The organism is Paenibacillus sp. Root444D2 (assembly GCF_001426375.1).
Lineage (GTDB): Bacteria > Bacillota > Bacilli > Paenibacillales > NBRC-103111 > Paenibacillus_E.
The window spans coordinates 320,388-378,058 of sequence record NZ_LMEO01000034.1 but is presented as its reverse complement, the minus strand read 5'-3'; the positions used below and the strand labels follow the sequence as shown (position 1 = coordinate 378,058).

At 47.4% G+C, this 57,671-nt stretch carries 45 protein-coding genes (1 of these 45 only partly in view); 8 read left to right on the top strand and 37 right to left on the bottom strand.

From position 1 onward, the window contains the following. The 4 genes from ASD40_RS19985 to ASD40_RS19970 all read right to left on the bottom strand — a co-directional run. A protein-coding gene (locus ASD40_RS19985) for an alpha-galactosidase (RefSeq protein ID WP_057304903.1) crosses the window boundary here: on the bottom strand, positions 1 to 490 show its 5' portion. It extends 1,721 nt beyond the left edge of the window; 490 of the gene's 2,211 nt are visible here — the first part of the coding sequence; its start codon is at positions 488 to 490; the stop codon falls past the left edge of the window. Positions 491 to 513: 23 nt separating this feature from the next. After that, positions 514 to 1,896, bottom strand: coding sequence for an MATE family efflux transporter (locus ASD40_RS19980; RefSeq protein WP_057304902.1), 1,383 nt, complete (start codon positions 1,894 to 1,896; stop codon positions 514 to 516). Between the two features lie 13 nt (positions 1,897 to 1,909). Then, on the bottom strand, positions 1,910 to 3,295 hold the full coding sequence (locus ASD40_RS19975; protein WP_057304901.1) for a family 4 glycosyl hydrolase: 1,386 nt from the start codon (positions 3,293 to 3,295) through the stop codon (positions 1,910 to 1,912). A 643-nt stretch (positions 3,296 to 3,938) separates the two neighbouring features. Continuing rightward, positions 3,939 to 5,243 (bottom strand): sn-glycerol-1-phosphate dehydrogenase, encoded by a 1,305-nt coding sequence (locus tag ASD40_RS19970; RefSeq protein ID WP_063870811.1) that lies wholly within the window; start codon positions 5,241 to 5,243, stop codon positions 3,939 to 3,941. Positions 5,244 to 5,391: 148 nt separating this feature from the next. Here ASD40_RS19970 and ASD40_RS19965 point away from each other — a divergent pair, with 148 nt between their 5' ends. After that, the gene (locus ASD40_RS19965) at positions 5,392 to 6,138 is read left to right on the top strand and encodes a DUF2161 domain-containing phosphodiesterase (protein ID WP_057304899.1); all 747 of its coding nucleotides are present in this window, start codon (positions 5,392 to 5,394) and stop codon (positions 6,136 to 6,138) included. Here the strand turns inward: ASD40_RS19965 and ASD40_RS19960 are convergent. The 5 genes from ASD40_RS19960 to ASD40_RS19940 all read right to left on the bottom strand — a co-directional run bounded on the left by ASD40_RS19960 (position 6,135) and on the right by ASD40_RS19940 (position 11,690). Then, positions 6,135 to 7,085, bottom strand: a complete 951-nt coding sequence (locus tag ASD40_RS19960) for an NAD(P)/FAD-dependent oxidoreductase (protein WP_057304898.1) — start codon at positions 7,083 to 7,085, stop codon at positions 6,135 to 6,137. The genes ASD40_RS19965 and ASD40_RS19960 overlap by 4 nt on opposite strands. A 69-nt stretch (positions 7,086 to 7,154) precedes the next feature. Next, a complete protein-coding gene (locus tag ASD40_RS19955) occupies positions 7,155 to 8,387 on the bottom strand; it encodes an MFS transporter (RefSeq protein ID WP_057304897.1) in 1,233 nt (410 codons plus the stop codon). Positions 8,388 to 8,488: 101 nt separating this feature from the next. Further along, positions 8,489 to 9,808 (bottom strand): ABC transporter substrate-binding protein, encoded by a 1,320-nt coding sequence (locus tag ASD40_RS19950; protein WP_057304896.1) that lies wholly within the window; start codon positions 9,806 to 9,808, stop codon positions 8,489 to 8,491. A gap of 161 nt (positions 9,809 to 9,969) precedes the next feature. Then, on the bottom strand, positions 9,970 to 10,806 hold the full coding sequence (locus tag ASD40_RS19945; protein ID WP_057304895.1) for a carbohydrate ABC transporter permease: 837 nt from the start codon (positions 10,804 to 10,806) through the stop codon (positions 9,970 to 9,972). After that, positions 10,806 to 11,690 (bottom strand): carbohydrate ABC transporter permease, encoded by an 885-nt coding sequence (locus ASD40_RS19940; RefSeq protein ID WP_057304894.1) that lies wholly within the window; start codon positions 11,688 to 11,690, stop codon positions 10,806 to 10,808. The genes ASD40_RS19945 and ASD40_RS19940 overlap by 1 nt, the downstream gene beginning before the upstream one ends. A 157-nt stretch (positions 11,691 to 11,847) precedes the next feature. On the opposite strand from ASD40_RS19940, the gene ASD40_RS19935 reads away from it, so the two are divergent. The 4 genes from ASD40_RS19935 to ASD40_RS19920 are packed head-to-tail and all read left to right on the top strand — an operon-like array spanning position 11,848 to position 16,853. Continuing rightward, positions 11,848 to 13,668, top strand: a complete 1,821-nt coding sequence (locus tag ASD40_RS19935; protein ID WP_057304893.1) for a cache domain-containing sensor histidine kinase — start codon at positions 11,848 to 11,850, stop codon at positions 13,666 to 13,668. Further along, the gene (locus ASD40_RS19930; RefSeq protein ID WP_057304892.1) at positions 13,665 to 15,293 is read left to right on the top strand and encodes a response regulator; all 1,629 of its coding nucleotides are present in this window, start codon (positions 13,665 to 13,667) and stop codon (positions 15,291 to 15,293) included. The genes ASD40_RS19935 and ASD40_RS19930 overlap by 4 nt, the downstream gene beginning before the upstream one ends. Before the next feature lie 52 nt (positions 15,294 to 15,345). Further along, entirely contained in the window at positions 15,346 to 15,780 is a 435-nt protein-coding gene (locus tag ASD40_RS19925; RefSeq protein WP_047677233.1) for a hypothetical protein, read from the top strand. Beyond that, positions 15,780 to 16,853, top strand: coding sequence for a phosphodiester glycosidase family protein (locus ASD40_RS19920; protein ID WP_057304891.1), 1,074 nt, complete (start codon positions 15,780 to 15,782; stop codon positions 16,851 to 16,853). The genes ASD40_RS19925 and ASD40_RS19920 overlap by 1 nt, the downstream gene beginning before the upstream one ends. Positions 16,854 to 17,196: 343 nt before the next feature. Here ASD40_RS19920 and ASD40_RS19915 read toward each other — a convergent pair whose 3' ends face one another. Together ASD40_RS19915 and trmL are read right to left on the bottom strand one after the other, a co-directional pair. Continuing rightward, positions 17,197 to 17,451, bottom strand: a complete 255-nt coding sequence (locus ASD40_RS19915) for an AbrB/MazE/SpoVT family DNA-binding domain-containing protein (RefSeq protein WP_047677456.1) — start codon at positions 17,449 to 17,451, stop codon at positions 17,197 to 17,199. A 183-nt stretch (positions 17,452 to 17,634) separates the two neighbouring features. After that, a complete protein-coding gene (gene trmL / locus ASD40_RS19910; RefSeq protein WP_057304890.1) occupies positions 17,635 to 18,099 on the bottom strand; it encodes a tRNA (uridine(34)/cytosine(34)/5-carboxymethylaminomethyluridine(34)-2'-O)-methyltransferase TrmL in 465 nt (154 codons plus the stop codon). A 143-nt stretch (positions 18,100 to 18,242) separates the two neighbouring features. Here trmL and ASD40_RS19905 point away from each other — a divergent pair, with 143 nt between their 5' ends. Next, entirely contained in the window at positions 18,243 to 18,956 is a 714-nt protein-coding gene (locus tag ASD40_RS19905) for a response regulator transcription factor (RefSeq protein ID WP_047677301.1), read from the top strand. An 819-nt stretch (positions 18,957 to 19,775) separates the two neighbouring features. Here the strand turns inward: ASD40_RS19905 and ASD40_RS19900 are convergent. The 14 genes from ASD40_RS19900 to ASD40_RS19835 all read right to left on the bottom strand — a co-directional run bounded on the left by ASD40_RS19900 (position 19,776) and on the right by ASD40_RS19835 (position 38,211). Continuing rightward, positions 19,776 to 20,411 (bottom strand): SGNH/GDSL hydrolase family protein, encoded by a 636-nt coding sequence (locus ASD40_RS19900; protein ID WP_057304889.1) that lies wholly within the window; start codon positions 20,409 to 20,411, stop codon positions 19,776 to 19,778. 32 nt (positions 20,412 to 20,443) lie between these two features. Next, positions 20,444 to 22,642 (bottom strand): glycosyl hydrolase family 95 catalytic domain-containing protein, encoded by a 2,199-nt coding sequence (locus ASD40_RS19895; protein ID WP_057304888.1) that lies wholly within the window; start codon positions 22,640 to 22,642, stop codon positions 20,444 to 20,446. 15 nt (positions 22,643 to 22,657) lie between these two features. Further along, on the bottom strand, positions 22,658 to 23,536 hold the full coding sequence (locus ASD40_RS19890; RefSeq protein WP_057304887.1) for a carbohydrate ABC transporter permease: 879 nt from the start codon (positions 23,534 to 23,536) through the stop codon (positions 22,658 to 22,660). Positions 23,537 to 23,551: 15 nt separating this feature from the next. After that, the gene (locus ASD40_RS19885; RefSeq protein ID WP_057304886.1) at positions 23,552 to 24,508 is read right to left on the bottom strand and encodes an ABC transporter permease; all 957 of its coding nucleotides are present in this window, start codon (positions 24,506 to 24,508) and stop codon (positions 23,552 to 23,554) included. Positions 24,509 to 24,617: 109 nt separating this feature from the next. Further along, positions 24,618 to 26,252 carry an extracellular solute-binding protein gene (locus ASD40_RS19880; RefSeq protein ID WP_057304885.1) on the bottom strand — a complete coding sequence of 545 codons (1,635 nt, stop codon included), beginning with the start codon at positions 26,250 to 26,252 and terminating at the stop codon, positions 24,618 to 24,620. A 196-nt stretch (positions 26,253 to 26,448) separates the two neighbouring features. Then, complete coding sequence (locus ASD40_RS19875) at positions 26,449 to 28,767, bottom strand: helix-turn-helix domain-containing protein (protein ID WP_057304884.1); 2,319 nt, start codon at positions 28,765 to 28,767, stop codon at positions 26,449 to 26,451. A 589-nt stretch (positions 28,768 to 29,356) separates the two neighbouring features. After that, on the bottom strand, positions 29,357 to 30,124 hold the full coding sequence (locus ASD40_RS19870; RefSeq protein ID WP_057304883.1) for a Cof-type HAD-IIB family hydrolase: 768 nt from the start codon (positions 30,122 to 30,124) through the stop codon (positions 29,357 to 29,359). A gap of 31 nt (positions 30,125 to 30,155) precedes the next feature. Continuing rightward, positions 30,156 to 31,316, bottom strand: a complete 1,161-nt coding sequence (locus tag ASD40_RS19865) for an ROK family transcriptional regulator (RefSeq protein WP_057304882.1) — start codon at positions 31,314 to 31,316, stop codon at positions 30,156 to 30,158. Positions 31,317 to 31,551: 235 nt separating this feature from the next. After that, complete coding sequence (locus tag ASD40_RS19860; RefSeq protein WP_057304881.1) at positions 31,552 to 32,661, bottom strand: SGNH/GDSL hydrolase family protein; 1,110 nt, start codon at positions 32,659 to 32,661, stop codon at positions 31,552 to 31,554. A 105-nt stretch (positions 32,662 to 32,766) separates the two neighbouring features. Further along, entirely contained in the window at positions 32,767 to 33,756 is a 990-nt protein-coding gene (locus ASD40_RS19855; protein ID WP_057305111.1) for a Gfo/Idh/MocA family protein, read from the bottom strand. 51 nt (positions 33,757 to 33,807) lie between these two features. Beyond that, positions 33,808 to 34,788, bottom strand: coding sequence for a Gfo/Idh/MocA family protein (locus tag ASD40_RS19850; RefSeq protein WP_057304880.1), 981 nt, complete (start codon positions 34,786 to 34,788; stop codon positions 33,808 to 33,810). A 92-nt stretch (positions 34,789 to 34,880) separates the two neighbouring features. Further along, the gene (locus tag ASD40_RS19845; RefSeq protein ID WP_235549316.1) at positions 34,881 to 35,723 is read right to left on the bottom strand and encodes a carbohydrate ABC transporter permease; all 843 of its coding nucleotides are present in this window, start codon (positions 35,721 to 35,723) and stop codon (positions 34,881 to 34,883) included. 26 nt (positions 35,724 to 35,749) lie between these two features. Beyond that, on the bottom strand, positions 35,750 to 36,697 hold the full coding sequence (locus ASD40_RS19840) for a carbohydrate ABC transporter permease (protein ID WP_057304878.1): 948 nt from the start codon (positions 36,695 to 36,697) through the stop codon (positions 35,750 to 35,752). A gap of 62 nt (positions 36,698 to 36,759) precedes the next feature. Next, positions 36,760 to 38,211, bottom strand: coding sequence for an extracellular solute-binding protein (locus ASD40_RS19835; protein ID WP_057304877.1), 1,452 nt, complete (start codon positions 38,209 to 38,211; stop codon positions 36,760 to 36,762). A 311-nt stretch (positions 38,212 to 38,522) separates the two neighbouring features. Between ASD40_RS19835 and ASD40_RS19830 the strand changes: the two genes are divergently transcribed. Continuing rightward, positions 38,523 to 39,695: an ROK family transcriptional regulator gene (locus tag ASD40_RS19830; RefSeq protein ID WP_057304876.1), complete on the top strand. Its 1,173-nt coding sequence runs from the start codon at positions 38,523 to 38,525 to the stop codon at positions 39,693 to 39,695. Between the two features lie 217 nt (positions 39,696 to 39,912). Here the strand turns inward: ASD40_RS19830 and ASD40_RS19825 are convergent, their stop codons facing one another. Then, positions 39,913 to 43,947, bottom strand: coding sequence for an FIMAH domain-containing protein (locus ASD40_RS19825; RefSeq protein ID WP_057304875.1), 4,035 nt, complete (start codon positions 43,945 to 43,947; stop codon positions 39,913 to 39,915). A 1,126-nt stretch (positions 43,948 to 45,073) separates the two neighbouring features. On the opposite strand from ASD40_RS19825, the gene ASD40_RS19820 reads away from it, so the two are divergent. Further along, on the top strand, positions 45,074 to 46,063 hold the full coding sequence (locus ASD40_RS19820) for a helveticin J family class III bacteriocin (protein ID WP_057304874.1): 990 nt from the start codon (positions 45,074 to 45,076) through the stop codon (positions 46,061 to 46,063). Between the two features lie 333 nt (positions 46,064 to 46,396). Here ASD40_RS19820 and ASD40_RS19815 read toward each other — a convergent pair whose 3' ends face one another. The 11 genes from ASD40_RS19815 to ASD40_RS19765 all read right to left on the bottom strand — a co-directional run bounded on the left by ASD40_RS19815 (position 46,397) and on the right by ASD40_RS19765 (position 57,653). Further along, positions 46,397 to 46,771 (bottom strand): EamA family transporter, encoded by a 375-nt coding sequence (locus tag ASD40_RS19815; protein ID WP_442952684.1) that lies wholly within the window; start codon positions 46,769 to 46,771, stop codon positions 46,397 to 46,399. A gap of 42 nt (positions 46,772 to 46,813) precedes the next feature. Continuing rightward, the gene (locus tag ASD40_RS19810) at positions 46,814 to 47,659 is read right to left on the bottom strand and encodes an AraC family transcriptional regulator (protein WP_057304873.1); all 846 of its coding nucleotides are present in this window, start codon (positions 47,657 to 47,659) and stop codon (positions 46,814 to 46,816) included. A gap of 21 nt (positions 47,660 to 47,680) precedes the next feature. Continuing rightward, the gene (locus ASD40_RS19805; RefSeq protein ID WP_057304872.1) at positions 47,681 to 48,373 is read right to left on the bottom strand and encodes a phytanoyl-CoA dioxygenase family protein; all 693 of its coding nucleotides are present in this window, start codon (positions 48,371 to 48,373) and stop codon (positions 47,681 to 47,683) included. 707 nt (positions 48,374 to 49,080) lie between these two features. Further along, positions 49,081 to 49,803 carry a glycerophosphodiester phosphodiesterase gene (locus ASD40_RS19800; RefSeq protein WP_057304871.1) on the bottom strand — a complete coding sequence of 241 codons (723 nt, stop codon included), beginning with the start codon at positions 49,801 to 49,803 and terminating at the stop codon, positions 49,081 to 49,083. Between the two features lie 95 nt (positions 49,804 to 49,898). Continuing rightward, positions 49,899 to 51,053 carry a hypothetical protein gene (locus ASD40_RS19795; protein ID WP_057304870.1) on the bottom strand — a complete coding sequence of 385 codons (1,155 nt, stop codon included), beginning with the start codon at positions 51,051 to 51,053 and terminating at the stop codon, positions 49,899 to 49,901. Then, the gene (locus tag ASD40_RS19790) at positions 51,050 to 51,805 is read right to left on the bottom strand and encodes a glycerophosphodiester phosphodiesterase (protein WP_057304869.1); all 756 of its coding nucleotides are present in this window, start codon (positions 51,803 to 51,805) and stop codon (positions 51,050 to 51,052) included. The genes ASD40_RS19795 and ASD40_RS19790 overlap by 4 nt, the downstream gene beginning before the upstream one ends. A gap of 19 nt (positions 51,806 to 51,824) precedes the next feature. Continuing rightward, entirely contained in the window at positions 51,825 to 52,655 is an 831-nt protein-coding gene (locus ASD40_RS19785; RefSeq protein ID WP_057304868.1) for a carbohydrate ABC transporter permease, read from the bottom strand. A 13-nt stretch (positions 52,656 to 52,668) separates the two neighbouring features. Beyond that, positions 52,669 to 53,601, bottom strand: coding sequence for a carbohydrate ABC transporter permease (locus tag ASD40_RS19780; RefSeq protein ID WP_057304867.1), 933 nt, complete (start codon positions 53,599 to 53,601; stop codon positions 52,669 to 52,671). An 18-nt stretch (positions 53,602 to 53,619) separates the two neighbouring features. Further along, entirely contained in the window at positions 53,620 to 54,933 is a 1,314-nt protein-coding gene (locus ASD40_RS19775) for an ABC transporter substrate-binding protein (RefSeq protein WP_057304866.1), read from the bottom strand. 266 nt (positions 54,934 to 55,199) lie between these two features. Then, positions 55,200 to 55,958 carry an MgtC/SapB family protein gene (locus ASD40_RS19770; RefSeq protein WP_057304865.1) on the bottom strand — a complete coding sequence of 253 codons (759 nt, stop codon included), beginning with the start codon at positions 55,956 to 55,958 and terminating at the stop codon, positions 55,200 to 55,202. Between the two features lie 18 nt (positions 55,959 to 55,976). Next, complete coding sequence (locus ASD40_RS19765) at positions 55,977 to 57,653, bottom strand: glycerol-3-phosphate dehydrogenase/oxidase (RefSeq protein WP_057304864.1); 1,677 nt, start codon at positions 57,651 to 57,653, stop codon at positions 55,977 to 55,979. Between the last annotated feature and the right edge of the window lie 18 nt (positions 57,654 to 57,671).

Below are 57,671 nucleotides of genomic sequence, written 5' to 3'. Positions count from 1 at the left end.
CAGACCGGGTTATCGCATCACAATCAAGAAATACGGTATAAGTGAGTATAGCCTTCAAACCAATCGTTGGATCAACCAACACGATATCGATACTTTCCGCTTCGCAGTCATTCTCCGTATAGGTGGACGGCAGTCCCTCTAACGGTGCTTTTCCCGCGTATATCCGATGGGACTCATAGATGAGTTCGCTGACCGTCGTTCCGTCTTCCAATTGAACCTGATAGGCCGGAACGCGAAAATCACTGCCTCCGTATGCCGGAAATTCCTGCGGCAACGTATCCAAAGACAGCGTTAGATCATTCGGGTCCGTGGACGGCGAGAAAGAGCAGCGACGTCTTATAGCGAGTAAATTCCCCGGATTGGTTCCCCGGATTTGGCGTCCCCAATGAACGTGAGCCAAATATTTGGATTTGATCAGCTGCATGATATAGCTCGATGACTTCCCTTGAAGATGGAAAGTTTGCGAATTCGAATCGTACACAATCCCCATTCTTCTGCGTCTCCTTTTGCGTATTAAACCTTTAGATACTTCCACGCCCCGCGTTTGAACCTAAAATAAATCAAATTAGATCTGAGAAATTGATCGCAAGCAACGGCGCTCCATAAACCGATCATGCCCCAATGAAAGACGTAAACAAACAAGTAACTGAGTACAACCCTTATTCCCCACACGCCAATGAATGTCGAATATAAGGGGTACCGGGTATCTCCTGCTCCTCTTAACGCTCCTCCAAGAACAAACTGCGATATTTGAGATATCTGGATAAAACCTACGATCCGAAGCGCCCATGCCCCTTCGCGAATAATCGTCTCATCATTCGTATATAGCATGAGGATGTGGGGAGCGAGCAGAATAAAAAGCATTCCCATAAAACCGGCCACGAACATGCCGTACTTTCTGACTTGCCACACATATCGTTCGGCGAGGTCGGGTTTACTTACGCCAAGGGTTTGCCCAACTAGCGTAGAGGCTGCGATGGCAAAAGCAGCCCCCGGCATAAACGATATCCCGATAATGCTTGTTACAATTTGTGATGCCGCAACGGCAACGGTCCCGAGTCCAGCACAGATTTTCACAAACGTCATAATCCCTAATCTCATAATAAGCTGCTCTAGACTGCTAGGTATCCCTATCTTCAACATGCGTCTGATCATGGCCTTATCCAATCGACTTATATCCGGCCAGCCGATACGGACTGCAAATCTTCCGCTGAACAGGACGGCTATAAAGCAAATCATAGCCCCGGTCTGGACCACTAAAGTAGCGATGGCCGCCCCCTTAACGCCCATTTGCGGAAAATCGAGGTGACCGTAAATCAACACGAACCCGAGGATAACATTGACGCATCCTGACAGCACATTGATTTTCATTGGAGTCCGTGTGTCTCCCGCCCCTCGCAGAATAGCAGATAAAGCAGACGAGATAGAGGAGAAGCCAATGGAGAAAAACATTAATTTCGCATATGGCAATCCATATTGAACGACCTCAGCGCTGGCTCCCATCAAACGGAGCATGCTCTCCGCAAAGGTGACTCCAATCGCAACAATTAGGACAGACAGGACGGTACCGAGCAGAAGCGACTGCCCTGCGGCCAGATTCGCGTCCCCCATTTTGACCGCTCCTGTGGAACGTGCGACAATGACGGTTGTACCTGTATTAAGCGCTGCAAAAAGGACGGTCAGTAATAAATAAGGTTGGCTTGTTAAACCCACCGCCGCCACGGCAATAGCCCCAAGGTGTCCGACCAGAATCATCATCACCATTTGCGTCATATTCATGAGCAGCATTTCCGTCAAAGATGGACCTGCCAGCTTGAAAATCATCCGGCGAACGGCTTTATCATCCTGCGGATCAATCGAGGCGGATTCGCTAAATATTTCTAACCCTGCACTCATGGCCGACCCGCCATCAGATGTTCCATCCTGGTAAATACGCTTTCGTATTTTGCAGCATCTGATCGAACAATACCTCGGCATCGCGGATATCGATATTCACAAGCGGATCGTTGATAAACGCCTTGAAAGCTAAGTCTTTGTCCTTTTGGAGAGCAGCCCTCAAAATAAGCTCCTGGTTCATCGTATGTTGCAAGACCAGATTATTGACCTCCATCGGAAGCTCGCCCGCGTAGACCGGACGCAAACTATTCGCTGAGAACACAGCGTTCGTTTCTACTACCGCTCCCATAGGAATTCCCTTCATTTGTCCAACGTTGGGAACATTAATATTGGTCACGAATTGTTCAAGTCCGATTAGACCTTTTAACTGTCTGACCTCTTCCTCTCCAGATGCCTTGAGCGGCAGCTTCTCCTCGGAACGTAGCAGCTTACTGTAAAAATGTTCCGTTGCTGCATGCTTGTCGACACGGCTTTGTACCGTCGTTAAGCCGAACTTCCATGAACGAACTGTCTCCGGATCCTTCAAATACCAAGGAGGCATAAATTCCGCCAAGTGGCGATCACCTGCCGCTGCAATAACGCCATAGCGCCGAAACAAATCAAACTTTACGCGGTTGGCAGCCGTATACGTGTTCGTGACCCAGGCATCTTTGTTATGCTCAAATCCGGATTCAAAGTATGTATCAACAAACTTCCGATACATCGGAATTAGATCCATATTTTGATATGTTGCTTGATCGATCCAAGTAAAATGATTGATGCCCAGCACATTCACTTTCACTTGATCCCGGTGCACACCTTCAATCCCTTCCATATCCCGCAGCATACGAATCAAAAGACCTTGCACACCGAAAATCTCATGGCAGCAGCCAAGTGCTTTAATTTTCGGAAATACTTCAAAAAGCGTCCGCGTACAGAGTGTCATTGGATTCGTGTAATTAAACACCCAAGCATCCGGTGAAAAGCGCTCAATCGCTTGTGCTATTTCCACATACATGGGAATGGTGCGCAGAGCTCTGACAAGACCCCCGGGTCCAGTCGTATCGCCAACGGCCTGATAAATGCCGTATTTCTCCGGTTCATGCACATCAGATTCCATCTCCCGGAATGTACCGGGCAGGATTGAAATAAACACAAAATCGCATCCGCTTAGCGCCTCTTGGAGCGTCGGATACGCCTTGTAAGTCCATTTGGATTTCGTCTCCGCATAATCTGAAACCGAATTACCCAGCTTTTCATTATTTTTGGCCTTGCCGTAATCAAGGTCGTACAAACGAATGGTGCCTGACAATTGACCATCTAACGCCAGATCGGCAATCAGATTTTTCGCCCAATACATCGAGCCTCCACCAATATAAGCGATTTGGATATCGCTGACTTTCTCATTAGCAAATTTCATGTTGCCCCTCCTTCTTGTCTCGGAACCGTCTTGCATACGTACCAGTATAGTTAACAATTCCAAATTTCGGGATGGCAAAAATTAAGTCAGGTTGTGCTTTTTTACACTTTTATGTACGAAGGATGGCTATATCCTGAAAGGCCTTAGCTGGCAGGGGGTCATCCAAGTTTTACCAGCCAAATCTTACCACTCAAATCTTACCACCAGCAGTCTTGTATTTGGATTTGTTAGATTATTGAGCTATTGTAGTAAATTACGATAGCTACAATGCAATTTCTCAGAAGCCCCCTGATTTGATTGGAGAAGATCCAATAGAAGTCCGTCTTCAGACAAGGAATCGGCCATTTCATTGGAAAAAATCCAATGGAATGGCGATTTTCACAGCCCTAGAGAGCATTTGATTGGATTTATTCCAATGGAGTTGCAAATTTCGTCTTGAAAATCAATGCCGATGTACCAGAAGCTATATAAAAGTAAAAGGGTCACAAGTATTTACTGAGGGGGAACGTCGATGTGCTAATTGGACGAAAAATCCCAGAAATCATGAGGAATCAGGTGACTTTTGCCTTTTAAAAAAACAAAAAAATGAGATGACAAGTAATAACCCTTGCCATCCCATATTTCCTTTGTACAGATACAGAGTTTACAGCAGACGCTGTAAACGTAGGATCGTGAATCGGTTGCGCACGAAAAGCGCATCCTGCAGGGACGCCTCCACCAGCTCCGGCTCCACACCGAGCTGCTCCGGCGTTACCGGTCCCTGCACGGCCTCGAGCCATGCGATGAACTGCGATGGTAGCGGGACCGCCCGGGCGATGGCTTGCACATCGCCCCACTTTTCCGCGATGCGCGCCTTCAGCGCCTCCGCATCTACAGCCGTGCCATTCACCGGGAAATTCTCGGCGATGACCTGCTCGGCCATCTCCCCATAGACCTGCTGGATGCGCTGCGCATCCGTAAGCTCGCTGGGGACATGGCCTTGCGCTAGGCGCGCAGCGGCCGCGTCGGCCGTGAGCCCCTGCAGCGCCTGATAGCGCTGCGCCATGAGCACGGTCGCGACGCCGACCTTCGCGCCGTGCAGCAGCGCCCGGCGCCGCTGCTGCAGAAGCACCATCTCCCAGTAGTGGGAGAGATGGTGCTCAGCCCCGGAGGCCGGCCGCGAGTGGCCGACCATGAGCATGGAAAGGCCTGATAGGATCAGGCCTTCCATCAACCGGAGCAAGCCGAGATCGGTGCGCTGCGCGATCTCGGCCAAATGAGCCGTGCAGAGCTCCACGGCTTCCAGCGTCAACCGAGCGCTCAGCTCGCAGTAGTGCTCGCCGAGGAGCACACGGCCAAGCGACCAATCGGCCAGCGACGTGTGCTTGCCGAGCATATCGCCGAGGCCGGCCGCTATCATCGCCTGCGGCGCCTCCGCCAGCACCGCGAGGTCGGCGAAGATCGCCTCCGGCGCGCAAGCCGGGATCGTCTGCTTGAAGCCGCGGACGATGAGCGGCGCGCCCACTGAGGCGAAGCCGTCCACCGACGGCGCCGTCGGCACAGACAAGAACGGCCGCTTCGTGCGATGCGCCACGAAGCGCACAATGTCGTGGACGGTACCCGCGCCCACGGCCACTATGACCTCCGATGAAAGCGGCGTGTCCAGCATCACCTGGACAATCGCTTCTTCATCGGCCGCCACTTCCCCCATCGCGTTCTCGCGAATCACGCTGATGCTCACCTTCACCTGCGCGGCTTCCAGCAGCTCGCGCAGTTTCTCTCCAGCTGCTTGATACGTCCTCCCGTCCGCGACAAGCGTCACTTCCCCATAGCCGGCTTCTTTTACATACCCGGCCACCTGCGCCAGCGCATCCCGTTCAATAACGATCCGCTTAATCGGTACTTCGTGCCGCAACCCGCAAGCGCAATCCATACTCTTTCCTATCCAGACATCCAATATCTCACTCATCCCACGCATCCTCCTCTGTCTCCTGCTCTACCCTTCCGTTTCAACATGTACGTACAAGTTATTCTTCCCCTATTCTAGCAAAAGCTATGCTATAATGGAACACATTCTGGCTGCAAATCTTGTAACTAGAGAGGAGATCACTTACCTCATGCCTATCCAAACAGAAACGGAGCTTTACGCTCCGATTAAACAATATTTCGAGCAGCGAGGATACACCGTACGTGCGGAGATTAAGCATTGCGACTTAGTTGCCATTCGCGGCGATGAGCCGCCAATCATTGTCGAATTGAAAAAAAGCTTCAATATTCCGCTCCTCGTGCAAGGCATCGATCGTCTGCGGCTGACGGATCAGGTCTATGTCGCTTTCGAGCTTCCTAATAAAGGACGAGCGCCTCATCGACTGCAATGGGAAGAAATTCGACGTTTATGCCGCATGCTCGGTCTAGGTGTACTGACCGTTCAATTCTTCAAACGCAAACAGCCCGCAGTGGATCTCATCTGCGAGCCTACTCCCTATCTATTACGCCCGAATAAGCGGGCTGCCTTGAAAGTCGTAAATGAATTTCATGAACGCAGTGGGGACTACAACGTCGGTGGCAGCTCTAAACAAAAACTCATGACTGCCTACCGTGAAAAATCGCTTCATTGCGCCTACCTAATGCGTCAGCATGGACCACTTAGTCCTCGTCAGCTTCGCGATTTCACGAGCAATAAAGCTGTGAGCTCCCTGCTTCAAAAAAACTACTACCGCTGGTTCGTACGCCAAAGCCGCGGCATTTATCACATCACCCCGCTTGGGGAGCAGGCGTTAGCCGACTATGCCCATGTTGTAACTGCTTTCCCAGGGGCGGAAACTTCCGACTCGTCTGCTGTTCTATCTACTATAAACCCTTAAGAGCGAACTACAACTCGATGTATGTTCGCTTCTTCTTTTAACATCAACAGTGCTTTGTTCATCCAAATCGCCGCCTGAGCCCCTTCTCCCATGGCAATAGTGACTTGTTCCGCATGAACGCCTACGTCCCCAGCTGCCCAGACGAACGGCACACTTGTCATTTTGCTGCGGGGATCCGTTACAATGTGGCGATTCTCCAATCGCTCCGCGCCTAATTGCCGTGCCAAATCCGACTTCACTTCATTCCCGCCGAAGGCAATAAACCCGCGCTCCGCACCGATTCGTTCCCCATTTGCCAAAACAATACCGCGAAATAAGCCATTGGTTTCAGCCATTACCTCCCCAATATCTTCCGCAACATAGGTGATTCTCTTTTCCTTCAGCTTTGCTAGTAGTTCGCTCTTCACTGCTTTCTGCTCATGATTCACATAGGTCAGCTTGTCCGTACGCGTACTAAGCGTCAGGGCCATTTCCGCTCCAGAATCACCAGAACCCATCACAATAGTCTGTTTGTTTTTAACCTCATAGCCATCGCAATCTGGACAGACGTAAACAGTCAGCCCTAGACAGTTTTTCAGATTGGGCAGCTCGGGAATACGGTCTAGAAGCCCTGTAGCCAAAAGTAAAGTTGGGGCTTCATATCCCTTACCCGACTTCCCCCATAGCTCAAATCCATCCCCAGGCTTCCCTTTGTTTACGGCTTGTACAACTTCATCTTTAGCGAAAGTAACACCCAGCTTCTCAGCTTGAAGCCTCCCTAATCGGCGAAGCTCTTCACCCGATACACCATCTGGCCACCCCAAGAGGTTATGATAACTTTTACATAGTGTAGACCGGCCATAGCCCGCATCTATAACAAGCACACGATGCTCATATCTTCCTAATTGAATAGCCGCTTGAAGTCCAGCAATACCTCCGCCAACAATCATGCTGTCATACTGTTCCATAACCGCACGTCCTCTTCTCCTGTCATCTACTTCCTAGGATATCCGAGTTAACGCGCTTTCATGCTCATCTTATTGATTCTTAATCGACCATACAAGGGCAATTTGTGACATCGCTGCCATCATTAAAATCCATGGAATCCAGCCCCCATCCAAATCACTGCCAAATGAGATTAAACAGGTAATAGAAATCACACGTCCGACATTCAAGAAAAATTCCCGAACAACCACACTTTCTACTTTCAATTGACCTTTAAGCGGCAGCTTCGCAATGAGGCCATAATAATAGCCTGTCATCGTATTCCCTTGCAGCGGTGCGAAAATAGAGTGCAAAATCATGAAACTTACAACGGTCCATACATTAACATTTCCTAGTAAAAAAGATACACCAATAAGGTAGCCAAGTGTTGATATGGCTAAATAAAGACGAGCTTTACTAGCGTTTGCGTATTTAGATATAAAAAGGCCCATTACGATCGATAGACTTGAGTATAATACACCGAGATAGCCCACAATATCTTCACGCGGCATCACTTTGAAAAGCAGAATATTCGGTAAGAAAAGCATCGTCCCTTGCAGCAAACCCATTCCCAAAAATCCAAACAGCGCTTTCAACCAGTCACGTTCTTTCTTCATAATAAGACCAGTCAGCTTCAAGTAATAGACTCTATGATGTCCGCTTGAAGCTTTAATTTTCAATGAAATCAGCGCCGCTAGTAAGAACATACAGAATGCGATTGAGAAGACGATCGTGTAGCCGCTAAGCCCTTCTTTTAAACGGATAATGAACCCGGCAAGAGCCGGCCCCGCTAAGGTTGCTGCTGTGAAAAAAATCATATTGAAGGCAAGATATCGAATCCGGTTCTGTTCGTTCGACACATCATACATCAGGGTTAAATAACCTACCCAGTAAAAAGCGCCAGCAAGTCCATTAAAAATGGCAAATAGTATATAATATTCGACCAGTGTCTCTTGGGCTAGAATGACGCTCAAATAGAAAAGACCTATAAGCATGATACCTAGACGATACGATACCATTCGGTCTTTCTTCTTAATCATGAGGCCGCCAAGTGCAAAGCCAATCGGTGTTAAGATGAAAACGATCATGCTGTATGTACCATTCACTACGACACTGTGCGTTAAACGCCATAAGTACAAGTTTAAGAACACGCCCGACATGGAAGCGCCAAACTGAAAAATAGAATGAATAATTAATGAAATTACGGCCTCACGAGACAATTGTTTCTCACGCGGAAGTGAATTTCCTCTGCTATGCAGCCAAGACCTGATTCTTATTATCATCATAGACCTCCAGTCTTCTTTATTGTAACAGCCTATTCCTTATCTGTTAAACAGCAAAAAGCCTCAGCATTGGCGCTGAGGCTTTATTACTACCCATTATGGAGTTACTTCTTAAGGCTATCCCATGTTTTCTGGAATTCCTCAAGCATTTGATCCTTCGTATACTTCTTCGCAACATAACCTTGCATAATATCGCCGAATTTTTTACTGGAAGCTTCGCCGCCTGGGAATTTGAACCAGTTCCAGCTAAGTGTTTTACCAGCTTTGCTGTAAGCGATAATGTCAGCTGCCAAAGGTCCTAGAACTTTCTCGTCAGCAGGAATGGATTTGAAAGCTGGAATGAATTTGAATTCTTCCGTGATGTATTTCTTACCTACATCAGAGCTTACCATCCAGTTCAAGAATTTCTTAGCTTCGTCTTTCACAGCAGAGTTTTTGTTGATAACCCAGTTGTTTGGAACACCAACGAACAATTTATCATTCGCTGCAGCGTCATCGCTGATCGGCATTGGCAAGAAGCCAATTTTGATGTTCGGGTTCGTTTTCGTGATTTGAACTTGTGTCCAGTTACCTTGTTGTGTCATTGCTGCTTTACCAGTAGCAAAGTCTGTTACTTGTGTATTGTAGTCGGTTTGAAGCGGATTTTTGTTACCATATTTCAATTGTAGATCAAATAGTTTCGACCATTGATTAAATACTTCGTTACCTGGAATTTTTGCTGTTCCTTTGTTCAAGCCATCAATGAAAGCATTTGGATCCTTTTGGTAAGCAAAAGGAAGGTTTACGAAGTGGTTACCAAGTACCCACCACTCGCCATAGCCAGTTTCGAAAGGTGTAATGCCTTTGGCTTGAAGCTTTTTAGCCGCATCTTCGAGTTGTGTGAGTGTTTTTGGCAATTCGGTAATGCCGGCTTGTGTAAACAAGTCTTTATTGTATTGGAAACCATAACCTTCTAGGTTCAGCGGTTGTCCATACAATTTACCGTTTTTCGTCATTGGCTCTTTTGCCACGTCTACAAGATCATTAACCCATGGTTGATCCGAAAGATCTTCCAGGTTTTCGATCCATTTATCCATATCCGAGAAACCACCGTTGTTGAAAATGTCCGGTTTGTCACCCGAGTTAAACTTCGCAAGTAATGCTGCGCCGTAGTCAGCACCGCCGCCTACTGTGTCAACTTGAATTTTAACATTAGGATTTAGCTTTTGATATTCTTGAATTAATTTGCCAAGTTGATCGGCGATTTCTACTTTGAATTGGAACATTTTAATTGTAACTTGTTTACCGCCTGCAGCAGGTGTTGCTGTTGCCGCTCCACCCGTAGTTGCACTTGGCGTTGGCGCTGTTTCTTTCTTCGCGCAACCAACGGCAACTAAAGATAGTGAAAGTACAGCTGCCATACTGATCATTGTTAATTTTTTCATTGAGGTAAAGCCTCCCTTTTAAGTTTCAATCAACTTACCCTGATAACATCTCATTAGCTCGTCATCAGCTTACATGGTTTATTGTAAACACTTACTTAAACCCTTAACACAGAGGATATTGAACATAAAGGTGGAAGATTTTGAACATATTTGCAAAACTGTTAACCTTTTACCGAGCCTGCCGTAATGCCTTCTACAATATGTCTCTGCATGGCCAAGAAGAAAATAACGATCGGTAGGACGCCAAGTGTTAGACCAGCCAAGGCCAAATCCCATTGTTTCGTATATTGGCCAAAGAAGGAGAATGTAGCTAAAGGTATTGTTCTCAGATCTGGACTATTTAACACGAGTGAAGGCAGCAAATAATCATTCCATATCCATAAACTGTTTAAGATAATGACTGTCGTGGACATCGGCTTTAACAGCGGGAAAACAATTCGCCAAAATACTCCATACGGCGAGCAGCCATCCACAGTGGCTGACTCTTCAATTTCAAGTGGAATGGATTTAATAAAACCATGAAACAAGAAGACGTTCAGTGAAACACCGAATCCAAAATAACAAATAATCAAACCAAACTTGCTATCCATGAGTCCAACTGCATTAGCCACACGCACAAGCGGGATCATGATGGATTGAAACGGAATAACCATGGCAGCAACGAAAGCAATAAATACAAGATTGTTGAATTTACTTGATTTGCGTACCATTCGATAAGCGGCCATGGAACTAATCAATACAAGTCCCACATTACTGAGCACTGTAATAATTAAAGAGTTCATAAACGCACTTGGGAACTTCATGATTGCCCATACCTTCGTATAGTTGTCAAGATATAAGCTTGACGGAAGCTTAGCTGTGCTAGCGGCCAGCTCCGGAAATGTCTTAAGGGAGTTGACGATGACAAAGTAGAAAGGGACTAGAAATAAAAGTCCAATCAAGATGCCAAGCACCTCGAGTGTGAATAGTCGTCCAGAGTATTTTTTGACAGATTCCATTAAACTTCAACCTCCTTGCGTTTCGTATACATGACTTGGATGGTCGAAATAATGGCCACTACAACGAAGAATACTAACGCTTTTGCCGTTCCTAAACCGTAGTTGTTATTTCGGAACGCTTCTTGATAAATATTGATGGAAACAGACTCTGTTGAGTTGAACGGTCCACCTTTGGTCAAGGCAAAGTTCAGATCAAACATCTTGAAGTTCCATGAAATTGTGAGGAACAAACATACTGTAACGGCCGGCATAATGAGTGGAATGATAATATTCTTAAGTACTTGTAATCGGGTAGCTCCATCAATATAGGCCGCTTCAACCATATCTTTGGGCACATTCGAAAGCGCCGCAATATAAATGATCATTAAGTAGCCGGAACCTTGCCAAATACTAACGATGGCGATCGCCCAGAAAGCGGTTGGAGCATCACCTAACCAAGGTAGCTGGAAAAAACTTAGATTCGTTATTTCACCTAGTGTCCCGAACCCTTTGACGAAAATAAACTGCCAAATGAATCCAAGCAGTAATCCCCCAATAACGTTCGGCATGAAGAAAATAGTACGCAGTACATTTCTGGTTTTCAGTGCCTGTGTGAGCAAGAGCGCCAAAAGAAACCCGACAAGATTCGTGAGAATGACATCCGTCACGGTTATTCTTGTTGTAAACCAGAATGCGTTGCGATAGTCCGTGTCATGAAAAAGAAGGTGTTTGAAATTGTCTAGACCGTTGAACTTCACGGTTGTTGTCACACCATTCCACTCGGTAAATGAATAATAAATACTCATGAGAAAAGGAGTAACAACAATGAGCGCGAAAAAGATCAACGCTGGTCCGATAAACACCCATTGTTGGATAAGTCCTGCTAACCCTTTGTTGGCCTTCATGGGAATTTCCCCCTTACGATTATGTAACTATACCCTAAGTATAAAGCCCTTGTTCTTGGCAAAACACAGATTATCGTGATGCATTAGGTGGAATTTGTTGACCTCTCCTGCTACAATGTAGGGTGAAAAGTCTAAAAAGAAACCGAGTTGATACACCTTGTTTCGTCATAGTATACGTAATAAATTAATCCTTTTTCTGCTCATTGCGACCTTAGTTCCATTCACTACATCCATTATTGTTTCTTATATATTCACCAAGGAGAAAGTCACAGAAGACACAATTACGAATAATTCGGCCCTGATATCTCAAGCAAAAATGAATTTATTGAACTACTTAAATGGTGTTGTCCAAGCATCCACTACGATTTATACAGGTCAGTATTCATCTGTTGGTTATCTATACGATATTCTGCAAACCGAGCAAGAAATCGACTACATGAGTGATAAGGTTATCAAAAGCGGACTGCAGGTCATGTCCCACTCGGTTAAAGAGATCAAACAAATTTATCTTTACGCCTCCGTTAGCGACCGTTCTTATTTAGCGAGCAGCGACATTCAAGGAAGCACGATCGGTAAATATGAATCTCTTCGGCAGTTCCCCGAGAACAAAACCGTTTATTTTGAAACCACTCATGAAAGCCATAATTACAATATTGCACTTAATGTGTATTCTGCTCCAACCCCTGTCCTATCTATGCACCGTAAAATTATGTACTCCCCAAGTAACGTCTCGATTGGTGAGCTGATCATTGATCTTCAGCTGAATCTAGTCTCAGAAATATCTCAAAGCTTATTCACCCATGACCAAGAAGAACTGTATATCCTGGATGATAAGGGGTTCATCGTGTTCGGTCCTGATGTTTCTAAATGGGGACAACCTCTTGAAGCAAGCTGGGGGAATGAGGCGATTTATAGTGATCTCCAAAAAGGTTCCTATGAATGGAAAAACGGCGCTTATGCGGGGATAAATATTTATGAAAAAATGAAAACTGACTATGTGAACTGGACGATCGTGAAGCGGCTTCCCTACGAGCAATTAACGAAAAGTGCCAGACAGTTAACGTTAATTAATTCTTTGATCCTTACTCTGTTTATGTTGATTGTCATTGCCGGAACCATTTATATCAGCATTAAATTTACAGAGCCTATCAAACAATTACTTCGTTATATCACACGCATACAGGCGGGACAAGTTCAGTTAGGCCAATTGAATGCCGATATCGAGCTCACTCGAACGGATGAAATGGGCATTCTCGCCAATCGATTCCATGGCCTGATGCAAGATTTAAATCAAATGGTCATGCGCGAATACCGCTTAGAGCTTGCAAACAAATCGAATCAGCTCATGGCACTCCAAGCCCAGATCAATCCGCATTTTCTGAATAACGCACTGCAATCTATCGGTACATTAGCTTTACAGCACGAGGCTCCAAAGATTTACGCTTTAATTTCATATCTGGCTAAAATGATGCATTACAGTATGAACACCAACGAATCGGTTGTTCCTTTGCGTAAGGAAATTGAACATATTAAAGCTTATCTCGAGCTGCAAAAACAGCGATTCGAGCATCAATTTGAAATTATTTACGACATCGAAGAAAGCACAAAAGCAATCTCTGTACCCAAGATGATCCTTCAACCGCTTGTGGAAAATTATTTTAAGCATGGTTTTAAACCAAGTGAAACCACAGGCTTATTACGTATTCAGGCAACGATGCCTACAGATCGTGAGGATGAATATTTAAAGCTCATTATTGAAGATAATGGGATTGGTATAACGGAGGAGCGGTTGCGCGAGGTAAAAAGCCGACTGAATACCCCTTCCATAACCGATGCAGCCTGTATTGGACTTAGTAATGTGCTAACCCGAGTACAGCTCTATTTTACCGATGATGCAACTCTCGATATTGAACATGTACAACCACAAGGTCTTAGGATTGTCATTCACATTCCTATGAAAAGGGAGCAAACGGAATGAAAGCATTACTTGTCGATGATGAAAAGCATGTGCGCGACGCCATCCGTCTGCTAGTCAACTGGAAACAGTATGGCATAGAAACCATTCTGGAGGCCCAAGATGGTGAATCGGCCATTGATATGGTGAACACCCATCATCCTGAGATTATTATGACCGATATGATGATGCCCATTATGAATGGTGTAAAATTGCTTGAGTGGCTGCAAACGCATGCTCCTGACTCGAAGACGATCGTCATTAGCGGCCATGACGACTTCTCTCTACTTCGCCATACGTTGAAGTATGGGGGAACGGACTATATATTAAAGCCCATTGATCCCGAGCAGTTAAATGAAGCGTTAGATAAAGCCATTCAGGCTTGGAATAAGGATGAGGAGCTTCGTCATACTAATCGAGAGCTGAATATTGAAATGAACCAAATTAAGCCCATGTACTGGGACAAGCTGCTATCGAACTTAATTGCCGAACCCTCCGCCTATGATCAAGCGGCCGAGCAGCTCGAGAAAGAATTTCATTTATCTCGGACAACCCGAGAATGTCGTGTTGCTATTTTATCTTTAGATACGATGGAACGCAGTGTGAAGAACAAATTCAGTCATAATCTGGATTTACTGTTCTTCTCTCTCATTAACATATGTAATGAATTCCTCATTAACGATCAGCGCGGTTATGCATTCCGCCATTGGAACAGCGATAACGAAATTGTTTTGCTTCTATGGAAGGATCAATCTGGCTCTGAGGCATTTCTAGCTAAAATTAATGATGGGATTCGCACCGCGCTTCATACCCGCGTGGACTTCGGTATCGGAAGCTCTCGCTCCTTCCCGACGGATTTGGCTTTATCCTATCAGGAAGCCCGTGATGCTCTCAGACAGCGCAATCTCAAATCCAAGGAAACTTGGATTCACAGTACATTGAATACTGCCAAAACGATTCAGCCTGCGCTTACTTTCAGTCAATACGAGGAACGAATTCAACTCGCTATTCGCAGTGGCAGCATAGACCAAATTCAAGAAACGATTCAAGCATGGATGGATGCCGTTAAACTGAGTGAAGCCATTACACTCGAACAGCTCGACCATTGGTGGCGGGAGTATAGGGTGATGAAGCGCCGTTGGGTGCAGCAATTTTTCTCTAACATTAGTGAAGATCAGGTCAAACAGCTGCTCCTGGATGAGCCATCCAGTTTAATCGTTCCGTTGGATGAGTACGGGATCCTTTCTCTCTCATTGTGGCAGCAGGAACTCACTCGGAGTATTGTTCACTTATCGAAACTGCTTCTTGAGAGTCAGCAAAAGGACAAAAGCGTTATTTTTGAAATCGCCGAGTTCCTTGAGAAGCACTATCACGAAGATGTCTCTCTTCAGGACATCGCGAATCGATTCTACCTCAGCCGCGAGTACATCTCACGGAAATTCAAGCAAGAGTTCGAGGTAAATCTCTCTGATTATTTAGGTCAAATTCGCATGAGTAAAGCAAAGGTCTTGCTGCGTAATCCACATCTTCGGATTTCACAAGTAGCTGAGATGGTCGGTTACCAGGACGAGAAATATTTCAGCAAAGTTTTCAAAAAACTAGAGGGACTCACCCCAAATGAATATCGAAAAACAGCGAATTCTATCTAAAATTCTGTAAAAAATATGGAATATGTTATACTAGTAAATAGAGGTGATTTTCATGAACATGCCCATCGAGACTACGACTGCGAATTCTTTCCCTCGCGCCGCTTCGAAGGCTACCAAGGTAAGAAAGAAAACGTACGTATACTTGTTTGTGGGTTGGGTCATGCTGATCGCAATCGGAGTCGCCGCTGCTATGATGTACACAGAGCATTTGAGGCAAAAAATTGCAACCGATATCGCACAGCAAACCCAGCAACAACTGCAAGTGGTTCAACAAGACTATCAGAAGCAAGTGACCCAATTAAAAGATAGTGTTACGACAGATATGAAAGCTTTACAGACAAAGGTAGACTCACTGAATGAATTACTGGCTTTCACGAAGGACAGCGCTAACAGCAAAACCGATAACAGCAACCAGCTCTATACGCAGCTTGCCGACGTAAAGAAGAAGCTGGAAGAACTGCAAAAAAATCTGGATGTGTTAAAGTAATGAACGTGATCAGCATTCAACAAATCAACCGCGTCCTTCTTCTTGCATGCGCCCCGTTTCTGGGGATGCTGATTTGGCTGCTCTTCGTTACGGCGAATGTCCCTATCAGCCCGTTGATACATAAGGCGTCTACGCCGATCTCTTTGCATCAAGAAACGCTTACGCTTGATAACTTGCTGACCAAAGCGAATAGCGACGCTGTGCAAACCAAATCCATCATTCAGCAATATTTCGAGCTTTATGAGAAAAGTGCCGCAGAAGTAACGGCCATGCTCCAGAACGCTGCAGCACAAGCTGCGATACCCGGGATTATCTATGATACACGGATAACAGCCAAGCTCGGCAGCCCAATTCGACAAGCTTCATCTGGGAATATCGACTTAAAACTTTTTGCTTTGAATGAAAGCAACTATAAAGGTTATGCTCTTAAAGTAAACCTTAAGAGCGATAAGGCCATCAAACTTGTGCTTGGCAAGGATAAAATTGGCTCCAGTGAAACAACGCTGGATGCAGTCACACGTTATGGGGCTATCGCTGGTGTGAATGCAGGGGGCTTCGCCGATGATAACAAAGGCAAACGCTATCCGCTCGACACAACCATGATGAATGGGAAGTATGTGAATGGCTTCTTTCCTACCAACAACGATACAACCTTCATTGGCCTGAATAAAGACCGCAAGCTCATTGGCGGAAAGTTCAGTACTCAGTCTGAGCTAGACAAGTTGAACCCGATCATGGGATCTACCTTCGTTCCGGTTCTCCTGAAGAATGGTAACAAGATGTCGATTCCCTATCAGTGGCAAAGCTCACCGGCAAGAGCAGCGCGGACCATCATGGCCAACTACAAGCACGACCAGCTTTTGTTTATTGTGACCGACGGCTATGACGAAAGCGGTAATTCTGGAGCAACACTTGCTGAGCTGCAGGACAAAATGCAGCAATTAGGCATTGTGGATGCGTATAACTTGGATGGGGGCGGCTCCACCACTTTAGTCATGGGGGGCAGTGTCATCAATCGCCCATCTGATGGGAAGCTTAGACCGCTAGCCACCAACTTTCTATTTTTTAAATAACCGAAATTATTCACACTTTATTCGTTTCTTTTTTTAGAATGGTTGGGTATAATAAGCCTTAACTATGCTCTAGGATCCCCAAAGCTGAAAGACTTTTAGCACGCTAAAAGATCCCAAAGCTGAGAGACTTTTAGCACGCTAAAAGATCCCTATATTAGGAGGTGCAGCAATGTTTGGTTTATCAGCAACATTTTGGCTCGTTAATACCGTTTTTCTATTATTCATCGTCGCTATGATGACGGCTTCCTATAACGAGGACAAAACAAAAGGTTTATAAACAATTGAAATGCAACAAAAAAAGCATCTGTTTTCTCCGCTTGGAGAAACGATGCTTTTTCTTTTATTACGCTCTAACCTTTAGCAAGTTCATTTCAGTTACACATACGCCGCAAATATAGCGTTCTTTGAATTCACTAACACTTTCCATACTTCCGCAAAACACACATTTTGGACGATATCTCTCTAGTATGATATGGTCACCCTGCACCAAAATTTCGACAGGATCTCCTTCATTCATTTGATATCGCTTTCTTAATGATTTAGGCAGTACAATACGTCCCAATTGATCGACTTTACGAACGACTCCGGCTGGCTTCATCATAGGACTTCACCTCTCTTCCGCTCACGTTTTCCATGCCCTCTACTTCATCTAGCATATCTATACGGACTGATACGGATTACTATTCGCCGTTATTTAAGAAACTCCTGCTAATGACATGCTGAAACTTTCTTTTCCTGTCAAATATGTCGGCTCAGCCCTAATATTGATAGGCCTTAAGTTCTAATCAAGACCAACGAAGCCGGTCTGCCGCAAGCCTTCATACAGCATGATCGCTGCCGAATTCGATAAATTGAGCGATCTGACCGCATCTGACATTGGCAACCGCAGCAATGTTTCGGGATGCTGAGCTAACAGTTCCTCAGGAAGTCCTTTGGTTTCTTTGCCAAAAACAAAAAAATCTCCGTCCTGAAATGTAAAATCTGTGTAACGTTTGGTTGCCTTCGTTGTTGCAAAGAAAAAACGATGCTCTTTGTAAGCCTCTAGCACCTCATCAAATGAGTCATGATACTCGAGCTTAACGGAGTGCCAATAGTCCAATCCAGCGCGCTTTAACGTCTTGTCATCCGTCTGAAAGCCTAGCGGTCTAACCAAATGGAGATATGTGCCGGTCGCTGCGCAGGTTCTGGAAATGTTACCTGTGTTTGCAGGAATCTCAGGTTCTACTAATACAATATGAAAAGCCATCTCTGTCAAATTCACCTCATTCTCTATCCTATTATAAGCGAATACGGAATGCAATTTTACACAGGGTTAACTTTATCTTAATATCTCGATGATAGAGCGCTGTCATAATAGAGTTATCCTCGATAAAAGGAGTCCACCCATCGATGAAAAAGAAAATCCTAGTTGTTGATGACGAACCTTCCATTTCCATGCTTATAGAATTCAACTTGAAGCTTGTAGGTTTTGAAGTCCATTGCGTATTCGATGGCGAAGCTGTCTTCGATGCCATCCAAACGTTTCGTCCCGATCTCATCGTTCTCGACTTAATGCTTCCGAAGATGGACGGGTTCCAAGTGTGCCGCAAGCTTAGAAACCAGAATAACCTTGTACCCATTATTATGCTTACAGCTATGCAGGATCTCACGGATAAAATTGCCGGCTTGGATAACGGAGCTGACGATTATATGACCAAACCCTTTTCACCGCAGGAGCTCATTTCTCGTATACAGGCCATACATCGGCGAATCCAAACCTTACCGTCCTCGACAGAAAATGCGCCTATCACGATTGGCCAAATCGCCATTAAAGCCGATCAACGCGAAGTTATGGTGAATGGCTCCCCGATTGAACTTACACCTAAGGAATTCGAGCTGCTGCTCTTCCTGTGTAAGCATCGCGGCAAAGTCCTTAGCAGACAGCAGCTTCTCCATGGGGTGTGGGACTATCACTTCCTCGGAGATACCCGCATCGTCGATGTTCATATCTCTCACTTGAGAGATAAAATTGAGAACAATGCACGCAATCCGGAATATATTATGACCATCAGGAACGTTGGCTATAAGCTAACTGAGCCTGTTGTGAAGGAATCGTTGGCTTAAAGGCCTCTTCGTCAGGATTGAATCCATATCCCCCAAGTCTGCGCTCGGGGACCCGTTTAACGCGGTTCGATACGGAAAATAGGGCAACTGAAACTGCTTATTTGTTCGAATAGCTCTTGTTATGGATACTTAAGCAAGCTATGTTTGCTTATTGACCGCTAATGCTCTCAGAATGTCATGTTTTTGCAGAGCATAAGCACGATCTGTGGTCTTATCTCACGAAATACCTCGATAGTTAGAAGGAATTAGCACACCTAGCTTGCCTATTCATTCCTTAGCAAAATGTAGATATTATAAATGACCTAGCCGAAGGCTAGGTTTGTACGCGAGATAGACATGGATATGTTTTACACGCCAAATAAGCTATAAAGCACCTCCATCTCCCACTGTGCTAGTGGAATTGGAGGTGCTTTTGCGTAAAACTCGGGGCGTTCTCAATTATGCGAACACTTTTGAGACAGCCTCTTTTTTTCTAAGACTAACCAATCAACATACAGCTGTTCATTAAGGAAATGGGTGCGAAATCAACTTCAGCTTCATCTTTCCCAGCTAAAGGACTGGAGCGACGTTAATCCCCGAAAAAGATTGAATTTGAAAATCTAATGGACTCGACAGCCCTTAATCGACTTAAAATGATGAAAATAAGATAGATTGAAACCGAATAACAGCGCTGAAGTCCGTAAACTCGGAATCATCGCTCCAAATAGGCTGTTAAGGGCATCCAGGTCCGTTAAACGTCTATTTCCGCTTGGCCTCATTAGCTGTGTGCGTTAATTGGTCCGTCGTAGTTTTTTTACTATGTACGCATATATAAAAGTTTTATATTGCCACTCCGACCGCCTTAAGCCAAGCTTTGGCTATTAGCGCATGTCCTGCCGGTGACGGGTGCACGCCGTCTGGTGCCCAGAAACTGGAGGGTGCGAGCATCGAAGCCTGTGCGAATATACCGTCCAGCGGAACCAAAAGGGCACCAAATTCCCGTGCTAACTCCCGCACGACATTAATTTTGGGATCTAGATCTTCACGCCACTGCTTACGGTCTTCCGGCACTGGCAACACGAATGGCTCGATCATAATCAGCTTAGCCCCGAGTTCCTCTTTCGTGCGGACAAGCAGTTCCCGGTAACCTTCTTCGAATTGTTCCACAGATGTAGGATCGTTCCGGTCATATCGTCTCCAGCAGTCGTTAATACCAATATAGATGGAAACCCAGCTCGGCTGTAGTGCGATGCAGTCCTGTTCCCAACGAGACTGCAGATCTTTCACTCGATTCCCGCTAATCCCCCGGTTCAGGAATGTAACCTGTTGTTCCGGATAAGATGAACCGAACAGCGCTGCTGTCATCAGCGCATACCCTTTGCCCATATCAGCTGGATTTTCCCTCACCCTGCCGGCATCCGTAATACTGTCACCTTGAAATAATACGATGTCACCTTGCTTGAATGGCACTCCCATTTGCACATCCTCCTACTTTGAATTTAACCATTTTAAAATCCGTAAAGACGCCAAGGCTTATGTCCGCCGAAATAGCGGGCAACCTTTCGCGGTGATTCCACGGGAAAGATCCGCCAGTCAGGCATCTCCGTACCTCGGGAAAGAATCGCTTCATCCCCCTTGTTCAAATCCAAAATGATTTCGTCTTCACCCGCTTCTACATAGACGGTATGCTCGGCAACTCTGGTTCCGGATATCGTCCAGTGAATTACACCGGTCCAGCCTGTCTTGATGATACACGGCTCCCCAGCCAAACTCTTCACTCGAATCATTTGGGTTTCACCATCACGACGTACCGCGCTGATTAAGAAAGCTCCTTCAGTTCGCAAATTTTCGAAAGACGCATCTTGCCACTCGCCCGGCACAGCTGGGAATACGCGTATCTTGCCGCCCCAGCTTTGAAGCAGCATGTCGTGGATTGCTTCTGCACCGGCGAGGGGCGTCTCGATGACAGGCCCTGCTTCTTTATACATTGTATTCGGTTTCAAGATCAACATCAACGATTGCAAATAAAGCAATGCCTCATCTCCTGAGCCGAGAATAGCTGCTATAGAAGCCGCCCCAGTAAGGCTGAAGCCGCGTAAGTCGCCTTCCTTTCCGATCCAATGACGAAGCGAGGTTGCGATCAGCTTCCGGTCCTCTTCCTTATCGCAGCCGATCAAATGAAGTGGAAAAATCGCAAGCAGATGACTGAAATGTCGGTGACCGTATGCTAGAGGCATGTCATGTCCAATCATAAATCCCGTCTCATCTACAGGTAACGGAGTCAGTCTTTCCAGAACTTCCTTCCATTTCCCGGTAAGCGGATCTTCCACCGTCAGCCGCTGGCATATTTCCAAAAGGGTCAGACAGCCCCAGCGCAGCAAAGCAAGATCGTAATGCGCGTCGCGCACCTTCGTTTTCATAAACGAGCCATATTCAGGTGAAATGGTAGGCGGAAGATGCAGACAACCGTCATCGCCTTCTTCAAGAATGTGAAGATAATAGTTCACGCTTCTGCGCAAAAGAGGAAATAAGATGGTTTTCAGCATCTCATCATCCATGCTATACCGATACTGGCGCCAAACATTATGACAAATCCAGTTCAAATTCCCTACTTCATCATCTACCTTGGCCCGCAAATCATAGCTGCAGCTGCGACCAAGTCCTGAGGAATCATGCCTGTAGGACTCCGAAACATTGGTTATTAGATTTTCCCTGTTTTCGTCTAATGCGCGAACAAGCGACATCCCTATGTCCAGTCTATTTGCGGTATACACCGGTGAGTAACTCATTTGCACATTCATATTGAACCAAACACCAGGCCATGGCGTTGAAGTTAGCCATGGGCCTTGATTATCAATCAATGGATGATCCGCACGCGTGGCAGAAGCCAATTTATACATTTGTATCCAATAGAAGCTTTGGAGCCGCCCATCCGGAACCGAGACGAAGCTTTGCCGATAATAGTTGTGCCACCAAAGGCGGTGAACGCCCACCCATGCATCGAAATCAACGCTAATGGCTTGAACAACCGCTTTCACCGCTTTATCAACCGCAGCTTCATCATGCCCATTAATAACGGAAAGGAAGCAAACTCGGCGATTCAGCGACACTTGCACTTCCTTCCAGGCAGTTACACAGCCATCCTCGCCTGAATATCGCTGAATGCAAAGGTTCACCGTATCTCTAACCGTTTTTACCACATCAGTTGCAGGTATATATTGATTTAAATTAAAGCCATCCGCATTCTTCAGCACGTGATCAACTTCCGGGTAGGCGTACCACGCAAACTGAGTACCACGCTCCCCTTCTGATGTCTCCATCTCGATGGCCATGACCGGTTCCTCGCTATGGACAATGGAACGAAGCTTTACCACGCCCCGGGTCGTCGTCAAATTAGCACGAAGCTCCGCGTTCCATAAGTCTACCCGCATGCTTGTCGGATGATAAATCATACCTTCCATCTCGAGGTCAAGCTCACCTATGGGCACGCGTGGAGGGAAGCCGGGTTTGTCGGTCCGGTTTGCCGTCACATCTGTGCGTCCTGTGACAAAACGGAGCACGTGCCGTTTCTTCGCATTTTCCTCCCCATACACCATCGCGCCGATCGAGCCATTACCAATGAAGGCCCCTTCATCCCAACTGACTGGCTTTACAACCCATTCCATATCATTGTCGGCCATAAAATGTTCCCATTCCATATCATTCATTGCAAGCAGCCTCCCCTATCCTTTTATCGCTCCAATCAGAGCGCCTTTAACGAAATATTTTTGGAGAAAGGGATAAACAAGCAGAATCGGTACCGTTGCCACAATAATAGTCGCATATTTCAACGTAACCGAGAGCATTGCCGAGGCGCCGTCCGAGGCCCCTAAGTTTGAGCTTGCTTCCCCTTGGAGCAAAACTTCTCGGAGGACGAGCTGCAGCGGATAGAGTGACCGGTCCTGCAAGAAAATCATTGCATTGAACCAAGAATTCCAATGACTGACACCATAATACAACAACATAACGGCAATAACCGGCATGGAAAGCGGCAAAATGATCCGGAACAAAATGACAAAGTCATTCGCGCCGTCTATTTTGGCCGACTCCTCCAACGCATCCGGAATCGCTTCGAACGCAGTTTTCATCAGAATAAGATTAAATGTGTTAATCGCTTGAGGAATAATGAGCGCCCATAACGAATCAACGAGTCCAACTCCTTTAATCGTCAAATAGAGAGGAATTAGTCCACCGCTGAAAAACATGGTAAACACGATAAACAGCAAAAGCGGTTTACGGTAGGCTAAGCTTTTCCTTGATAACGCATAAGCCCCAAAAGCTGTAAGTACAATGTTGAGAAACAGACCCACCAGCACAACAAAAAACGTATTCCCGTATCCTTTCAGGATCATGGGGTTTCGAAACACGTTCGTGTAAGCATCCAGTGAAAATCCGAGCGGCCGCCATAAAATGCCTTTGTGCGCCATCAGAGCTCCAGCGTCACTAATAGAGGCAAACGCGACATAAACGATTGGATATATCGTAATGATCATCAAGAATGTCAAGAAAATCACATTGATAGAATCAAAGCTTTTTTCTGACAATGTTGCCCGGTTCAGCATGATTATACCTCCTTTCTACCATAAGCTAGTATCATTTAATTTTCGGCTTAACCAGTTGGAACAAATGAGCAGAATAAAATTGATCATCGAATTAAACAAGCCAACCGCGGAGCTGAAGCTATAATTGAAGTCTTGTAAACCAACCCGGTACACGTAAGAAGATATGACATCCGCCGTTTCATATGTGCCTGGATTATAAAGCAAAATGATCTTTTCGAACCCGACATTCATCATTCTTCCAATCTCCAAAATGAGCAGAATGATGATCGTCGGCATTAAGCCGGGAAGCGTCACATTCATCATCTGCTTCCACCTGCCTGCGCCGTCTATTTTAGCCGCTTCATATTGCTCCTGATCAATGCCGGTCAAAGCTGCCAAGAAGATAATCGTTCCCCACCCGATATGCTGCCACACGCCTGAAGCTACATAAACGGAACGGAAAAAGCTCGGTTCAAGTAAAAATGTCGTCCGTTCCCCGCCGAAAAAGACAATGATGTCATTCATGACGCCGTCGCTAACGGTGAAATCTTTGATGATGCCGCAGATGACAACTAGTGAAATGAAATGAGGCATATACGTAATGGTCTGAACCGTGCGTTTAAATAAGGCATGTCTCACTTCATTGAGAAGAAGCGCTAGCACGATCGGTGCCGGGAATCCGAACAATAGCTGATAGAAGCTGATAAGTACTGTGTTTTTTATTGTCCTCCAGAAATACGGCCCAGTGAAGAATGCTTGAAAATGCTCAAAGCCTACCCAATCGCTCCCCCAAATGCCAAGGCGTGGAGAAAAATCCTTAAAGGCGATAATAGCACCATACATCGGTCCATAATGGAAGATTACATAATAAAGCAGCACGGGAAAGAGCATCACATAAAGCAGTTTATTTTTACGAATATCGATCAATATCCCTATTCGGGATCTCTTTTTCGGTATGAAGGTACTGACCGTTTCAGGACTGATTGTGTTCATTTCTCTGCTCCCTCTCTATCCTCGGGCTAATTCCATGCAGGTGAATACAAGCCACTTACCAAAGGCTGGCTTATGATTCCGTATTCACCTGCAAGATGCCCAAAAGGTGTTATCTTTTGTTATAGCGGTCAAGCGCATCCTGATAGATTTTTGTGACCTTATCGATACCCATTTCATTAATGCGTTTTACGTACTCATCGAACTTCTCGATGGGTTCCTTGCCCATAATGAATTTCACGAACATTTCTTCTTTATAGCTCGAAATCGCTGTGTTCAATTTGGCAACTTCCTTGCTTTCGTCTATTGTTGGTGTAATGAAAAGCGGCATAACATGCTTGGCTGCATCCGTTTCACCCCAAATTTTAATCGCTTCGTCCTGCTCCTTGAACGTATTGAAGCTTTTTCGGGAGTCACCTAGAAAAGGACCATTCGGCTTCGTATACTGTGATACCATTTGTTGAAGATTAAACTTCTCATTTTTTGTAATTTTCTCGCTAAATTTAGGGACATTGTTTTCCATCTTGTAGCTTTCGCCTTCAATACCGAAGTTGAATAACAAGCTGCCTTTTTCACCATAAGCATAATCCATCCATTTAACCGCGAGCTCAGCGTTCTTCGAATCGCCTGACACGGCTTTACTGGCAACCGGATTGTACTTGAAATCACGCTGACCGATAAAAGCGCGTTCCCCTTGCTTCAAAGTCGGATATGGAGCTGCAACTAGTTGGAATTTCGGGTTTTTCTTTTTCCCAGTATCCATCCATCTACCCATGCCTCCGCTTAATAAACCTACGGTTGCTCCCGCACTGTCACTCATTAATTTGTTGTCCAACGCTTTGGAATCCGTATTAAGTGCAAAGTCTTTATCAAACAATCCTTCCGCATACCATTTACGCAGCAGAGTCAAAGCATCTTTAAACTGCGGATCGATTGGACCGTATTTCACCTTTCCTTGATCATCGATATAGAACCGATTAGCCGTTTTGAAAGCGCCAATGAATGCGTCCTGGATGTTCAGCTCACTGGTATACTGGGCGGTAAATGGTGCGGTTGCGCCTTTCTTTTCTTTGAAAGCTTTTAACACCGTATACCATTCATCGATCGTCGTAGGAACCTGCAGGTTCAATTCATCCAGCCAGTCCTTGCGTATCATTGGCCCTCGGAACACTAACCCATTATCAGGACGAATCATCGGAAATGCGTAATATTTGCCGCTGTCCGTTTTGATCATCTTGTCTAATTCCTTGTCCTGCTGAAGCAATTTCTTTAAGTTCGGCGCATTCTTGTCGATCAAATCATTGAGTGGAAGAATGACTTTATCGGCAATCGCTTTCTCGGGTCCGCCTGGATAAGCGGCAGTCCCGCCTCCGCCCCAATTATATTCAATAACATCCGGTAATTTATTGGATGCAATCATTAGATTAAACTGCTCCTTCGATTGCCCGTCAGCCGGATGTGTATACTTCACTTTCACACCGGTTTCTTTTTCAAGCTGCAAGCCGAACGGCGATTCCGCCAGATTAGGAACAAAAGATGCCAAGTTGGTGTCGATCTGTTCCCAAGACGTTAACGTTTCTTGCGTACTAATTGGATACTTAGCTCCAGCCGCTGTTGGGGCAGCAGATGCTTTAGGTGAAGTCGTGCTCACACCTGCCTCTTGTTTGGAACAACCAACGAACACACTAGATGCCACTACAACGCTTAATGCCATACTAAAAGACTTCTTGTTCACATATTTTCCCATGTAAATCCCCCTCAGATGAATTGCTTCTAGGCACTTCGGTGCACCGTGGTTTCATTATGTAACGAAAACCATGAATCGGATATCGTTAAAACCGAAACTGCATCATTAAAATCGATAATAATCAACCTTCAATTTACGCAATCGCTATGTAAAAACGGAAAAGCCGCGCAAGCATGCTTGTACGGCTTCTTTCATGTCATTGAATATCCTTATATTTGCCTGGAGTAATGCCCTCAAATTTCTTGAAAATCCGATTGAACGTATTCATGTCCGAGTATCCGACTTTTTTCGCAATGTCCGTGACAGATAAGACTTGAAGAGAAAGCAGCCGCTTGGCTTCTTCTAATCGGGTTCTGCTAATAAAATCAAGCAAGGCTTCACCCGTCTGTGCTTTGAACTGTTTGGATAAATAGGAAGGCGTTAACCCGAACTTATCGCCTACCATGGAGATGTTCAGATTCTCCTCAGCGTAATTGCTTTTGACATATTCCATTACCTGTTGGCTAAGTTGGTTGTGATCCTGCCCACGGTCCTCTTGAATGAATTGGCACACCTGACTCAGCACTTCTCGAATCTGTACCTTCATTTCTTTGATGGTTGAACTGCTCATCAATCGGTCGATTGGGTCCGTTTTTACGATTAACGCTCGATTATTGCTGCTCGTACCGATTTCATCCATCGTTTTTAGCAGCGTACTTATCAAATCAAACATGAGACACTTGGCGAGCGGAACGGACAAGGACGCGTCCGATACGTTAATCTCGATGATTTCGTCGATAATTGCACTCGATTTTTCAAAATCCCCTGATTTCACAAAATTGATCAGCTGATGCTCTACAGGTAATGGATAGTAGTAACTTCTGGATTGCCTAACCGTTTCTGAACTCGGTAAATCATCGTACCCAATAATTTCCCCGCTCCCCATAACGAGTCGGTACTCTAAGGCTGCCAAGGTTTGCTGGTAAGCTGGTGGGATCCCATACAGCTCCTGATGGATGCCGCTGATCGCCACAGTCAAATGGACATGGAAATGTTCTAATAAGAATGATTTCACCTGATCGGCAATACGCTTCAACTCTTGCGAATCCGGATCTGTCCCGAAATTTACGATGCACGCTTGCATATTGTCTACTTCCGTAATGAAGGCTTGATTGTGATGACCGATCACTTCTTCAGCGACATTCATAATAATGAAATGCAGCATTCTCACTTTCTCAGGAGCGGCATACTCGTCAATCTCAAACTTGCCGAAATGCTCGATGTGAAATAACAAAACGGCAAAATACGGTGAAGCCAAACGAATATCGTGGGCAGCAAGCAATTCGTGTATCGGGACATTTTGTTCCAAACGGCCTTTCAGCAGCCCCTGAAGAAAATGCGAACGAATGGCATCACGATGCTGATGCAGCCGCCTATCAATCTGTTCTTTTTCCGCAAACGTATTATTCAACGCATCTTGTAAAAATCCGTATTCATTCGAGCCTTCATGAAAGGATATCCCTGATTTCACAGAAAAGCTCCGAATCAGTAGGTTGATTGGGTTATAATTTTTTCTCAAAAAGAGATAAGTGACAAGTCCCCCCATGATAAGGCTCAAGATTACACTGGCATAAATCAGCTTCTTCATGTATTTCATCTTGTCATCATATAATTCGGCGGGAATCGTTGAAATGTATTTCCAACCTGTGCTGCTTGAGGTGATATAAGAAACGGCTGCCCTTTTACCGGAGTCCTCGCTAATAAACATCCCATTTTTGCTAGAAAGTTTGTTGTAATCCAGAAAGTCCGTTCTAGCTTCAAAGCCAGTTGAAGCAATTAGACGGTTTTCCTTATCGAGTACCGCTATCGAGGTTTTATCCGACGTGGATGGAATATTATCCAGCAGCTTGGAATCCTTAATGACAAATAAAATGACTGCGCCTGGATGATCTGGGTTGGCGAGTATGACGGATTTGGCATACATCACAGCTTTGACTGCCTGGCCGTCTTCCCTAAACGTAATGGGGGCATACTCCTGGATGTAAGGCTTATCAAAAAACTTCGCCCACTCCTCGTAGCTCATCCCGTCTTTCTCGCGGATCTTTTCAAACAACATACGGCTGTTCGTGTGATCACGTGTGGATATAACCGTGTCGCTATTCCGGTAGTAGATATAGATTTGCTCAATAAAATCATTCGCTGTCTGGTACACCCGCAGATCGTTGGCAATGCTAACCAAATCGTAATAGTCGCTATCGGTCAATGGCTTCACCGTATTCATAAAACCAGTTACCATCTTGCTTAAAGCGATTTCCAAGCTTAACCGCTCAATACCGCGAAGGCTATTATCAATCGCTTGCTCCATCTGCTCTAGGGCTGACTTGTTCGCACGGTTGACTTCCGATTCCACAACATGCCAGGCAGCTGCGTATAGAATCCCGCTAATGATAATCGGGATAAGAAGTACAGAAATATAAGATATGAGCCACGTGACGATAACACTGCGTTTGTTGAAGCGGATTCGAGCAAGATTCATTGGATTACCCCTCATTGCCATGTTGTAACTGCTTTCACCACCATTATACAGAAAATATGGCAGGATTGAAGAACTTATATTGTATATAAAAGGAAAGTTGGAATCGATCAGTATGTAATTACCTCACTAATGCGTGAGGAAGCCAGCGAATTTATCGAAATCAGGCAACTCATCGAGGGGAAATATCCGTATCTCATGTAAATGAATTCAAACATTCTCAACATGCAGTGAGTATCTTTCGAGCGGAAATCCGATCCTGCACGCGAAGGCTTTACTGAAAATCTTCGAACTTCTACTATTTAATTTGTCGGATTACCGCTTTGTGGTCTTTCTTCTGGGCATCTTTTCACTTGTGTTTAGCTTGTGGGGATTACCCAAATCCGTCTTTGTTGTGAAATGGCCAGTACGTGTTGGGTGACAAATAAGTTTTGAAGTGCAAGAAACCAGCAAACTCAAGGGTTTGCTGGTTTCTTTCTTAAAAATAAATTACTTGCCATTTGGCCTACCACCTCAAGCCGGTTTTTATGGCTTACTGGCTTTGTTTTCGCCTTGCCTTTAAGCCGGCACCAGCCCCCGTCGGTGCCGATCCTTATACAATCGACCGACACTCGGCTACGTCCAAGCCGAAAATAAATTTTTGCACCGCCTTGGCGACACCATCCTCATTGTTGGAGGAGGTAACGGCATCGGCGATCGCCTTGACGTGCTCCTCGGCGTTGCCCATCGCTACGCCGAGCCCCGCCGCCTGCAGCATCAGCACGTCGTTATCGCTGTCTCCAACCGCCAAGACCTGCGTCATGTCGATGCCGAGCAGTCGGCAAACCTCCCGCACGCCGCTTTCCTTGGTGATCCCCTGGACGGAGATCTCCACATTGACCGGTGCGGAAGCAGTAATCTCCAGCCCGCCCCAGCCGAGCAGCTCCTCACGGATGCGCGCAACTACCGCCAAATCGTCATGCTTCATGCCGAACTTCATCCAGTCGGTTTCAAACAGCTCTTCGCTCCAATTACGCCGGCTGGACAAGCTCTCCACGGAATAGCCCCAGAAATGCGCATCCTCGCGGAGAGCCAACTCATGCAACCGGCGAACCGTTTCGCGGGGCAAATGGGTGCGGGCCATCAATCGGCCTGGCCCTTCCCAGATCTCCGCACCGTTTAACAGGACCATCGGGGAATCGAGCTCCAGCTCCTCCCAAAAATGGCTGGCCGTCTGCACACCCCGGCCCGTGGAGAACATGACGGTTACCCCATGGTCCACTGCCTTACGCAGCCACTTCTTCGTTTCTTCCGTCACCTGCTTATCGTCAGTAAGCAGCGTGCCGTCCATATCCAAAGCTAGCAATTTATAATGCGACATTTCCTCGTTCTCCTCCGTACACTCCTTCCGATTACAGCGACAGGCTATCAACAGGTACCTCAAATACGCGCTTCAACACCAAACCCGCGGCCAGAGCCGCTTCGTTCGGTTTCTGCCGCATGTAATTGAGCCGCACCCCACGGCACGTTTCCGGCACGTTAGCCATAATCCGCTCGTCCATGACCTGGATTAGCAAATCGCCAAACGACTCAAGCAGCTTGCCCGTCATCAGCACCTGGTCGGGATTTAGAAACGTCACCACGTTGCTAACGGCCAAGCAGAGCGCCGTCACAACGGTTTCGTATAGTTCTGCCATCCGCGGCTCGCCGGTACGAACGCCTTCAGCGAACTCATCCAGCGTCAATCCGGCATTCATTGCCAGTCCGCTTGTTGATGCAAGCGTAGTCAGGCAGCCCATTCCCCCGCAGTGGCAGCGGTAAACGTTGGCACCCGTGAAAGCCTTGTAATGCCCAAATTCCCCAGCTACGAAATTGGACCCGGTCACCAACTGATTATCGGCTACGATCGCGCCGCCTATGCCGTAATCGAATTTCAGCGTTATATTGTTCGACGAGCCCCTAAGGCTTCCATTCATGTTTTCATTGATCGCCAATAAATTAACGTCGTTTTCCAGATAGAAGGGCATATCGTACCTATTCTCCAGCCGCTCCTGCAAAGGAAACCGGCCCCACCCAAAACCAGGCAGTCGCAGTGCGATTCCCTGCTTGGAAACCACCAGTCCCTGAATGCTCAGGCCGATCCCTTTGATCCGGCTCCGTTCCGGAACTAGCTGCAGGAGCTCATCGATAACCTCGCACACGGTGGCGATAATATGGTCTTCGTTCACGTACCGATCTACCGGGCGCCTGGCTTCGCCGACAAGATCGTAGCGAAAATTGTGCAGGGCCCCCTGGACATATTTCCCCGCGAGTTCGATGCCGATGGCGAACATGTTGGCGACATTGATCGTCAGCGGAACCGGCTTGCGGCCTCCGCTGCTTGCGCCGGGCGTACCCTCGATTACGATATCCTCCAGCAGCAGCCGGTTGACGATATTGGTCACGGTTTGCTGAGTCAGCCCCGTTTTGTCGGCCAACTCCACGCGGGATATCGGTCCTTCGGCAAAGATCAGGTGCAGCACCTTCTGCTGATTAATCGATTTGAGCAGTTGCTGGCTGGTTACTCTAGTCATTCGCTTTTTCACCACTCCTTTTGGCGTTCCGGGGTGTATACACAATTTAAGAGACCAACCATTTGGCGAAAAAGCTTCGTGATTTCGGGCTGCTATGTTACTCAATAATGGAGCCCGCATGCGGCATTTTACCTGATCGCTACGCCGGATTTTACGTTCTAACGATCTTTTGCCCACTCCGTCCCGGGGCATTACCGCATGGAGAACCTGACTTAGTATCGATGGTGCAACTCTTCTATGAATCCGCCAGGATTCGCCGCAGCACCGGCTCAAGACCGTCGGCCATGCGCATGAAGCCCATGTCCGTCGGGTGGACACCGTCCACGGTCGCTTCAGCCGGATCTGCGCCGAGCAGTGTTGAGCCGTCGAAGAAGAATAGACGGCGGTCTCCCTGTTCCTGCAGCTGCTCAACATGCTCTCGCTGGAACGTCAGTCGTTCCAGCCGACTGCGCAGCAGCTCGGGCTTCAGCGGCTCCAGCCCGTATGGGACCCGCGATATGACGAGCATCGGTGCCTCCGGGTGAGCTTCCCGCAGAATGCGGATAAACTCCGGCAGCGTCTGACGGTAGCTTTCGGTGCTGCCAGAGTTGCCTTCATAATCAAGGACGAGCAGCGCTGGGTCCTCGATCTGAGAAATGAGGCGGGCCAGCTCGGGCTCGCCCTTGCCGTTGCCGGAAAAGCCGAGATTAATAAACTCATAATTGATCCTTCGGCTAAGAATATTCGTGTACGCCATTCCCGGGCGGGAAGCGCATCCTCCCTGCCCGATCGAGGTGCCGTACAGGACAATCCGCTTCTCCGATTCATAAGCCTTAGGGGGAAGAATCCGCGCACCTGGCTCCAAACCGATCCAGACTGCCTCTACCCCTTGATACAAGGGGAGATTCAGGGTAAACTGGCGCAGACCGCCGCTCTCTCCTGCAAACAGTTCGCTCTCGTACTCCTGCTGCGACGGCAGAAACCTAGCCGTCCCGGCATACAGCTGGGCACCGGCTTCGCCTATGTAAGCATCGACTCCGCCTTCACCCGTAGCCGGCATATGATACATGCCGGTCTTGGCTTTCAATCGCATCCGAACCGCCACCGACGGCGAGTCCGTCTGGAAGCGGATCTGTCCGCCCGCAGTGCAGTTAGCCAGGTCATCCACTGCGGACGGGATCTCCTCGTTCGGCTTCACCGGAAGGCGGCGGTACTGGTACTCCAAGTTCCACCAGGCAAGGCCGGAAACGCGGAACGGACTCTCTAGGGGAGTGTGCCACTCTTTCCTGACAACTCCGCCAGTCTCCACTTTCATATGCTTATCCAACTGAAGGGCATTCCCTGTCGGTTGATTATTCTCGGCCATAAACCGCCCACCTCCATGCAAAATGAATCAACATTCTTATCCATTTATCGCTCAACCGCCTAGCCTATATCTGCTAAAATGATTCCTGCGCCAGCTTACTTCCCCCTAAGCCTTCACGCGTCCGCTTTCATCTAAATTAACCGGCTTGCCCCGTCGAACCGATTCATAAGCCGCCAAAGCGACAGCAGCCGACCGAAGGCCGTCCATGCCGGTAATCGGTACTTCCCGGTTGCTTCTTATCGCATCGATGAAAGCCTGCACCAGACTTTGGTTCATATCATCTCCCCAGTAGCTCCACTGGGCTTTCATACTCTCGTCGCTGTAGACCTCGCTCTTCTGGGCGAAGGCATTGACGGAAAGCAGACCGTTCGTTCCTACAATCTCCATCGTAACATCGCCCCAGTAAGGGAAAGACTTCGTGCGCGACCAGCTGGTATCGATCGAAGCAAAAGCTCCGTTCGCGAACTTCACGTGCAGTATTCCGGCGTCATCCACCGGAATCTCATGGAACAGGGTTGCAACTTCAGCGTATACCTCCTTTACAGGACTTTCCAGCATCCAGTTGAGCAGATCCATGACATGTACGGAATGATCCAGTAGGGCGCCTCCGCCAGATAGCGCTGGATCAATGAACCAGCCTCCCGGCATGGTGCCCCGGTTCGTGCCTTTCACTGCAACGATCTCACCGATCTCGCCCCTGTCGATCGCTGCTTTCGCCTGCACAATTGCAGGGAGGAAGCGGCAGGGAAACGCCGTCATTAGCTGGACTCCGTTCTTCTCGCAGGCAGCTACCATCTGTTTCATTTCCTCCACGTTCAAGCCGAGCGGCTTCTCGCACAGCACATGCTTTCCCGCTTCCGCTGCGGAAATCGTGAGCTCGGCATGATGAACGTTCTCCGAGCAGATGACCACCGCATCACATCCGCTGCTTAGCAACTCACGGTAATCCGCAAAATAACGGATTTCGGCATCCTCCTGCAAATACGGCTCCACCCGGGCACGGTTCTCATCCGATATGCCCGTTACCTTCACTCCCGGTAGCCTCCGAAGCTGGCGATAGAAGCCGGCAGCATGGCCATGGGCGAAGCTGATCATTCCTATCTTTACAACATTCGTTAACTCAGACACTGCTTCTCTCCCTCTCCATTACTGTATACGTACCGGACGTCCTGATGCGGCAGATTCAATCGCGGCAAGGCCCGTCTTCAGCGCACTCCGGGCGTCAGCGATCGTTATGCCCGGCTCGGTGCCGGTCCGTAGGCACTCCACGAAATGAGCCAGCTCCAGGTAATACGGATTATGCATAAAAGGGCTTTTGGGAATCGCAACATCCGGGGTATCCGATAAATCCCTATTTGCCTTGAAATTCTTGAGTGAAACGGCATCCTCACTGTTAAAGCGGATGACACCTCCGCTGCCCGCCAATTCCACACTCGTCGTAAAAGGTCCCGGAAATCCCCAATAGCCCTCGAGATGCGCAATCCCGCCATTTTCGAAACGCAGGGTAGCCAAAGCATAGTCGAGACTCTCATGCCTGCGGTTCATTGCATACACGGATACAGCCTTCCCGAAGATGCTTTGAGCAAAATCAATATCGTGAATCATTAGGTCAAGGATCACACCACCGCTGATATCACTATTGGCGTACCAAGTCTTGGCAATACCCGGATTGCCGCCCATCCGTCTTGTATGCAGCACTCCTGGCTTTCCGATGACTCCTTCCGCAGCTTTGCGGCGAATATCGGAATAGCTTGGGAAGAAGCGTACCACATGCCCGATAAACAGCCGTACTCCGTGCTGCTCGCTGACAACGGCCATTTCATCCGCTTCCTCGGGCGACAATCCGATGGGCTTCTCGCAAATGATATGCTTCCCGTGACGGGCAGTCCTGAGAACAAATTCCTTATGCATATGAGTAGGCAGGCAGACGTCTACAACATCCGGCCCCGCCTCCGATACCATTTGATCGAAATTGAAATAAGCCTTTGTCTCCAAATTCCCAGCAAGCGCAATGGCGGCTTCTTCCTGCATATCACATACACCGACAAGCTCAATACCGGGCATTCTAATCCATTCGGCCCCATGGGTACGGCCCATAGTACCGCAGCCGATTACAGCAATCTTCATGCAGCATTCTCCTTTTTGCAAACAGCTTTTAACCTGTTGTGTCACAAATACATGTACCGGCGGAACGTCGATACACCGATTCATGATCTAGATTAACCCTTAACCGCACCTAAAGTGGCGCCCTGCATAATCATCCGCTGGAACAACATGAACATAATGACCGAAGGCACCATCGCAATCGTCACTCCTGCAAACAACGTAACCCAGTCCGCTGTAAACTCCATCATTTTGTTGGCTTGGTACATCTGCACCGCAATCGTATATTTCTTGGGATCGCTCAAATAGATGAACGGCCCCATAAAATTGTTATAGAAGCCCAGGAATTTAAAAATCGCAACCGTAACAATCCCTGGAGTGGACAAGGGAACGATCACCCGCCAGAACACCTGGAAGATCGAAGCGCCGTCCATATGCGCACTTTCCTCCAAATCCTTGGGAAGCGACTTCATAAAGCCTCCGAGCAGCATCAGATAGAACACACTTTCTCCCAAGGAGGATAATAAGATTAACCCCGTTAAGCTGTTCGTCAAATGGAGCTCCCTCATGATCACGTACTGCGGAACCAGGGCGTTAATCCCCGGCAGGAACAAGGAAAGCATAATGAGGCCCCAGATCAACTGCCGTCCCTTAAATTCCATCCGAGTCAATGCATAAGCGTTAAGCGTAGTAAAGAACAAGCTGAGTACAAGGCTTCCGCCTACATAATAAAGCGTATTTAGCAGCGAACGACCGAAGCCATATTCCGTCCAGGCTGTTGTGTAATTGGACCACTGCAGCTTTTTGGGAAGGCTCCAGATGTCCTTGAAAAACTCCGGATTGGACTTCAGAGACTCGTAGAACACCCACACCAGCGGAAACAGTATCGACAAAGCCCAAACATACAGCACCAGACGCCATAGGACGTCCATATACGTCATTTTTTCCTTCAATTTCATCTTCTCCCCGCTTTAAAAAGTAGGCTCTAATACTCTACGCTTCGGTTTGGCAGAAACTTATCCATCAGCAGTTTGGCCGTGATCAAGATGACGAAGAGAATCATACCGACAGCGGAAGCGTAACCGTAGTTGATGTACTCTTTACCGAAAGCAAGGTTGAACATATAGAGACCGATTACATCCGTGGAGCCGGATGGGCCGCCGTTAGTCATAATCAGAATAAGCTCGAATGTCTTGAGCGTGCTGATCACGAGGAATAACGCACTGACCCGGACGACGGGCAAAATGAGCGGCAGTGTAATCTTGAATAACCGTGTCATATGTCCTGCGCCTTCGATAATAGCCGATTCATACAGCGACTTGGGAATGGCCGACATCGCATTTACGAAAATGATGACATAGAGCCCGACGCCACCCCAAACCCATGGAGGAATCAGCGCCCACAGTGCCGTACCTTCGCTGCCCAGCCAATAAAAATGGTTCATATCGATCCCAAGCAGCTTCAAACCGCTGTTAAGCAGGCCGTACGTGCCGTCATATATGAATGCCCATAATAGAGCAACGACAACAATGGATAAGACGTTCGGAAAAAAAAACAAGATTTTCAGGAACTCATTTTCCACATAAGTCTTGTATGTGACCAGATAAGCTAGCACTAAGGAAATGAGTACGACAAGTGCCGGTACCGTTGCCATAAAAATAAGGTTGTGCTTTAGCGCCCGCCATACATACTCGTCCTGAATCGCGGTAACAAAGTTGCTGAGCCCTACAAATTTGGAATCCGTTAGCCCGTCCCAATCCAATAACGCATAGTAAACGGATAAAACATTCGGAAGCAGCGTAAACAGCAGATAGCCACCGAACGGCGGCACGACGGCCATGATTAGAAAAATCCACTTCTGCGTCCGCGCTTTATCCAGTCCCATGCTGCCGGAGGAAGCGGATTTAACTTTCAGTACAGTGGGTTCGGACAAAGGAAGTCAACTCCTATGAAGGGAAATGGTAAAGGGGAGAGAATCCCTCCCCGCCTATGAACTTATTTCTTCTGAGCTTCTACCGCTTTCTTGAGCAAAGCGTCCGCTTCTTCGAGAATCGGCTTCGGATCCTGCTTACCTAATACGATCTTCACCGTGGCTTCTTCCACCATCTTATTAGCTTTGGCCAGGTTCGGATCGGAGATGCTGACGGTTCTGTGCGGCTTATAAGAACGGGCATCATTATCCTTAATATACTTTAGAATCGCCTGCGCAGAGGTGGACAGCTTAACGACTTTACTCGCGTCGTCAATCAAATCTTTTCTCATCGGGAGAGCGCCCGCCTTTTCTGCGGCAAACTGTTGGTTATCTAGCGTCATCAGCCACAGAATGAATTCCTTAGACCACTTCTTATTTAGATCCGGCTTGCCGGCCCACATGTATTGGAAGTTAGTGATTCCGCTTCGGATCCAAAGCTTCTGCTCCGCCTTATCCCTAAACGGCACCGCCATAAAGCCCCATTTGAAGTCTTCCGGCGTAGTCTTCTTCATTTCGTTCTCCACGTGGCTTCCTGTGGAAACCATTGCGGCCTGGCCTTGAATCACCTGCATCTGGGACTGGGTATGCGTTAAGGCCGGCAGTCCTTCCGGGAAGTACCCCTTCTTGCCCAGCTCATACAGTCGGTTCCAGTGTTCCAAGCTTTCCTCGCTCGTAAATTGAGGACCGTTGTACGTTTTATAATTTTCGATCACCTTATCGGCGTTTCCTTTGATATCGGCCAGCTCAAACAGCTTTGCTGGTCCAAAGGCCCAGTCATAGTAATTAGGGTAAACTCCAGGGAAAGTAATCGGAGCCAGACCGTCCGCCTTAATTTTGGCAAGCAGGTCGTTAAACTCAGCCCATGTCTTCGGGTTCTGGTTCCAGCCCTTCTGCTCGAACAGCGTCTTATTGTAGAATAATCCGCCGTAGGAGCTCGAAGTCGCAAACTCGTATACCTTCCCGTTCACCTTGGTAAACGATTCGGCGAGGCCCGGCATCATGAGTTCCTTCACTGCTTTGCCCGGTACGTCCGGAAGCTTCTTGTCGAACATATTATCGAAAGGCTCGAGCTTACCGGCTTCAGCCAGGGAAATGATACCCTGTGCTCCGGACGGCGGCGTTGTATTGAAAATGTCGAACATGTCGTTGTCGTTGCTTGCGGAAATTTTTGTTTGAATCATGTTCTTCATGTCCGCCGATGCGGTAACGTCGAAGGATACGTTCGGGTATTTGGCCTGGAAGGACTTCACGGCATAATCGAACCATTCCCTTCCATAGCCTCCCATAAAGAAACCAACCTTCAGCGTCACTTTTTCTATCTTCGGCAGCCCATTTTCGTAGACTTCCACTTTCGTCTGATTCTGAGGCTGACTTGCGGATGGTTGTTCCGTTTTTCCTGTACAACCTGCAAGCAGCGAACCCGACATGGCAACAGCCAGGCTAAAAGCCGTAATCTTTCCAAATTTGTTTCTCATACTGAAACCCCCTCTAATTAATAAAAAAAATTGATTTATTAAGTTTAAGGATAGAGGATAATTGTTTGGCGATGATTATCGTTATGTAAGAGATCTGTTAAAAATCGCTGATTCACGTGGTATGAACACGCTTACAATTTACACTCAATTAATAAATCAATTTTATTTATTATTATATTACCTGTTTTTTCTTTTAGATACAATAGATATCTTTCGACAAAAATCCCTGCCTTTACCCAGTAATGACCTGCGTGGTAAACTAATTTCTACTAAGAGAATAAACGTGTTCAGTTCAAGGAAGAGGTCGACTTATGTCCACATTGAAACATGCAAGCCACACGCTGCTTAAATCCATTAATCAGCAGAAGGTGCTGCATCTGATCTATTCGGAATGTCCGATCTCCCGTGTAGAGCTAGCTGGAAAAACCGGACTTAGTCAGCAAACCGTCACCAACATCGTCAATCGGCTTCTCGAGGATCAAGTGATCGTCGAAGGCGAACCGCAATCCCTTGAGAGCGGCAGCGGCCGTAAGCGCGTTCCCCTGCTGCTTAACGGTTCCCGATTCAGTGCGATCGGCATTGAATTGTCAGGCACATCGGCACGGGGAGCGGTATATAATTTTCAGCACGTCCGCTTGGCGGAAGCCGAAGTGAAGGCAGACCGTTACGAGACCGAAGAGGACTTGCTTAGGGTGATCCGCAGCGTGATCGACAAACTCATGGGCCAGACCCCTGACCCTACCAGCCTGAAGGGAATCGGCTTCAGCGTCCATGGACTCGTTGACTCCTCCGAAGGCATTTTGCTTCGCTCGCCGGGGCTCGGCTGGAAGCGGATACCGCTGGCGAAGCTGCTCGAGAACGAGTACGGGCTGCCCGTCTTTCTGGAGAATGACACCAATCTGCTTGCGCTCAACGAGAATATGGGCGGAAGTCTGATCTCCTCCAAAAGCAATGTGACACTTAAATTAGCCAGCGGCATCGGTGGCGCCATCGTCGTAGAGAAGCTGCTGGTCACCGGCTCCTCCTTCGTAGCGGGCGAGGTAGGCCACTATAAGGCATTTATGCCGCCCTACGATTATGAGTGCTACTGCGGCGGCAGGGGCTGTCTAACCACTCTGGCATCCTCAAGGGGCATGCTGCGGACGCTCGGCAGGAGTGTGGAGCAGTTCAGAGAAGCTATCCGCGCCGGAGACCCCGAAACCGTTCAGCTTTGCGAGATGGTGAGGTCGGCGATCGTTTACGCCGTTGCCAATATCGTCACCCTGCTCAACCCTGACCGGGTTTTGCTCACCGGGTTCATGCTTCCGGTGTGGGGGGATTCGTTCGTCGACGAGCTTAAAGCGCGAGTGATAGCCCAAGTGCCTCAAACGTGCCGGAACGTGGAATTCCTCCATCTCACCGACGTGGAAGACGAGACTGCGCTGGCCGTCGGGCTTGTCCTGCAGAGCGTGTTCAAGATCCCGCTCGACAGCTTGTCGCTGTAAACCGCGCCATTTGGCCCAAATGGACTGCCTGGCGAGCTGGGCGTAATCTGGCACAGCACTTGCGCGGGTCCCCAGATTACACTGTGCTGAATGGAGCGCTCACATAAGACCGAAATGAGGCTTTACTCGCGGTTGCTCCAAACTTGAAGAAAGCAACAAAAAAACCCTGGAAGCAATCTTCCAGGGGTTTTTTTGTTGCTTGCGCCTTGCAGGCAGGTCATCTGACCCAGACGCGAAGCAGAGCCTCAGCTTTATCATTCAGCCACTGCCGGGCGTCCGCTGCCGCCAATTCTTGATGTGCTTTATTAGAAAGGTGCTTCATAAAGTCCTCGATCTTCTTGGCTGCCTGATCCCGCTGTCCCATCTGCATATCTTTGTCCGCCTGGCTTAGCGCATTTTCCAGCTGTATGGCCAGCGGATGGGTAACCTTACCGGAGGCAATAAAGCGCTGCAAGCCGTTCTGTAGAGCAGGCAAGTCGATCGTTGTCTTAAAACTTACCGGATCGCTGAGCATAGATTCCGCTCCCGAAGAGTGTACGGTCTTTACCTGGAACGTATACACCGTGTCCGGCTCCAATCCCGTCAAATTATACACCGTACCAGTTACCGTAGATGTAGATACGGCCCCATGACTGTCGTACACCTGGTAGGTAACGCTGCTTCCGTCGGATGCTGTTACCGGGGACCAGCTCAACTGCGCCGAACCCGCAGTCACGTTTGCCGCCATCACACCTTGCGGGGCTTCAACGGTAAGCCGGGTGCGGAAAGACCAAATATCCGAATAAGTCCTTCCGCCGAAGCTGTCCTCCGCCAGTGCGTACCATTCGTAATTCGTGCTGCCCTTCAGGCCATTCCAGTTGACCATGGCTGTGGAACCGCTGGCCGCTTGCGCCGATCCGATCGCGTCGTTAGCGTACACTTTTACCGTCATCGCATCGGTTGCCACTCTTTTTAGCATTGGCTTCAGGTCCAGCGGAAGCTTAAATTCGTCCTTGGTCGGATCGTAATAATTGTAATCGTCCAAATACGGCGAATACGTATTAACATAGACGGTATCCGTCTTCGTATCAAAATGGAGAAGCTTCAAATATCCATTTCCACCATTCGGAATGCCCTGGTAATCGTTAAGAATCTGGTATACTTTGCGATCCGGCTGTCCATCCTTGTTATCGTCAAGCTGGTCGGTACGCAGCGCACTTCCGGTGAAATGACCGCTCATGACCATCCATACGTTAGGATTCGGCACTACCACCTTTTGGTACATCTGATTGCCGGTTGCAGATCTCGCTGCGTTATTTTGCAAATATTCATGAACCACAATGACCGCTTTACGGTCCGGATACTGCTTCAGAACGTTGTTCATCCATCCCATGTCCTCATCATTAAAGCCCCAGCCCATATAGACGAAAATAAAATCGTTGCCGCTCGCCGAAATCAGATCATAGTGACCTTTGTTATCTTTGTACGACTCTCCGTAGTAAGGCTTATCCTTAAAGCGATTCTCTCCGAAATACTTTGAGAATTCCGAGTAATCCGGCACTGACGTAGCTCCTCCGTCGAATACGTCATGGTTGCCCGCAGCTACGCCCCAAGGAATTTGCGCATCTTCCACCACCTTCATGAACTTATCCACACGTTCCCACTGTCCTTTGATGCCTGCTGAGTTTACAATGTCCCCCACTTGCATCACATATTGAATATTCATCAATTCTTTGGCATCGCGCAGGAAATTGACTTGGGACTCAAAATACTCCGGCTGAACTTCCGCGTATATCTGTGTGTCCGGTATAGAGGCAATGGTAAAATCGTACTGCTCACGGCGCGGAATCTCGTCCTGAATCAGGACTTGCACTTTACCGCTTCTTGCATAATTACCGCCGTCCACCGCTGCAGAGAGTGTAAAATCTTCCTCCGAATCTGCCACCGTGGACGCCAGGGAGTCCCATTTCACGGTAATATGATTCCACGCATACAAACTTATTTTACGGCCCTTGAGCGAATGCCCTTCCCAGCTAAGCTCGAGACGGTCGCCAGCGTCTATTTCCGCCCCCACCTCTACTTCAAAGCGCTGATAAGGAAACTGTTGAGTCGAGTCCGTAGTAACGTAATGGTCATCGGAGGCTCCGGCGGCTGTTTGTTCTTCGGTAGTCAGCTGCGTTTCTCCCGGACTCGTCATGGTCAGAGGGGGCTCCACATCAGCCGCATGCTTATAAGCAATCACTCCCGCATCCGCGGCGGTGATCTTTTGCCCTTTAAAGAACTTCACGTTCAGCGGGTCGCCGGTGGGATCGGAAACCGATACCTGCAGGCTCACGTTCGTGTCCGTATCCTGTTCTCCGTCCGCTGGCGCCGCTAGGAGCGGCTTACCCGGAAGCTCTGCAGGAGTTGTGAACTTGATCGTTTTCTCCGTCGATTTGCCCCCGGCGTCTACAGCCTTAAGCACAAGAATATGCTCCCCCGGAGTGAGAGCCGCAGAGGAGGTGGAATACGGAACCTCAATGAGCCTGCCATCCAGTTTCACCTCGAAGGATTTGACGGAGGAAGCAGCATCCGATGCGGAAGCTTGTATATCAAAAGCCCCTTTGTAAGTACTGCCTTCCGTAATATTCGCAGTTACTACCGGACCCTGATTGTCTACCATCACGCTCGCTGTGTCCTTGCTGCCGTCAGGCAGCGACACTTCGACCCGATGAGGTCCATCAACGGCTGATGCGGTATTCCATCGGTAAGAGATCCCGTCCCAATAGCGCTCGGGAATCGTGAAATTGAAGTATACTACCGGAAGGAAGCGTCCGTTATCTCCCATGTCGAGTATGGTTGCCGGATTCGCATATTTCGGGTCGCGGATGACCGTACCGTCCGCCAAAACAAGCCGGACATTGCGGATATTGAAATCATCCAGGCCGGGCTCCGGCTGGTTCTCATAATAAGGCCTGGTTACTGAACCCGCACGCAGGGCAATCGGATTCGCTTGACCGTACTTGAACAAATCGGGGCGTACCGGTACTACCATAGTTTTGTAGTCCTGAGTGCTGAACGGAATCAAGTGGAGCGTCTCAGTGCCCATGGTGGTCACGTTCTGCCCTTTGTCTATGTCGTCCGCTTCAAATACGAAATAAGCCGTTTTCTCGAGAGCATGTTCCGTTGGACTGACCGGCTGGCCGTCGATCAACAGCGACATGGACCCTTCGGTGGCAGACGAACCGATCAGAACCCGCTCACCTGACAGAATATCGCCTTCACGAACGTTCAGCGCAGGGCTTATCTCATTCCCCGCCAGGCTGAGCGTTCTCGGAGCCGTAGACGTTTCGTTGAAGGTATCAGACGCTTGGAAATAGTAGTCGAGCGTCGGGCTCCCGAACCATTCCATCATCTCCAAAGAATAGCGGAAGCGTCCGTCGGCGCCGCGCGGCAAGGTTACCATTTTATAATTCGTCGTCTTGTTGGATTTATAATATAGATTAACGGACGCAAGCAGACGATCATCTGCCGCTTCGGCCATCAGCTCAATCGGCTTGATCAGGTCGATGCCGGAGAGATCCGTAAGATCTTTTACCGACGGCGGAACAGGGTCGTTCACAGTACGGACAGGCTCCGCGGGTACGTTAGCCGAGTTGAAGGTTCCCGGGGAGGCCGGCACCGTCTTGGAGCTGAGTTTCTTCATATCGAGACTGCCGTCGTCCGGAACACCGTACTCGACACTCAGATCCGCCGCCGTATCGATCACGCCCGGATTATAACTTGCGCGTACAATGTCTGTTCCCGTATTAGTCGCCACCACGATGGTTCTTTCCCTCAGGTTGTTAAGACCCCCGGGAATCCGGACTATGTCTTTATTTTCAACGAGCGAGGTTTGAAAATGCTGATTAAAGTCAGCCACCTTCTTGGGCTCCCCTGATGGCGTAACCGCCCAGAAAACCATGGTCTGCTTAGGCTGGATGATTATCTGTTCATCGGTGTAAGGCCGCCAGAACAAATCATTGCCGGGATCTCCCGGGTACCTGTATAAAATAGAGTAGTCCTTGAAGTCAATCGACTGGTCACTGTTGTTATAAACCTCTAGGTACTCGAAGGGATCCTCTCCCAGCGCATCGTCTCCACCCGAGTCGGGGACAATTTCAGTAATAAGCATGCGGGGAATGGCGGCTGCGCTTTCTGCAGCTGCAGCGCTGCTAAGCGGCAGCAGAGAGCCGGCGACAAGCTGTGTGACCAGCAGGCAGGTGAAGCAGCGGGTTAACAGTTTCTTTTTCACTTGTTAGTCATCTCCTTGGTTTCAATTTACACAATGATTTCGAAGTACAGGAAATAGCTCCATTCGAGTAGTCAATTAATAAATCTATTAGATTTATTAATTGCTGGTAAATATCATTCGCCATCAAGGTCACGTTTCCTCTTTGTTTTTGTAAAGGTTTTTTTGAGATATGGAGGTGGGAGATGGATTATAAATGAGGGGTGTTAGCAGAACCGTTGCATACTTTGATAGTGGAGAATCCAGTGTAAACTGCGTTAATTAATCAGAAAAGGGAGCCCACAGAACCGTATGGCTCCGATTGTGTTGTTTCAAAATTAGTTGGAGGGTTCTTATACATGAGCACGGGAAGGCAGGTTTCTAATTCAATTGGGCGATTGTTTTAGTTCATTTTCGAGATGAACAATTTCTCTGATCGACCATTTGCCAGGGGCTCTAATCATATCATTATCAAAATCACTTAGTCCTGTAATTGCCTGCATAAGTTCGGTTCGGCACTCTTTTGCATGTCTCAATAAGCTCCTGATCCTCTGCTGATCTTAGAAACATTCCTTTACCCCCGTTTAGTGCAGCTTCATTAAAATTACGTTCGCTATGAAATATGGCACTCATCAATTAATTTTTTTCAAAATAATATCATGTGTAGGAAAAGCCATAATTGGTAATTCATCAGAGGAGAAGAAAGCTACTTCCTCAATATCGTCTCCTGCAGCGAGCTTACCATCGACCTCGTTGGCTAGAAACCAGATTATTACACTTTGCTGTCCACGGTATCAAAACGTCCCACTCCCGGTTTTATATTTGCTCTATTGCTTCAACCTAATCAGCTTGGCAAAGCCGGCTGCCAAATATCGCTTGACTTTCTGGAAACAAACTGTTAACATGATCATGTAATCGCTTTGAAAGCGCTTACTTTTCACCCTAATATGAATATATGTGACGGTTGGAGTCCATGAGAAAACCCGAACAATTTGATTCGCTCGCCTGCGAGCCTGTCTTATTGTTGGGGTTTTTATTTTGTTGACTGGGCTCATCCGACAATAAGGAGGTGCCGCTTGAGGCTTACGGCCAAGTAGCATGGAGCATTGGAGCAAGATGTAAAGGATTGCACAACAAAGGAGGTATCAGTATGTTTCAAGTTCAAGCATTGAGCCTTATTAAAAGGCAATTAAAACTACTCACATCTGTTGTTCTCGCAATTCTTATTTTGGGAATGTCTGTTTTGCCCGTATTTGCGGCAACTCCTGCTAAAACTGTAAACGCTTCAGCAACACTCGCATACAATCTCAAAGGACTTAATCACAACCTGGCTGTTCAGAAGGCTTATATCGCTTCAACGTATCTTTACGTAACTCAGCGGTCTGGGGGAACATGCTATCTTTCAAGATTACTCATAAACGGAAGTGACGCAACATACGTTGATGAAATGACCGTCACCAATGCCGGTCATTGCCAAACACTTGATATGTACACATATAATGATATAAATTACTTTTATTTCAGTTCGAAAGCGGATCCTTCAACATCGTATTACTGGTCGCTCCAGGTAGCAAGACTTCAATACTCGGCCGGCGCGACATATGATTATACGGATCTTCATCGGTTCACCTATATGAATTACGCCAATGAGACTGGTACAAGTTTAGGTACGACATACCGCGTTGATAGCGGCGGCAACAGTACCAATACTATTTTCCGCATACAAACTGCAGAAGGAACTGTAACTTGGTCAATTTATGACACGGTAACATTGAACCAGCTTCTTGACAGCAATGAACAGGTTCGAATGGACAGTGCTGCGGCGGTAAGCGCCTGCGTTACCAGCTTTACGCAGTCGGGAAGTGCTATAGTCAGACCGAACGGATCTTTCCAGGGTGTTGATATGCTCGATAATACGGAAATATATACGTCAGGCGGCGCGGAAGGTCAAACTCCGCAGATTGCTATGATGAACAACACAGGAGCATACAAAACCCTTGTGAATATTACAAATGTGGGAACCCATGAAATTGAGGGAGTACAGACAAAAAACGGTAACGTTTATTTTAATATAGTTACAGACCCAGTAAATAAACAAAATACGCAGAAAATTTATTACGTTCCTGATAGCATATTTTAAATAACCGCCAAACTGGAATTGGTCACCATAAGTGTTCGCATTAAAGAATCTAACACATGATCTAAGCATTTCGCCACAATTAATGGGTATTGTAATTTCTTCTTCATATTAGTGAAAACTGCCCGTTTAGCTTAACGTTGCTGTCAGTCTACAACTTTATTTTCGCAGTTTATCAAGACTTAAATTTAAAAAACTATTATTAAATAAAAGGTTTCACATACTAGTCATATCTAATATGTGAAACCCCTTTTTTGTTAAACCATAAGTTCGCCGTTAGTTTAACAGGCTAGCCGATTCTGTCAGTTACCTTGTTTCTATGTCGAGTTACACTTCTCATTTTGAAGGGTTGTTATTTCCCCTTTTCATCTCTCCGCCTGCTTCACCTATCCATATGGAGCCCAATAGCATGGCAGCGCCGATAAGCTGCTGCAAACTCATCCTCTCTCCAACAACCAGAACTGAAATTAATAGTGAAGTTAGGGGGTCGATATAACTCAATACAGCGATGCTTTGGCCTATAAGTCCTTTCATTCCTGCAAAGAAAAGATAAAATCCAATCCCGCCATGAATGATACCCAACATAAGCATCAATATAATCGGTGCGCTGGTGAATGAAAAGAAATTGTAGCCATCGGTGAATAGCACAAATGGGGACAGCATCATAACCGATAAGCCAAGCTGCAGAAGCGTATTTGCCAGCCCGTCCAGGCCCGCGATGTACCTTTAGAACCTGTGAGGGCAAGCAAAAGTTTACAGCTTCTTCGATTGTTTTGCATAGGACGAAGGAGTCATTCCAGTAATCCTCTTGAAAATCCGACTGAAGTAAAATTCGTCCTCGTAGCCGACGAGCTTGGATATATCGGTTAATGTCAGCCCAGAGCGTTCCAGTAGTTCCTTCGCTTTAGTAACCCGCAGACGAATGATGTAGTCTTTTGGCACGAATCCGGTGAGCCGCTTGAACTGCCGGGAGTAATAGCCCGCGCTGAGCCCGGCCTTCTTGGCCAACTGCTCAACGGTTAAAGGAGACTGGAAATGGTCCGCGATATACCGATACGTGAACTGAATCGCCGAATCCGCGTCACTACTGTACTGTTGATCGTACATATTGTCGATCAAGGAAAGCCATAGCTCCCGAAACGCCAAATTGCAGCGATATTGCCAAATGGGATCGTAGGCTTTCCATAGTTGAAACACCTTATCAAAGCATCTACGGACTTCGGCCGGCCGAACTGTCGTAAGCATGCCGCGCAAAGGGGCAAGCCAGCTGTCAGAAGACCGTGAAATCCACTCCTGCTTCTCTTTACAACAAATTCGGTAGTCGAACCGGATATGGTAAATTTCAACGTCTTCTGCCTCCGAGACCGACCATTCGAACGTCGTCTCGGGAACAAACATCATGACGGATCCCGCTTCTAGAGTATATTTGACGTTGTTCATCACGTAGAAACCCGTGCCTCTTACGATATAGTGAATGGAATGAATGTTGTGAATGTACGGTGCTTGATACGTACCGGCCTGGAGTATCGTATTTCCAGCAAAAGCGATCGAGAACACGGATTTATCGAGATGATCCGCCAGTTGGGTCGCGTTTATCAATGCTTACTCTCTCCTTGCAGCTCAGATCGCAGGACGCAGAACGATGTGCTGCTTCCCCCGCCCGATCGGTACCGTCGCCTCCTGGTACGAAACGATGAACGCCCTTCTAACTTGATCCGTTTCGTTGCCTTTCGAGGAATGCCAAGTCAACGCGTTAAAAAGCAGCATGGAGCCCGCCTTCATTCGCACCGGTTCGGCTTTTGTCAAATCGACCTGCTCCTCGTCCAGCGCCTTCCGGCAAGTGCCGTTATTTTTGACGGTATAAGGCTGCTGCCCTTGCTTATGACTTCTGGGAACGATCCATAAGCATCCGTTCAGCTCGTCCGTATCCTGCAGCGGTACCCAGATCGACATCCGAGTATCGCTGTTCACCACTTCGTTATAGTATGCGTCGTCCTGATGCCAGTGACAGACAGATGCGCTGTGTGGCAGCTTGGTCAACAGCTTTGAGGAAAAGATGGAAATGCCCGGCTTAACGATGTCCTCGATCAAGTTCAGAATCCGCTCGTCGTGAGCGAATTGTTTCGTCTTGTCGGTCAGCATCGCTAGCTGGTACGTAAATCCTTCGTGTTCCCCCGAGGTTTGGACTGGCTCTTCGCATCCATCAAGCTCTTCGTTAATCTCACTTAGTTCCTCCGTCGAAAATAGATCCGAAACGACCACATAGCCAAGTTCATCATAATTCTTTTTCTCTTCTATCGTCAATTTTCTCACCTGATTCACTCCTTTATTAATCGCTTGATTGTATTGTAGCACTTGGCTTTACGATTCTGCCATGGAGAAATACGATAAGCAATCTGGACAAATCGGATGTCTCCAGAAAACGCATTAAAGCTGAAAACGGTCTGAAAAATGCCCTGGATTGGCGTTCCTTATACCGTTAGTTGCTATTTTGACGGGAACGCTTTTCTTTAACGAACCGTTTTCAGGGTCGCTTTTGGCAGGTCTCGTGTTGATTCTGTCGAGTATTATTTTTGTAAAACGAAAGTCTTCCTACGGCGTAACAAGCGTCATTGAATGACCGCATATGTGAAGTCATGATTTCCTTCTTCAGACGAACTAGGCAGCCATCAGCTTGTACATTTGCAGCAACCCTTTTGTGAATCTTCTCTCATTCGCATCAGGATTAAAGCGCGTGGGGTGTTATTCGTAATGCCTTTCACATATTGATGGAAAGTACACCCACAACCATTGATGGATAAAGTTAAAAAGACGTTAGAAAGAATTGATGGTGTCATCAATGTTCACAACAGGATATTTTACAAAAGGAAATCCATGAAAAAGAAAATAAATTCAAAATCCAGCACACTACTTTTCAAATAGAGACATCGAATGTACATCATGCTGAACTCAAAGTTTAGAACCGTATAACAAAAAGACGAACTGCTATCCTCAGATAACGGCTCGTCTTTATGTCATTTTCACTGATTTACAATCGATCCGAACGGTTCCATGCACTGCTTCCACCGGTCCAGTTCATTCGTGCAAACCCAAATGTGCGGGTATCGGGAGCGTATATCACGCATATCTTGCTCATCGTCAATCGTCCACGCTATCAATTGGATGCCCTGCTCATCGCAGCGTTGAACAAATTCGTCAGTCAAATAAATATATTTGACAGAAACGTAACGGGCGTCAATTTGCTTGGCAAGCGGAAAGACAGAAGGCGTTGCTCCGTAAAGGACTAGCCCAAGCTCGATCTCGCGAGACAATTCGCGCATCCGGACGATCGAATAATGATCGAAGGATGTCACGAATACTTGATCAAGAGCATCACAAGAACGTACCACATCAAGTACTTTCTGTTCCAATCCAGGGTACAGATTGCCGCTCTGCTTCAGTTCAATGTCCACCTTGGCCTTTCCCTTGGCCAACTGCAGCACTTCCTCGAGCGTCGGGATCAGTTGACTGCTTCCGGCGTCCAATTTCCGCAGCTCGTCGAACATGAAATCCACCACTCTGCCCTTGCCATTTGTCGTCCTGTTGACCGTCGTATCATGAATAACGACAGGTACGCCGTCTTTGGTTAACTGTACATCCAACTCCAAATGACTATACGATAAGTCTAAAGCTGCTTGAAAAGATGCAAGCGTATTCTCAGGAACCTTCCTCGGGTATCCTCTATGGGCCAGGCCTTGAATCATTGCAGCTCCTCCTCCTCAGTTTGATAATGAAGTTGAATTAAATCATCGAACTTCCAATATCATACATGAATTGTTCGCAGCTTGCCAACCAGTTCTTACTCATGAAGCGGCAGGACTTGAATCCTGTCCAGCGCGTAGCTGGAAGAAGTTTTGTACTTGGTTGCCCCCGACTCAAATAGGATATACAGCTGTCCATTCGTTTCGAACAACCCTTCGGACATGGGGGGTGCTTCCATTTTACTTTTCAAGCTCTTGCTGTCCAAGAACCAGACGGGAACATCTTTGCCCCTAACTGACACTGTAGTATGCGGTTTGTCTACTGTCATACTATTGACGAAACGGTGCAGTGTACTTGCATTATTGCGACCGGATGATTGACTGAGCCATATGCCGTCCTTTGTAACAAACATGCCTTGAATGCTGCCTGGCAGCGACATAATATAGTCTGGGACAGCAGGTGTCGACCCCTGCTCTTTTGCCACAGGCAGGTCTGTCTCTGCATCCAGCTTATAGCCGACCGCCCATGCTCTGTGTTCTTTATCATCGCGATTCGTCAGGTAATGTGACTTATCCGTCGGGTAGTCAGTGCCTTGAGCAAACTCGCCGATCCATAAGACGCCGTCCGCGTAAGTCGTAAATGAAGCACGCGTATCGTTTTTCACTGAACCTTTGAAAGTAAGCTTACCGTTATCCGCTTTTTGGATATCTTCCGTATTGAAAAAGTTCACATCTTGTTCCGAAGAAATCCAGATATGCTTCCGACTTGCCGTGATCCCCCCAGCATGCCCCTTGTAAGGAGTGCCATCGCTTTTATAGAGCTCAAGCGCCTTAACCATTTTCCCGGTACCGGCGTCTATTACCGTTAGCAAGCTCGGCTTACCATCTTCTCTGTAGTACGACACCAGAATCCATTTAAGGTCTTCCAAGTAGGCCATGCCTTGCGGGATCGCATTTTGTTTTAATGCAGGGACAATGGGACCTTGGTTTGCTTTTTGCAAAAAGGTTTTGATCTCCGGCATGTCGACTCGGATTTTAATACCCGCTTCTTCTTGTGTAAAAACTGCGGGTGTCGCTGCAGCCTGGTTGCTGCCAGACTTATTCACCGCCCCGCCGACAGCTCCGGCTTCAGCGGTCGGTTTCGTTGACACTGAAGACGGCGTGGTCGAAACCGATGAAGCCCCCTGTTGGCAGCCGGTTACCATTAGCGCCGATAATCCTGCAAGAAGAACAATCCATGCCGTTCGTTTCATCGTCCTGCCCCCGCACTAGCCGTATACGATAACAAAGTCCTCAGCTTGCCTGGATAGTCTGTAATAATTCCCGAGACGCCATAATCAATCAACTTCGCCATATTTTCTTCGTCGTTGACCGTGTAAGCAAATACGCGAAGACCATGTGCAACTGCTTCACGCACATCTTCAGCGACGATTCGAGTATGCTTGGGATGCAGCGAGTATACCGGCGTCCCTAAGCCTGCCGCTAATTGGTTATGCTGCCCTGGGGTAAAATCATATAGAAGACCGATCTTGATTTCCGGCTCAAGAAGCTTCAGAAACAGTAAACATTTATGGTCGAATGAAGAAACAACGACATTTTGAATGCGGTTCTTGCGTCTCATGAGCTCCACCAAAGCAGGCTCTAATTTACGCCCATAGGAAGATTTAATTTCCACATTAATCATGACATTCGTCGGTACGAGATCGAATACTTCTTCCAGCAGCGGCACACGCTCACCCGCATACTTCTCATGAAACCATCGACCTGCATCAGCTTGCTTAAGCTCCGTGAGCGTCAATTCATTCACTTTACCGCTTATGTCTGTCGTCCGGTTCATTGTGTCGTCATGAATAACGACAATTTCTCCATCCTTGGATAAATGAATGTCTAATTCAATCGCGTCGCAACCTTGCTCAAGTCCGAGAAGGAAAGCCGCCAGCGTATTTTCCGGCGCTTCCCCTTTCGCTCCACGATGCGCGATGACTAACAATGGTTGTTTTGTCATGATGCATGAAGCTCCTCTCTTACTTAAATGTTGAGTTCGCCATGGCGGCAACAATATATTTCTGTGCGAACACAAACATGATAACGATAGGTAAAATAACCAAGATACTCGCAGACATCAACAGGTGAAAGTTAAGCGCCTCGTCGCCAGCAATTGAATCCCGCATCATGGAAATACCGACCGTCAGCACGCGCATTTTATTCGAGTTGGTCATAACGAGCGGCCAGAAGTAGGCATTCCAGCTATGTATAAAGCTGATGACGGTCAAGGTAGCTACCGTCGGCATCGCCATCGGGGTCAGAATGCGATAAAGCACCTGCAAACGACTCGCTCCATCCACTTTAGCGGCCTCAATCACATCGTTATTAATCGATCGGAACATTTGGCGCAACAGAAAAATGCCGTATGCTGAAGCCGCGTGTGGAATGATCAATGCGTAGTACGTATTAATCCAACCTATTTTCGACAGCATTACGTAAATAGGTACGAACACGACCTGCTCTGGAACAATCAGCGCGGCCAGTACAAGAGCGAACAGGGCATCTCTACCTGGGAACGTACCTTTAGAGAATGCGTACGCAGCCATGATGCCGATGTTAATTTGCAGAAATACGATACCGACAGTCTGGATGACCGTATTTACGGTAAAACGATAGAAAGGAATTGCCTTGAAAGCGCTTGCGAAGTTTTCCCACATCAGCTTTTCCGGCCAAAAGCTCGGTACAGCCATGCGCAGCTCACTCGATGTTTTCAAAGCAGTAATCAGCATCCAATAAATAGGAAAAAACATAAATAACGTAATAACGATTGCGACAATGACCCGGGTACTGGTAAACAGCGGATTTTTCATATGTCACTGGCACCTACCCTTCGTAATGGACTTTCTTCTTGGACACATACATTTGCACCATGGTCAGCAAGACGATTATGAGGAAGAACATGATAACAAGAGCAGACGCTCGGCCTGTTCGAAACTCGGAAAACGCCATTTCATAAATCCAGTAGACCATAGCTTTCGTTGAATCGAGTGGGCCTCCGTTCGTGAGGACATCGACTGATTGGAACACTTGCATCGAAGAAATAAAGTGTGTAACGACCAGGAATAATGTTGTCGGAGACAGCAGCGGCAATGTAATTTTCCAAAACTGCGTCCATTTCGTCGCCCCGTCGATGCCGGAAGCCTCATAATATTCGACCGGAATACTTCTAAGCCCGGCGATGAAGATTATCATTGTAAAACCGACGCCTTTCCAAACCCCAATAAGGACAAGCACCCAAAGTGCGGTCTTCGTATTGGTCAGCCATTGTATCGGGTCCAATCCCACCCAGTTCAGCAATTCGTTCATCAATCCATATCGACCGTTGAAAATCCATAGGAAGATCATAGACACGATAACCATCGAGATGTAATGCGGCATGAAGATGATCGCCCGCATAAAGCCAAAAAACTTCGAAACCGAGTTAAACAAAAGTGCCAGTAACAGCCCGAGTCCGAGCGTAAGCAGAACGTCTAATATGGTGTACGTAAATGTAATTTTGAGCACTTTATAAAACGTGTCGCTAGTCAGCAAATAGACGTAGTTGTCGAAGCCGATGAATTTCTTCACCGGCTTCGTCATATTCCAGTTTGTAAAGCTGAGGTATAACGAATTTAGGAGCGGATAATAGATAAACAGAGTCAATATGACCAATGCGGGCACTGCAAACGAAAAGTCTTTCAAGTATTCTAACCAACGGGTATTAGACCGTTTGGTCGCTTGCTGTATACGGACAGGCTGGCTTTCCGTCGCTTTCATGGCGACTCCCCTTTCTTTCTAGCTTTCTTTCAAAATCGCATCGATTTCTTTCACAGCGTCCTTCATAAGAGGCACTGGATCTCCATTTTCAAGAAGCATTTTACCAACCACTTCCATGTACTTCTTGCTGAATTCCGGATAAGTCGGGTGCTGCGGACGGCCTACGACATTGTCGAAATTATCAAACACCGCTTTGTACTGCGGCAGCTTCTCAAAGTACTTCTTGCCTTCCTCTGTCGTGAGAACGGACTTGTGAGTTGGCAAGTAACCTGTGCCTTCCGCCCACTTGATATTGTTCTCAGCTGCGGTCATGAACTTCACGAACTTCCAACCAGCTTCCTTCTGTTTAGCAGGAGCTCCGTCCATCATAACAATGCCTGCTCCACCGATATGCGATTTGCGTTCTTTGTCGCCAGGCAGGAATGAAACGCCTACTTCAAATTTCGCATTTTGCAGGTAGGTTTTCAAGACAGCCGAAGTATGCTGAACCATCGCTACTTTTTCCTCTAAGAACATTTGGCGCATGGTGTCTGAAGCACCTTTGCCGTAACCCATATGCATAGAACCTTCCTTAGTCCATTTTTCGAAGTTTTGAATCCACTTCAGACTATCAGGCTGGTCAAGCAGCGTTTTCTTATGATCTGGACTCAGAATCGCGCCACCGCCGTTAGATACCCACGGATCCATGTACCATGTATCCCAACCTGGTACGGAGAAAGCGTAACGGCTCGTTTTCCCATTTTCCTTAACCGTAACCTTTTTATTAAAATCTTCGATTTCAGCCCATGTTTGCGGCGGTTTAACATTCAGCTTATCGAGCATCGTTTTGTTGTAAATCATAACGCTTGTACTGACGATTAACGGGAAGCCGTATTGCTTATTGTTATAAGAATACGCTTGCAACATCCCTTTGGAAAAATCGTTCATATCTACTTTATCACGGGATATGTAACCGCTTAAATCTGCAAACACACCACTGTCAGCAAAGTTAGGTAACACTGAAACTTCCACATTGGTGACGGCAGGAACTTCTTTAGCCGCAACAGCCGCCTGCAGCTTCTTATGCAAATCGACGTATGCACCTTGGAACACCGGTTCGACCGTGATGTTCGGATACTTTTTCTGGAACTCACTAATCATGTAATTGACTGCGGGCATTTGCACTTCAGCATGAGAATGCCAATATTGAATCGTAATCGGCGAGTTGTCTTCCACCACCGGTGCAATTGACGCTTCCGCCGGTGTTTCCTCCCCACCGTTCGAGCAGCCAACCGCTGTTGTTAGCATAAGAGAAGATGCCGCAAGCAAGGGAAACCATTTTGTTAATTTCATTGTAAAATCCCCTTTCCATTTTTGGTATTACTTTTGGAGATGAAAAAAGGAGAGCACTGAGACACAAGAAACAAAGGAGCCGCGCAATTACCACACGGTCCGTTCGTCTCTTGGGCTGTCTCAATGATCTCCGACCCAATCGTTATGAACGAATTAAAGCGTTTTCACTGTTACTAGTATTTCACATAATTGCGTAATAGTCAATACAACAGTATATTTTACCATTTGTTAACATCACATACAAGAAGTTGATCGGCTTATGCAATTTATCCTACCGCATGCCTGCTTGACTTCCGGGAACCTGATACCATGCTAAAGGTTTTCGACTCCGTAGACAGGATATGCGCTGATGTAGAGATCGTATCCAACGCCTTTATTAGCGTCTCCCCTTGGCTTGCCTTCAAACTGAAACGCAGCTCCACGACCGCCTCCAATACACCGTCCACTTCGGTCATGCCATCAGGCTTCATCTGGACGTTCACGATGTGAATGCCGTTCTCGCCGAATTTGGTAGCAATGTTGCCTAACACGCCGGGCTTATCGACGATTTTTATCACTACCTCCATCGTTCGCCGATTGCGCATTAAATACTTTTCCCATTTGTTAAGCACAACCAAACTAAGTAATACCATAACCGTTGCAAGCACCGCGCAATACAAGAAGCCCGCGCCGACGCACAGACCGATCGCCGCCACCACCCATAAGGAAGCGGCAGTCGTCAGACCGGACACAGTCAAGCCGGTCCGCATGATGGTACCGGCTCCCAGGAACCCGATGCCGCTAATGACCTGCGCCGCCAGTCGTGCCGGGTCTACCCGCACTTGCGGCTCGTTAACGAAATCGGAGAAGCCATATATCGACAGCAGCATAATTGCCGTTGATCCGATACAGACAAGAATGTGCGTGCGTAAACCAGCCGCATGGTTGCTCCATTCCCGCTCCAAGCCTACGAGTCCCCCTAACCCTGCAGCCAGCAGAATTCGTATGGTAAGCTCTAGATCTGTAATATGCCATACACTGCTCATCTTTGATCACCCCCTTCTTTAGATAGCATGATCATTTACCGGGAGATCGTTAATAGAAGCGAATAACGCTTCCATCATGTTGAGCTGTTTTTCCTTCTGAGCTCCGTCGTATGACAGGTGATTGCAAAGTATTTGAAATACTGCGTCAGCATATTTCTCCGCCTTACTCAATTGGAAATAGGTCCAACCTGTATGCAGTCTCAAGAAATCGGACACGTCGACGGTCATTTCTTCTTCTATGCAGTACATCAGCTCTGCATGCAGCCAGTGCATTTCTATAGGAATGTTTTGCTGTTTCAAAGCCGGTAGACGGTCCATAATGCGAAGCGCATTCGAACCGAATGTATCAATCCAATCTTGCATGACCGTTTGATTTACGCCTTGTGCGGCTCCCAATCTCAGCATTTCTTTCTTCCAATCCGCATAGCTCGCACCACTCTGGTAAACTTCTCCACCGCTCACCGTGATCTTATCCGTACTGCAGGCCGGGTAGCTCCGTCCAGTGGTGTTATGCAGCTCGCTGGCGACAAGATCGACGACTTTCTCGGACATTTTGCGGAAACCTGTCAGCTTGCCGCCGGCTATGGTAATGAGCTTGCTGTCGGAAACGAAAATCTCATCCTTTCTAGACAGCTCAGAAGGCCCTTTGCCTTCCTCATAAATGAGCGGTCTAAGCCCAGCCCAATGGGAACGGATATCATCCGTTGTAAGCCCAATGCTAGGGAACATAAAATTCACCGCACGAATAATATAGTCGCGATCCTCTATCGTCGTTCTTGGGCTCTCAATGGATTGCGAATAGACGGTATCCGTTGTGCCGATATAGGTCACCTTGCCGCGTGGAATGACGAACACCATGCGACCATCCGGTGTATCGAAGTAGGCAGCCTGTTTTACCGGAAAGCGCTCGTAATCAACAACGAGATGGACACCCTTAGTTAAGAACAAGCGTTTCCCTTTCAAGGAACCGTCGATATCTCGCACCTTATCGACCCACGGGCCGGTTGCATTGACAATATGTTTGGCATTAATTTGCGTGTACGTACCGTTGATGCGATCGTGTACACGAACACCCACCGCTTTACCGTCACGGTAAATAAACTCCGTCACCTCTGCATAGTTCACGATGCTGGCGCCTTGCGCGTAAGCAGTCTTCATAATGTCAATCGTTAGCCGGGCGTCGTCCGTTCGGTACTCGAAATATAGCCCGCCTCCCTTCAAGCCATCCTGCTTCAGCAGTGGCTCGAGCTGGGCTGTTTGCCTACGGTCAAACATTTTTCTCCGCTCCTTGCGGGCGACTCCTGCCAGCCAATCATAGATGTATAGACCAATCGACGAGGCAAGGTAACCGTATGTCCCGCCTTTATATACAGGAAGAAGCATCGGTGCGGGAATGACAAGGTGCGGCGCATTTTTGTACAAAATTGCCCGTTCCCGTCCAACCTCCTGCACAAGCTTGACATCTCCCTGCTTCAAATACCGCAACCCGCCGTGAATAAGCTTCGTAGAGCGACTGCTTGTGCCGGAACCGAAATCGTTCTTCTCCAACAGTCCAACATTCATACCGCGCGCACTTGCATCGAGCGCGATACCGGCTCCTGTGACCCCACCTCCGATAACCAATATATCTAGCTCGCTCTGCGCCATTGTCTCTAAAATAATCGATCTGTTAGCTGCTGAAAATGTAGGTCTCATGTATGGTTCTCCTCCATG

Bases quoted from the DNA above. Each gene is read 5' to 3' on its own strand.
- ASD40_RS19980 (WP_057304902.1), bottom strand. From the start codon at position 1,896: ATGAGTGCAGGGTTAGAAATATTTAGCGAATCCGCCTCGATTGATCCG.
- ASD40_RS19975 (WP_057304901.1), bottom strand. From the start codon at position 3,295: ATGAAATTTGCTAATGAGAAAGTCAGCGATATCCAAATCGCTTATATT.
- ASD40_RS19970 (WP_063870811.1), bottom strand. From the start codon at position 5,243: ATGAGTGAGATATTGGATGTCTGGATAGGAAAGAGTATGGATTGCGCT.
- ASD40_RS19965 (WP_057304899.1), top strand. From the start codon at position 5,392: ATGCCTATCCAAACAGAAACGGAGCTTTACGCTCCGATTAAACAATAT.
- ASD40_RS19960 (WP_057304898.1), bottom strand. From the start codon at position 7,085: ATGGAACAGTATGACAGCATGATTGTTGGCGGAGGTATTGCTGGACTT.
- ASD40_RS19955 (WP_057304897.1), bottom strand. From the start codon at position 8,387: ATGATGATAATAAGAATCAGGTCTTGGCTGCATAGCAGAGGAAATTCA.
- ASD40_RS19950 (WP_057304896.1), bottom strand. From the start codon at position 9,808: ATGAAAAAATTAACAATGATCAGTATGGCAGCTGTACTTTCACTATCT.
- ASD40_RS19945 (WP_057304895.1), bottom strand. From the start codon at position 10,806: ATGGAATCTGTCAAAAAATACTCTGGACGACTATTCACACTCGAGGTG.
- ASD40_RS19940 (WP_057304894.1), bottom strand. From the start codon at position 11,690: ATGAAGGCCAACAAAGGGTTAGCAGGACTTATCCAACAATGGGTGTTT.
- ASD40_RS19930 (WP_057304892.1), top strand. From the start codon at position 13,665: ATGAAAGCATTACTTGTCGATGATGAAAAGCATGTGCGCGACGCCATC.
- ASD40_RS19925 (WP_047677233.1), top strand. From the start codon at position 15,346: ATGAACATGCCCATCGAGACTACGACTGCGAATTCTTTCCCTCGCGCC.
- ASD40_RS19920 (WP_057304891.1), top strand. From the start codon at position 15,780: ATGAACGTGATCAGCATTCAACAAATCAACCGCGTCCTTCTTCTTGCA.
- ASD40_RS19915 (WP_047677456.1), bottom strand. From the start codon at position 17,451: ATGAAGCCAGCCGGAGTCGTTCGTAAAGTCGATCAATTGGGACGTATT.
- trmL (WP_057304890.1), bottom strand. From the start codon at position 18,099: ATGGCTTTTCATATTGTATTAGTAGAACCTGAGATTCCTGCAAACACA.
- ASD40_RS19905 (WP_047677301.1), top strand. From the start codon at position 18,243: ATGAAAAAGAAAATCCTAGTTGTTGATGACGAACCTTCCATTTCCATG.
- ASD40_RS19900 (WP_057304889.1), bottom strand. From the start codon at position 20,411: ATGGGAGTGCCATTCAAGCAAGGTGACATCGTATTATTTCAAGGTGAC.
- ASD40_RS19895 (WP_057304888.1), bottom strand. From the start codon at position 22,642: ATGAATGATATGGAATGGGAACATTTTATGGCCGACAATGATATGGAA.
- ASD40_RS19890 (WP_057304887.1), bottom strand. From the start codon at position 23,536: ATGCTGAACCGGGCAACATTGTCAGAAAAAAGCTTTGATTCTATCAAT.
- ASD40_RS19885 (WP_057304886.1), bottom strand. From the start codon at position 24,508: ATGAACACAATCAGTCCTGAAACGGTCAGTACCTTCATACCGAAAAAG.
- ASD40_RS19880 (WP_057304885.1), bottom strand. From the start codon at position 26,252: ATGGGAAAATATGTGAACAAGAAGTCTTTTAGTATGGCATTAAGCGTT.
- ASD40_RS19875 (WP_057304884.1), bottom strand. From the start codon at position 28,767: ATGAATCTTGCTCGAATCCGCTTCAACAAACGCAGTGTTATCGTCACG.
- ASD40_RS19870 (WP_057304883.1), bottom strand. From the start codon at position 30,124: ATGTCGCATTATAAATTGCTAGCTTTGGATATGGACGGCACGCTGCTT.
- ASD40_RS19865 (WP_057304882.1), bottom strand. From the start codon at position 31,316: ATGACTAGAGTAACCAGCCAGCAACTGCTCAAATCGATTAATCAGCAG.
- ASD40_RS19860 (WP_057304881.1), bottom strand. From the start codon at position 32,661: ATGGCCGAGAATAATCAACCGACAGGGAATGCCCTTCAGTTGGATAAG.
- ASD40_RS19855 (WP_057305111.1), bottom strand. From the start codon at position 33,756: ATGATCAGCTTCGCCCATGGCCATGCTGCCGGCTTCTATCGCCAGCTT.
- ASD40_RS19850 (WP_057304880.1), bottom strand. From the start codon at position 34,788: ATGAAGATTGCTGTAATCGGCTGCGGTACTATGGGCCGTACCCATGGG.
- ASD40_RS19845 (WP_235549316.1), bottom strand. From the start codon at position 35,723: ATGAAATTGAAGGAAAAAATGACGTATATGGACGTCCTATGGCGTCTG.
- ASD40_RS19835 (WP_057304877.1), bottom strand. From the start codon at position 38,211: ATGAGAAACAAATTTGGAAAGATTACGGCTTTTAGCCTGGCTGTTGCC.
- ASD40_RS19830 (WP_057304876.1), top strand. From the start codon at position 38,523: ATGTCCACATTGAAACATGCAAGCCACACGCTGCTTAAATCCATTAAT.
- ASD40_RS19820 (WP_057304874.1), top strand. From the start codon at position 45,074: ATGTTTCAAGTTCAAGCATTGAGCCTTATTAAAAGGCAATTAAAACTA.
- ASD40_RS19800 (WP_057304871.1), bottom strand. From the start codon at position 49,803: ATGATTCAAGGCCTGGCCCATAGAGGATACCCGAGGAAGGTTCCTGAG.
- ASD40_RS19795 (WP_057304870.1), bottom strand. From the start codon at position 51,053: ATGAAACGAACGGCATGGATTGTTCTTCTTGCAGGATTATCGGCGCTA.
- ASD40_RS19790 (WP_057304869.1), bottom strand. From the start codon at position 51,805: ATGACAAAACAACCATTGTTAGTCATCGCGCATCGTGGAGCGAAAGGG.
- ASD40_RS19785 (WP_057304868.1), bottom strand. From the start codon at position 52,655: ATGAAAAATCCGCTGTTTACCAGTACCCGGGTCATTGTCGCAATCGTT.
- ASD40_RS19780 (WP_057304867.1), bottom strand. From the start codon at position 53,601: ATGAAAGCGACGGAAAGCCAGCCTGTCCGTATACAGCAAGCGACCAAA.
- ASD40_RS19775 (WP_057304866.1), bottom strand. From the start codon at position 54,933: ATGAAATTAACAAAATGGTTTCCCTTGCTTGCGGCATCTTCTCTTATG.
- ASD40_RS19770 (WP_057304865.1), bottom strand. From the start codon at position 55,958: ATGAGCAGTGTATGGCATATTACAGATCTAGAGCTTACCATACGAATT.
- ASD40_RS19765 (WP_057304864.1), bottom strand. From the start codon at position 57,653: ATGAGACCTACATTTTCAGCAGCTAACAGATCGATTATTTTAGAGACA.